At 73.5% G+C, this 56,056-nt stretch carries 48 protein-coding genes and 3 tRNA genes (1 of these 51 cut by a window edge); 18 read left to right on the forward strand and 33 right to left on the reverse strand.

Annotated elements, in window-relative coordinates; translation table 11 throughout:
• Window positions 1–211: 211 nt before the first annotated feature.
• The 3 genes from aspT (ACFWJO_RS09875) to ACFWJO_RS09885 are packed head-to-tail and all read left to right on the forward strand — an operon-like array spanning window position 212 to window position 5,315.
• Window positions 212–1,894, forward strand: a complete 1,683-nt coding sequence (aspT, locus tag ACFWJO_RS09875; RefSeq protein WP_386864221.1) for an aspartate-alanine antiporter — start codon at window positions 212–214, stop codon at window positions 1,892–1,894.
• Window positions 1,895–1,940: 46 nt separating this feature from the next.
• Window positions 1,941–3,644, forward strand: coding sequence for an aspartate-alanine antiporter (gene aspT, locus ACFWJO_RS09880; RefSeq protein WP_386864222.1), 1,704 nt, complete (start codon window positions 1,941–1,943; stop codon window positions 3,642–3,644).
• A gap of 18 nt (window positions 3,645–3,662) precedes the next feature.
• A complete protein-coding gene (locus ACFWJO_RS09885) occupies window positions 3,663–5,315 on the forward strand; it encodes a bifunctional aspartate transaminase/aspartate 4-decarboxylase (protein WP_386864223.1) in 1,653 nt (550 codons plus the stop codon).
• A gap of 87 nt (window positions 5,316–5,402) precedes the next feature.
• Here ACFWJO_RS09885 and ACFWJO_RS09890 read toward each other — a convergent pair whose 3' ends face one another.
• The 3 genes from ACFWJO_RS09890 to ACFWJO_RS09900 form a co-directional block, all read right to left on the reverse strand.
• On the reverse strand, window positions 5,403–6,896 hold the full coding sequence (locus ACFWJO_RS09890) for a cellulose binding domain-containing protein (RefSeq protein ID WP_386864224.1): 1,494 nt from the start codon (window positions 6,894–6,896) through the stop codon (window positions 5,403–5,405).
• A gap of 146 nt (window positions 6,897–7,042) precedes the next feature.
• Entirely contained in the window at window positions 7,043–8,416 is a 1,374-nt protein-coding gene (locus tag ACFWJO_RS09895) for a sensor histidine kinase (protein WP_386864225.1), read from the reverse strand.
• On the reverse strand, window positions 8,413–9,111 hold the full coding sequence (locus ACFWJO_RS09900; protein WP_386864226.1) for a response regulator transcription factor: 699 nt from the start codon (window positions 9,109–9,111) through the stop codon (window positions 8,413–8,415). Before ACFWJO_RS09900 ends, ACFWJO_RS09895 begins: the two co-directional genes overlap by 4 nt.
• Before the next feature lie 42 nt (window positions 9,112–9,153).
• On the opposite strand from ACFWJO_RS09900, the gene ACFWJO_RS09905 reads away from it, so the two are divergent.
• On the forward strand, window positions 9,154–9,738 hold the full coding sequence (locus tag ACFWJO_RS09905; RefSeq protein ID WP_386864227.1) for a hypothetical protein: 585 nt from the start codon (window positions 9,154–9,156) through the stop codon (window positions 9,736–9,738).
• Between the two features lie 18 nt (window positions 9,739–9,756).
• On the opposite strand, the gene ACFWJO_RS09910 is transcribed toward ACFWJO_RS09905, so the two are convergent.
• The gene (locus ACFWJO_RS09910) at window positions 9,757–10,623 is read right to left on the reverse strand and encodes a spermidine synthase (protein ID WP_386864228.1); all 867 of its coding nucleotides are present in this window, start codon (window positions 10,621–10,623) and stop codon (window positions 9,757–9,759) included.
• Between the two features lie 33 nt (window positions 10,624–10,656).
• On the reverse strand, window positions 10,657–11,142 hold the full coding sequence (locus ACFWJO_RS09915; protein ID WP_386864229.1) for a hypothetical protein: 486 nt from the start codon (window positions 11,140–11,142) through the stop codon (window positions 10,657–10,659).
• Window positions 11,143–11,367: 225 nt separating this feature from the next.
• On the opposite strand from ACFWJO_RS09915, the gene ACFWJO_RS09920 reads away from it, so the two are divergent.
• The gene (locus ACFWJO_RS09920; RefSeq protein WP_386864230.1) at window positions 11,368–12,660 is read left to right on the forward strand and encodes a tetratricopeptide repeat protein; all 1,293 of its coding nucleotides are present in this window, start codon (window positions 11,368–11,370) and stop codon (window positions 12,658–12,660) included.
• Between the two features lie 39 nt (window positions 12,661–12,699).
• On the opposite strand, the gene ACFWJO_RS09925 is transcribed toward ACFWJO_RS09920, so the two are convergent.
• Window positions 12,700–13,296, reverse strand: coding sequence for a histidine phosphatase family protein (locus tag ACFWJO_RS09925; protein ID WP_384409162.1), 597 nt, complete (start codon window positions 13,294–13,296; stop codon window positions 12,700–12,702).
• A 131-nt stretch (window positions 13,297–13,427) separates the two neighbouring features.
• Between ACFWJO_RS09925 and ACFWJO_RS09930 the strand changes: the two genes are divergently transcribed.
• The 7 genes from ACFWJO_RS09930 (at window position 13,428) to ACFWJO_RS09960 (ending at window position 19,653) form a co-directional block, all read left to right on the forward strand.
• A complete protein-coding gene (locus ACFWJO_RS09930; RefSeq protein WP_386864231.1) occupies window positions 13,428–14,297 on the forward strand; it encodes a phosphatase PAP2 family protein in 870 nt (289 codons plus the stop codon).
• Window positions 14,230–15,390, forward strand: a complete 1,161-nt coding sequence (locus ACFWJO_RS09935; protein WP_386864232.1) for a hypothetical protein — start codon at window positions 14,230–14,232, stop codon at window positions 15,388–15,390. Before ACFWJO_RS09930 ends, ACFWJO_RS09935 begins: the two co-directional genes overlap by 68 nt.
• Window positions 15,390–16,982: a hypothetical protein gene (locus ACFWJO_RS09940; protein WP_386864233.1), complete on the forward strand. Its 1,593-nt coding sequence runs from the start codon at window positions 15,390–15,392 to the stop codon at window positions 16,980–16,982. The genes ACFWJO_RS09935 and ACFWJO_RS09940 overlap by 1 nt, the downstream gene beginning before the upstream one ends.
• The gene (locus tag ACFWJO_RS09945; protein ID WP_386864234.1) at window positions 16,979–18,322 is read left to right on the forward strand and encodes an AAA domain-containing protein; all 1,344 of its coding nucleotides are present in this window, start codon (window positions 16,979–16,981) and stop codon (window positions 18,320–18,322) included. The genes ACFWJO_RS09940 and ACFWJO_RS09945 overlap by 4 nt, the downstream gene beginning before the upstream one ends.
• A 131-nt stretch (window positions 18,323–18,453) precedes the next feature.
• On the forward strand, window positions 18,454–18,810 hold the full coding sequence (locus ACFWJO_RS09950; protein ID WP_386864235.1) for a hypothetical protein: 357 nt from the start codon (window positions 18,454–18,456) through the stop codon (window positions 18,808–18,810).
• A 143-nt stretch (window positions 18,811–18,953) separates the two neighbouring features.
• A complete protein-coding gene (locus ACFWJO_RS09955; protein WP_386864236.1) occupies window positions 18,954–19,589 on the forward strand; it encodes a bifunctional DNA primase/polymerase in 636 nt (211 codons plus the stop codon).
• Window positions 19,580–19,653, forward strand: a tRNA-Lys gene (locus ACFWJO_RS09960). Before ACFWJO_RS09955 ends, ACFWJO_RS09960 begins: the two co-directional genes overlap by 10 nt.
• 64 nt (window positions 19,654–19,717) lie before the next feature.
• Here ACFWJO_RS09960 and ACFWJO_RS09965 read toward each other — a convergent pair.
• Window positions 19,718–20,986, reverse strand: coding sequence for a M6 family metalloprotease domain-containing protein (locus ACFWJO_RS09965; protein WP_386864237.1), 1,269 nt, complete (start codon window positions 20,984–20,986; stop codon window positions 19,718–19,720).
• Window positions 20,987–21,385: 399 nt separating this feature from the next.
• Here ACFWJO_RS09965 and ACFWJO_RS09970 point away from each other — a divergent pair, with 399 nt between their 5' ends.
• Window positions 21,386–23,284, forward strand: coding sequence for a putative bifunctional diguanylate cyclase/phosphodiesterase (locus ACFWJO_RS09970; RefSeq protein WP_386864353.1), 1,899 nt, complete (start codon window positions 21,386–21,388; stop codon window positions 23,282–23,284).
• Between the two features lie 170 nt (window positions 23,285–23,454).
• Here ACFWJO_RS09970 and ACFWJO_RS09975 read toward each other — a convergent pair whose 3' ends face one another.
• Both ACFWJO_RS09975 and ACFWJO_RS09980 read right to left on the reverse strand, forming a co-directional pair.
• Entirely contained in the window at window positions 23,455–25,188 is a 1,734-nt protein-coding gene (locus ACFWJO_RS09975) for a glycosyl hydrolase family 18 protein (RefSeq protein ID WP_386864238.1), read from the reverse strand.
• A 236-nt stretch (window positions 25,189–25,424) separates the two neighbouring features.
• Window positions 25,425–26,489: an LLM class flavin-dependent oxidoreductase gene (locus ACFWJO_RS09980; RefSeq protein WP_386864239.1), complete on the reverse strand. Its 1,065-nt coding sequence runs from the start codon at window positions 26,487–26,489 to the stop codon at window positions 25,425–25,427.
• A 360-nt stretch (window positions 26,490–26,849) separates the two neighbouring features.
• On the opposite strand from ACFWJO_RS09980, the gene ACFWJO_RS09985 reads away from it, so the two are divergent.
• Both ACFWJO_RS09985 and ACFWJO_RS09990 read left to right on the forward strand, forming a co-directional pair.
• The gene (locus ACFWJO_RS09985) at window positions 26,850–27,608 is read left to right on the forward strand and encodes an IclR family transcriptional regulator (RefSeq protein ID WP_385692432.1); all 759 of its coding nucleotides are present in this window, start codon (window positions 26,850–26,852) and stop codon (window positions 27,606–27,608) included.
• A gap of 110 nt (window positions 27,609–27,718) precedes the next feature.
• Window positions 27,719–27,792: transfer RNA gene (locus ACFWJO_RS09990), tRNA-Lys, on the forward strand.
• 55 nt (window positions 27,793–27,847) lie between these two features.
• Here ACFWJO_RS09990 and ACFWJO_RS09995 read toward each other — a convergent pair.
• From ACFWJO_RS09995 to ACFWJO_RS10020, 6 genes are all read right to left on the reverse strand, one after another.
• Entirely contained in the window at window positions 27,848–28,519 is a 672-nt protein-coding gene (locus tag ACFWJO_RS09995; protein WP_386864240.1) for a response regulator, read from the reverse strand.
• Complete coding sequence (locus ACFWJO_RS10000; protein WP_386864241.1) at window positions 28,441–29,772, reverse strand: sensor histidine kinase; 1,332 nt, start codon at window positions 29,770–29,772, stop codon at window positions 28,441–28,443. Before ACFWJO_RS10000 ends, ACFWJO_RS09995 begins: the two co-directional genes overlap by 79 nt.
• A 71-nt stretch (window positions 29,773–29,843) precedes the next feature.
• On the reverse strand, window positions 29,844–31,520 hold the full coding sequence (locus tag ACFWJO_RS10005) for an AMP-binding protein (protein ID WP_386864242.1): 1,677 nt from the start codon (window positions 31,518–31,520) through the stop codon (window positions 29,844–29,846).
• Between the two features lie 88 nt (window positions 31,521–31,608).
• On the reverse strand, window positions 31,609–32,211 hold the full coding sequence (locus ACFWJO_RS10010; protein WP_386864243.1) for a lytic polysaccharide monooxygenase: 603 nt from the start codon (window positions 32,209–32,211) through the stop codon (window positions 31,609–31,611).
• Between the two features lie 143 nt (window positions 32,212–32,354).
• Window positions 32,355–33,710, reverse strand: a complete 1,356-nt coding sequence (locus ACFWJO_RS10015; RefSeq protein WP_386864244.1) for an SPFH domain-containing protein — start codon at window positions 33,708–33,710, stop codon at window positions 32,355–32,357.
• Window positions 33,711–34,870: 1,160 nt separating this feature from the next.
• Entirely contained in the window at window positions 34,871–36,232 is a 1,362-nt protein-coding gene (locus ACFWJO_RS10020; RefSeq protein ID WP_386864245.1) for a peptidoglycan-binding protein, read from the reverse strand.
• Window positions 36,233–36,426: 194 nt separating this feature from the next.
• On the opposite strand from ACFWJO_RS10020, the gene ACFWJO_RS10025 reads away from it, so the two are divergent.
• Window positions 36,427–36,500: transfer RNA gene (locus ACFWJO_RS10025), tRNA-Lys, on the forward strand.
• Between the two features lie 183 nt (window positions 36,501–36,683).
• Here the strand turns inward: ACFWJO_RS10025 and ACFWJO_RS10030 are convergent.
• The 13 genes from ACFWJO_RS10030 to ACFWJO_RS10090 all read right to left on the reverse strand — a co-directional run bounded on the left by ACFWJO_RS10030 (window position 36,684) and on the right by ACFWJO_RS10090 (window position 49,764).
• Window positions 36,684–37,343, reverse strand: a complete 660-nt coding sequence (locus ACFWJO_RS10030) for a class F sortase (RefSeq protein WP_386864246.1) — start codon at window positions 37,341–37,343, stop codon at window positions 36,684–36,686.
• Window positions 37,344–37,347: 4 nt separating this feature from the next.
• The gene (locus tag ACFWJO_RS10035) at window positions 37,348–37,944 is read right to left on the reverse strand and encodes a hypothetical protein (protein WP_386864247.1); all 597 of its coding nucleotides are present in this window, start codon (window positions 37,942–37,944) and stop codon (window positions 37,348–37,350) included.
• Between the two features lie 84 nt (window positions 37,945–38,028).
• Window positions 38,029–38,808, reverse strand: a complete 780-nt coding sequence (locus tag ACFWJO_RS10040; RefSeq protein WP_384409126.1) for an HAD-IIA family hydrolase — start codon at window positions 38,806–38,808, stop codon at window positions 38,029–38,031.
• 81 nt (window positions 38,809–38,889) lie between these two features.
• Window positions 38,890–40,431, reverse strand: coding sequence for an alkaline phosphatase family protein (locus tag ACFWJO_RS10045; protein WP_386864248.1), 1,542 nt, complete (start codon window positions 40,429–40,431; stop codon window positions 38,890–38,892).
• Window positions 40,432–40,569: 138 nt separating this feature from the next.
• Window positions 40,570–41,637, reverse strand: coding sequence for a 2-aminoethylphosphonate ABC transporter substrate-binding protein (locus ACFWJO_RS10050; protein WP_386864249.1), 1,068 nt, complete (start codon window positions 41,635–41,637; stop codon window positions 40,570–40,572).
• 35 nt (window positions 41,638–41,672) lie between these two features.
• Window positions 41,673–42,470 (reverse strand): ABC transporter permease, encoded by a 798-nt coding sequence (locus tag ACFWJO_RS10055; RefSeq protein WP_386864250.1) that lies wholly within the window; start codon window positions 42,468–42,470, stop codon window positions 41,673–41,675.
• Window positions 42,457–43,452 carry a 2-aminoethylphosphonate ABC transporter permease subunit gene (locus ACFWJO_RS10060; protein WP_386864251.1) on the reverse strand — a complete coding sequence of 332 codons (996 nt, stop codon included), beginning with the start codon at window positions 43,450–43,452 and terminating at the stop codon, window positions 42,457–42,459. The genes ACFWJO_RS10055 and ACFWJO_RS10060 overlap by 14 nt, the downstream gene beginning before the upstream one ends.
• Window positions 43,449–44,516, reverse strand: a complete 1,068-nt coding sequence (locus ACFWJO_RS10065) for an ABC transporter ATP-binding protein (RefSeq protein ID WP_386864252.1) — start codon at window positions 44,514–44,516, stop codon at window positions 43,449–43,451. Before ACFWJO_RS10065 ends, ACFWJO_RS10060 begins: the two co-directional genes overlap by 4 nt.
• On the reverse strand, window positions 44,513–45,220 hold the full coding sequence (locus ACFWJO_RS10070) for a phosphonatase-like hydrolase (RefSeq protein ID WP_386864253.1): 708 nt from the start codon (window positions 45,218–45,220) through the stop codon (window positions 44,513–44,515). Before ACFWJO_RS10070 ends, ACFWJO_RS10065 begins: the two co-directional genes overlap by 4 nt.
• Window positions 45,221–45,222: 2 nt before the next feature.
• Entirely contained in the window at window positions 45,223–46,359 is a 1,137-nt protein-coding gene (locus ACFWJO_RS10075) for a TIGR03364 family FAD-dependent oxidoreductase (protein WP_386864254.1), read from the reverse strand.
• Between the two features lie 226 nt (window positions 46,360–46,585).
• A complete protein-coding gene (locus tag ACFWJO_RS10080; protein WP_386864255.1) occupies window positions 46,586–47,407 on the reverse strand; it encodes a GntR family transcriptional regulator in 822 nt (273 codons plus the stop codon).
• Window positions 47,408–47,457: 50 nt separating this feature from the next.
• The gene (locus ACFWJO_RS10085; protein WP_386864256.1) at window positions 47,458–48,342 is read right to left on the reverse strand and encodes a hypothetical protein; all 885 of its coding nucleotides are present in this window, start codon (window positions 48,340–48,342) and stop codon (window positions 47,458–47,460) included.
• 159 nt (window positions 48,343–48,501) lie between these two features.
• On the reverse strand, window positions 48,502–49,764 hold the full coding sequence (locus ACFWJO_RS10090; protein ID WP_386864354.1) for an ROK family protein: 1,263 nt from the start codon (window positions 49,762–49,764) through the stop codon (window positions 48,502–48,504).
• Window positions 49,765–49,951: 187 nt separating this feature from the next.
• On the opposite strand from ACFWJO_RS10090, the gene ACFWJO_RS10095 reads away from it, so the two are divergent.
• On the forward strand, window positions 49,952–51,040 hold the full coding sequence (locus tag ACFWJO_RS10095) for a Gfo/Idh/MocA family oxidoreductase (protein WP_386864257.1): 1,089 nt from the start codon (window positions 49,952–49,954) through the stop codon (window positions 51,038–51,040).
• A complete protein-coding gene (locus tag ACFWJO_RS10100; protein WP_386864258.1) occupies window positions 51,037–51,579 on the forward strand; it encodes a heme-degrading domain-containing protein in 543 nt (180 codons plus the stop codon). Before ACFWJO_RS10095 ends, ACFWJO_RS10100 begins: the two co-directional genes overlap by 4 nt.
• Here ACFWJO_RS10100 and ACFWJO_RS10105 read toward each other — a convergent pair.
• From ACFWJO_RS10105 to ACFWJO_RS10125, 5 genes are all read right to left on the reverse strand, one after another.
• Window positions 51,551–53,209 (reverse strand): choice-of-anchor A family protein, encoded by a 1,659-nt coding sequence (locus ACFWJO_RS10105; RefSeq protein WP_386864259.1) that lies wholly within the window; start codon window positions 53,207–53,209, stop codon window positions 51,551–51,553. The genes ACFWJO_RS10100 and ACFWJO_RS10105 overlap by 29 nt on opposite strands.
• A 172-nt stretch (window positions 53,210–53,381) precedes the next feature.
• The gene (locus ACFWJO_RS10110) at window positions 53,382–54,239 is read right to left on the reverse strand and encodes a fumarylacetoacetate hydrolase family protein (protein WP_385692444.1); all 858 of its coding nucleotides are present in this window, start codon (window positions 54,237–54,239) and stop codon (window positions 53,382–53,384) included.
• 172 nt (window positions 54,240–54,411) lie between these two features.
• Window positions 54,412–55,140, reverse strand: coding sequence for a YidC/Oxa1 family membrane protein insertase (locus tag ACFWJO_RS10115; RefSeq protein ID WP_386864260.1), 729 nt, complete (start codon window positions 55,138–55,140; stop codon window positions 54,412–54,414).
• Window positions 55,141–55,332: 192 nt separating this feature from the next.
• Window positions 55,333–55,629 (reverse strand): DUF6412 domain-containing protein, encoded by a 297-nt coding sequence (locus ACFWJO_RS10120; RefSeq protein WP_384409094.1) that lies wholly within the window; start codon window positions 55,627–55,629, stop codon window positions 55,333–55,335.
• 37 nt (window positions 55,630–55,666) lie between these two features.
• On the reverse strand, window positions 55,667–56,056 hold the 3' portion of the coding sequence (locus ACFWJO_RS10125; protein WP_386864261.1) for a winged helix-turn-helix transcriptional regulator. It continues 156 nt past the right edge of the window; only the last 390 of its 546 coding nucleotides appear in the window; its start codon lies off the right edge, out of view; its stop codon occupies window positions 55,667–55,669.

Raw genomic sequence — 56,056 nt, forward strand, 5'->3', positions numbered from 1 at the left:
ACGACGCCCGGCCCTTCACATGGACCAAGACCGCCGACCAGATCCTCGACCGCATCTGCCGCTACTGCGACAGGATCTCCGAACCAGGTCACTAGCCGCTGTCCGTCACTCGTCCGGGCGAGGCGGAGGGCTTCGCCCGTACGCCACTGTTAGCGTCCCCTTATGTCCGATATCTTCACATTCCCTCACCCTCGGGCGCGGTGAGCCGCCCGTGGGAGTGATCAAGGACCATCCCGAACTCGCCGTCTTCGTCTGCCTCGGCGCCGGCTACCTCGTCGGCAAACTGCGCGTGGGCCCCATCACCCTCGGCGGCATCTGCGGCACCCTCATCGTCTCGCTGCTGCTCGGCGCCTGGACCAAGGTGCAGGTCGCCGACGACGTCAAGACGATCTTCTTCGCGATCTTCATCTTCGCCCTCGGCTACATGGCGGGACCGCAGTTCTTCGCCAACCTCAACCGCAAGAGCCTGCGCTTCTTCGCCCTCTGCGGCATCGAGGTCGTCTGCGTGGTCGGCATCGCGCTCGGCCTCGCCAAGGCCTTCGACCTCGACGTCGGCACCGCCTCCGGCATCCTCGCCGGCGCCGCCACCGAGTCCGCCGTGGTCGGCACCGCGACCGAGGCCATCGGCAAGCTGGACGGCCTGACGGCCGAGCAGATCACCACGTACCAGGGCCACGTGGCCACCGCGTACACCGTCTGCTACCTCTTCGGCCTGGTCACCATCGTGATCTACACCAGCCAGCTGATGCCGATGATGCTGCGGATCAACCTCCGCGACGCCTCGCGCGCACTGTGGGAGAGGATGCGCGGCGGCGGTGGCGGCCTGGAGCCCGACGAGCGCGAGGCGCTGCCCGGCATGGTCGGCCGCACCTTCCTCGTCACCCTCGCGGACGGCGCCACCGTCTCCCAGCTGGAGTCGCGGAACGGCAGCCGGGTCACCGTCGAGGCCGTCAAACGCGGCAGCACCGTGCTCACCCCTCCCCCGCCCGACTTCGAACTGACCCTCTCCGACCTGGTCCTGATGGTCGGCCGGCGGGCCAACATCATCGAGGCCGGCCGGCACATCGGCCCGGAGACCCCCGCGGTCCCCGGCCTCGACACCCCGCTCGCCACCACCCAGGTCTCGCTCACCGACAAGTCGGTCTCCGGCCGGACCCTGGACGGACTGACCAAGAGCCACCCGGAGTTCGCCGACAGCGGCGTCTACGTCACCGACGTCCAGCGCGGCGACCAGGTGCTCCCCGCGACGCCCGACACCGAGGTGCAGCGCGGCGACGTGCTCACCCTGGTCGGCGCCCGCTCCGCTCTCGGCAGCCTGGTCAGGAAGATCGGCTCGGTGGTGAAGAACGACTCCACCGACTTCGTCTACCTCGGCGCGGGCATCGCGGCCGGCTCGCTGATCGGCCAGATCGTGGTGCGGTTCGGCGACGTCCCGATGTCGCTCGGCACCGGCGGCGGCTGCCTGATCTCCGGACTGCTCTTCGGCTGGTTCCGCTCCCGCAGCCAGACCTTCGGCGCCTTCCCGCCCCAGGCCGCGACCACCCTGAAGGACATGGGCCTCGCGGTGTTCATCGCCTGCACCGGCCTGGTCTCCGGGCCGCAGGCGGGACCGCTCCTCAAGGAGTACGGAGCGCTGTTGCCCTTCGCGGGCGTCGCCATGGTCCTCGTACCGGCGACGCTCTCCCTCTTCGTCGGCCGCAGGCTGCTCGGGATCGAGAGCCCGCTGCTCATCGGCGCCATCGCCGGCCAGCAGTGCTCGACGCCGGCGATCACCTCGGTCACCCAGGTCGCCCAGAGCTCGGTCCCGATGCTCGGCTACACGATCACCTACGCCCTGTCCAACTTCCTGCTCCCGCTGACCGGCCCGCTGCTGGTCGGCATCCTCGGGGCGTGACGCGGGACATGAGAGGAGCGGAGACCTTGAGAGGACGCGTCACCCGATGATCGACTTCCTCGACCGGAACATCTTCCAGCCCCATCCCGAGCTGCTCGTCTTCCTCACCGTCGCCCTCGGCTTCCTCTTCGGCAAGCTCCGCTACAAGGCGATCGCGCTGGGCGCCGTGACCGGCTGCCTGGTGGCCGGGCTGCTGCTCGGCGCCCAGTTCAAGGTGACCATCGACGGGACCGTGAAGAACCTCTTCTTCACGATGTTCCTCTTCGCGCTGGGCTACAAGGTCGGCCCGCAGTTCTTCCGCGGCCTGAAGAAGGACGGCCTGCCGCAGGTCGTCAACGCGCTCGTGGTCTGCGTGACCGGTCTGCTGGTCTCCTGGGGCTTCGCCGTGATGCTCGGCTACGGCCCCGGCCTCTCGGCGGGCCTGCTCGGCGGCGCCCTCACCCAGTCCGCCGTCATCGGCGTCGCCCAGGACGCCATCGGCAACCTGCCGGGCCTGTCCGCCGCCCAGGTGAAGACCGAGGAGAACCTCGTCGCCGTCGGATACGCCGTGTGCTACCCGCTCGGCACCATCCTCTGCGCGCTGCTCCTCGCCAACGTGCTGCCCAAGCTCTACCGGCGGGACCTGGCCGCCGAGTCCGCCCGGCTCGCCGAGGAGCTCGACGCACCGGACGACGACCCCGACCTGTCCCGGGGCTACTACGAGGTCGTGCTCCGCGCGTACGAGATGGACCACTCGCCCCTGGTCGGCCGGACCGTCGACGACTTCGAGAAGCAGCAGCGGGAACTCGGGCACCGCATCTACATCACCCGGGTGCGGCGCGAGGGGAAGATCCTCGAACCCTCCCAGCAGACGGTGCTCCGCTCCGGCGACACCGTCGCCGTCAGCGCCCTGCGCGGCTCCCTCGTCGACTTCGACGCCCGCACCCACATCGGCCCGGAGACCGACGACGTGGAGCTGCTCGGCTACGAGACCGAGACGCTGCACGTGGTCGCCTCGGAGAAGGCGCAGCTCGGCAGGACGATCGCGGAGCTGCGGCGCGAGCCGTTCATGGCCGGCGTCTACGTCGACAAGATCTACCGCTCGGGCGCCGAGTTCCCGTACCGGCTCTCCACCACGCTCGAACGCGGCGACACCGTGGTCCTGACCGGCCCCAGGCGGCTCGTGGACCCGGCGGGAAGGGCGATCGGCAAGCCGGTGCCGACCTCCTTCGCCACCGACATGCTGTGGGTGGGGCTCGGCATCTTCCTCGGCGGCTGCGTCGGCATCCCGGCGCTCACCGTCTCCGGCGTGCCGATCTCGCTGTCCACCTCGGGCGGCGCGCTGATCATGGGGCTGGTCTTCGGCTGGATCCGCGGCAAGTACCCGACGTACGGCAACGTGCCGCCGGGTGCCCAGTGGTTCATGGACACGCTCGGGCTGTGCCTGTTCGTCGCCGTCGTCGGCATCAACGCGGGCCCGAGCTTCACCAGCGGCCTGTCCACGGCCGGCTGGGGCCTGCTCCTCTGGGGCGCGGTGGCGACCCTGGTCCCGCTGCTCGTGGGCTTCCTCGTCGGCCACCACATCCAGAAGATCCGCTTCCCGATCCTCATGGGCGTGCTGGCCGGCGGCCAGACCACGACCGCCGCGATCGGCGCCATCAACGAGCAGTCCCGGTCCCAGATCCCGACGCTCGGCTACACGATCCCCTACGCGGTGGGCAACGTGCTGCTGACCATCTGGGGCGCCGTGATCGTCATCCTCAACCACTGACGTACGTAAGGACGGACCATGCCCAAGACGACGTTCACCCGTGACCAGATCAAGTCCTTCGCGCAGCTCTCGCCCTTCGAGCTGAAGGACAAGTTCATCACGATCGCCCAGGCGGCACAGGCCGGCCGGCCCGGCCAGAAGGGCAGGACGCAGGCGCAGATGCTCAACGCGGGCCGCGGCAACCCGAACTGGACGGCGACCGGCCCGCGCGAGGCCTTCCACGCGCTCGGCTACTTCGCGCTGTCGGAGTCACGGCGGGTGTGGACCGCCGACGACCTGGGCGGCATGCCGGAGCTCATGGGGTCGGGCGCGCGCTTCGACGCCTTCGTACGGCAGCACCCGGACCTGCCGGGCATCGAGCTCCTGCGCAGGAGCGTCGCGTACGCGGTCGAGCGCTTCGGCTTCGACAAGGACGCGTTCGTGCACGAGCTCACCGACAGCTCGATCGGCGACAACTATCCGGTGCCGGACCGGATCCTCCCCCACACCGAGCAGGTGGTCCGCGGCTACGTCGAGGACGAGATGTTCGACGGCCGCCCGCCCGCCGGCAACGTCTCGTACTTCGCGACCGAGGGCGGCACCGCCGCCATGTGCTACGTCTTCGACTCCCTGATGAAGAACGGCGTCCTGAAGAAGGGCGACCGGATCGCCCTCATGGTGCCGGTGTTCACGCCGTACATCGAGATCCCGGAACTCGACGCGTACGAGTTCGACGTCGTCCACGTCGAGGCCTCGCTGTTCGCCGAGACGGGCGTGCGCGAGTGGCGCTACCCGACCGAGGAGGTCGCCAAGCTGGAGGACCCGTCGATCAGACTGCTCTGCCTGGTCAACCCCTCCAACCCGCCGTCCCTGGCGCTGAGCGAGCGGGTCGCGCACCAGATCGGGGAGATCGTCGCGACGAAGAACCCGAACCTGGTGATCGTCACGGACGACGTCTACGGCACCTTCGTGCCGGGCTTCCGCTCGATCGCGGCCGACCTGCCGCACAACACCCTGCTCGTGTACTCGTTCTCCAAGCACTACGGGGCGACGGGCTGGCGGCTCGGCGTCATCGGACTCCACGACGACAACGTCATCGACAGGATGATCGCCGCCCTCCCCGCCGCGGAGAAGGACCGTCTGAACAGGCGCTACGGCTCCCTCTCCCTCGAACCGGAGAAGATCCGCTTCATCGACCGCCTGGTCGCCGACTCCCGCCAGGTCGCCCTCAACCACACCGCCGGGCTCTCGCTCCCCCAGCAGGTGATGATGACCCTCTTCTCCCTCTTCGACATGCTGCCGGAGGGCCAGGCCTACAAGGAGCGCATCCGCGGCATCGTCCAGCAGCGCCTCGACCTGCTCCTCGAAGGCGCCCAGATGAAGATCGCCGAGGACGCGAAGCGGGCGGGCTACTACATCGAGCTGGACCTCCTCGCGGAGGCCGAACGCGTCCACACCAAGGACTTCGCCGACTTCCTGGAGAAGAACTACGAGCCCGTCGACCCGCTGTTCCGCCTCGCCGAGCAGACCGGCGTCGTCCTCCTGAACGGCGGCGGCTTCGACGGCCCGGAGTGGTCGGTCCGGGTCTCGCTCGCCAACCTCGACGACCTCGACTACCTGAAGATCGGCCACCACCTGCGGGCCATCTTCGACGACTACGCCGAGGAGTGGCGGACGGCGAAGGCCGGCTGACGCGAACGAGGGGCGCGCCCCGGACGGTGGTGGGGTGGGACCGTCCGGGGCGCGCGGTGCGGGGGGACCGGGAGGGTCCGGGCGGCGCTACTTGTAGGCGGCGAAGGCCTTGGTGAAGGCGAGCGGCTGCTGGAGGATCGAGGAGCAGGTGGCGTCCGCGTAGGTCACCGCGCCGGCCGCGCACTGCTTGTCCCGGGTCGAGGACCACATCGACAGCCAGCCGATGCCCTTGGACCGGGCGAAGTCGACGAGCTGGGTGGCGTCGTCGACCCTGAACACCTCGGAGGCGACGTCGTTGACGCCGATCATCGGGGTGACCGCGACGGTCTTCCACGCGGCCGCGTCGGACAGGCCGAGGACACCCTTGATCTGCGCCTGGGTGGCCGTCGCGGCGGAGATCGCGTACTGGCCCATGTCGCCGCTGTAGGCCGGCCCGTAGTCCATGGCCATGATGTTCACGGCGTCGACGCGGACGCCGTTCCGCTTCGCGTCGGCGAGCAGGTCCACGCCCGGCTGGGTCAGGCCCTCGGGCATCACCGGCAGGGTGAAGGACACGTTCAGACCGGGGTGCGCCTTCTGGAGCTGGGCGATGGCCTGGGCGCGGCGCGTGTTGGCGGCGGTGTCCGGCAGGGCGGCGCCCTCGATGTCGAAGTCGACCTTGGTGAGCCGGTACTGGTCGACGACCTTGCCGTACGCGGCGGCGAGGGATGTGGCCGAGGAGCAGTTCAGGGCGAGTTCGTGGCCGGCCGCGCCGCCGAAGGAGACCCGCACGTCACCGCCCTTGGCACGGAGCGCGCCGATCTGCGCGGCCACCTTGTCCGAGGCCAGGTCGGTGACGCCGCCCCACAGCGGGGCGCAGCCGCCGCCGGAGGTGATGAAGGCGAGGTTGAACTCCTTCACCCCGGTCGCGTCGGCGGTGGCGAGGAGGTCGTAGGCCGGGTAGAGCGAGGTGTCGACGTACGGGGCGTACTTCGCGGCGGTGCCGGGGGGCGCCGTGGTCGCCGTGGCGGTCGGGGTCGGCGTGGGGGTCGTGGTCTTCGTCGGGGCGGGCGTGGCCGTCCGGGTGGGGGCCGGCGTGGCCGTGGGGCTCGCCGTGGCCGTCGGCCGGGTCGTGGGGCGGCCGCTCGGGGTGGGAGTGGCGCCGCCCGCCGAGCAGGCGGCCTTGTTGATCAGGCAGTTGGCCGGGTCGCCGGCCTGACCGGAGGCCGTGGTGACGAAGCCGACGGTGACGGACTGACCGGGGGCGAGCACCTTGTTCCAGCTCGCGGGCCGCACGGTGACGTGACGGCCGGAGACGGTGTGCTCGCCGTTCCACAGGGAGCCGATGCTGGTGCCCTCGGGCAGGTCGAACTCCAGCGTCCAGCCCCCCGACTGGACGCTGGACGTCTCGTTGGTGATCACGTACTGGCCGGTGTACCCGCCGGTCCAGGAGCTGGTCCTGGTGTACGCGGCGCCGACGGACGCGGCCTGCGCGGTGCCGGAGAGCGCGAACGCCGCGCCGCCGATCACCGCGGCGGCCACGACCACGCCGACGGCCTTCGTCCTGCCGCTCGCCTTGCGCCGGTGCGAACTGGTGCCCATCGCGTGCCTGCCTCTGTGTGCCGGGGGTGGGGGGAGGTGGGGTGCGGCAGCACGCTAGCGACAGGGAAACGGACAAACGGCAAGGAGCGGACGGCGGTTGGGATTCTTAGGCTCCGCTTAAGGAAGGCATCGGGACGCCGAAAGGTTCACCGGCCGCGGCGCCGGCCCCGGCGGCCCGACGGGCCGGCGGCGGCCCGGTCGCCCAGGCCGATCCAGATGCGGACCTCGGTGCCGCCGAGCACCGAGTGCCCGATGCGGACGTCACCGCCGGTCGACTCCGCCATCCGCCGCACGATGTCCAGACCGAGCCCGGTGGAGCCGTCCCGGCCGCTGCCCGCGCCGCGGGCGAGCGCCGCCGCGGGATCGGGGATGCCGGGGCCCGCGTCCGAGACCAGGATGATCACGGCGTCCTCGCCGTTGTGGAGGTCGACGGAGAAGGCGGTGCCCTCCCTGGTGTGCCGGAAGACGTTGCCGAGCAGCGCGTCGAGCGCCGCGACCAGCTCCGCCCGCGCGACCGGGATCCGCACCGGCCGCTCGACGCCCGCGACCCGCACCTTGCGGTCCTCGTCCTCCGCGAGGGCCGACCAGAAGTCCATCCGCTCGCGCACCACCTCGGCGGCGTCGCAGCCCGCGACCGGCGCCGTCGCCTGGGTCTGCGGCTTCGCCTCCCGTGCCGTACGGATGATGGTGTCGACCTCGCGCTCCAGCTGCTCCACCGCCGCCCGCGTCTGGTCGGCGGCCGGACCGGAGCCCAGCGAGGCCGCGTTGAGCCGCAGCACCGTCAGCGGGGTGCGCAGCCGGTGCGAGAGGTCGGCGGCCAGTTCCCGCTCGTTGGCGAGCAGCTGGACGACCTGGTCGGCCATCGAGTTGAAGGCGACGGCGGCCGACTTGAGCTCCGGCGGCCCCTCCTCGCGGACCCGGGCGCCCAGTCTGCCCTCGCCGAGCTCGTGCGCGGCCCGGGCGAGCCGCTGCGCGGGCTGCACCATGCGCAGTCCGAGCCGGTCGGCGACGGCGACGGAGCCGACGATCAGGGCGACGCCGACCGCGGCGAGCACCAGCCAGGCGGTGGCGACGCCGTTGGTGACCTCGCCCTCGGGGACGAAGAGTTCGACGACCGCGACCTGCGCGGAGCTGACCGCGGTGGGCTGGAGCAGCACGGAACCGCCGGACACCTCGGCGATCGTGGCGCGGCCGAGCGAGCGGGTGGTCGCCAGGTCCTCGCCGGAGGCCCGGCGGGCGCCGATCACCTCGCCCTCGCCGCCCGGTTCGCCGGGCGCGGCCGGCAGATGGATGGCGAGCCGTCCCTCGGCTCCGTCGTCGGTGGTGGCGACGGCCCGCTCCAGCTGCTCCCGGTCGGTGGTGATGGCGAGCACCGGCGCGAGTCCGGCGGCCCGCCGCTCCGCGTTGGAGAACGCCCGGTCGCGGGCCATCTCCTTGACGACCAGGCCGAGCGGCACGGCGAAGGCGACCACGACCATGACGGTGACGGCGAGCGACACCTTGACCAGGGCCCATCTCACGGCTGGGACTCCCTCGGCGGCTCCAGCTTCACGCCCACCCCGCGCAGGGTGTGCAGATAGCGCGGCCGGGCGGCCGTTTCGCCCAGTTTCCGTCGCAGCCATGACAGATGTACGTCGATGGTCTGGTCGTCCCCGTACGACTGCTGCCACACCTCGGCGAGCAGCTCCTTGCGCGGGACGACGACGCCGGGCCGGCCGGCGAGGAAGGCCAGCAGGTCGAACTCCCGCCGGGTCAGGTCCAGGGCGGTCCCGTCGAGCGCGGCCTGCCGGCGCAGCGGGTCGATGGCGAGGCCGCCGACCCGGATCTCCCGCGAGGGCGGCGCCTCGCCCGAGGAGCGCGCCCGGCGCAGCACCGCCGCCATCCGCGCGGACAGGTGCTCCACCGAGAACGGCTTGGTCAGGTAGTCGTCGGCCCCGTCGTTGAGGAGCCGGACGATCTCGGCCTCGTCGTCCCGCGCGGTCGCGATGATCACCGGCACGTCGGTGATCCCGCGCAGCATCTTCAGCGCCTCGGCCCCGTCCAGGTCGGGCAGCCCGAGATCGAGGATGACCACGTCGAACCGGAAATGGGCGACCTCCCGCAACGCCTCCAGGGCCGTCCCGACGCTGCGCACGGTGTGGGAGGCCTCGGTGAGATGCCGGATGAGGGCGGAGCGGACGAACTGGTCGTCCTCGACCACGAGCACACTTGCCATGGCCCGCACCGTACGCCATCCGGGGGATGGCACTATGAGCCGGTGCGAAGAGGACTGGTTCACGCCCTGGCGTGGTCGCTCGCCACCGGGGCGGCGGTCACCCTCTCCTGGTGGGGGGTGCACACGGTGCTGGCCGGCACGGTCTACGACCCGCCGCGCGCGCTGCCGATCCCGTCCGGCACGGGCGCGATCGGCGAGGCCGCCGCCGGTACGGACCCGCTGGCCTCGTCGACCCCGCGCCCCGGCTCCCCCACCGCGACCCCCACGGCCACGCCGAGCACCGCCCGCCCCTCCAGGACGGCGGCCACGGCCCCGGCCGACCGGCCCACGCCTCCGAGGACGACCACGCCCAGCAGCTCCGGGGACGGCTCCGGCAGCGCGGGCGGCGGCTCGGGCAGCGGCTCCGGCAGCGTGAAGAGCTACGGGACGGACGGCGGCCGCGTCGTCTTCGACCTCGGCCCGTCCTCGGCCGAACTGGTCTCCGCGACCCCGGGCTCCGGCTGGCAGATGCAGGTGTGGAAGCAGCCCACCTGGATCCGCGTCACCTTCACCAAGGACGGCCGGGAGATCTCCGTCTTCTGCGTCTGGCACGACACCGCGCCGCGCGTGGAGATCGAGGAGCGCTGACCGTACGGCCGGCGGGCGTCAGCGAAAGACGGCCGCGGGCGGTACGGGCGAGGGCTTGGCGCTCGCGTCGGTGACCGGCGCCGCGCCGCCCGTGAAGTCGGCGAGCGCCCGTCCGTGCTCGACCCGCCCCGGGTGCGGGTCGGTCGCCACCCGCCGGGTCAGCTCGGCCACCGGCAGCTCCCGGTCCGAGGCGAGCAGCACGGCGTTGCCGAAGCGGCGGCCGCGCAGCACGGTCGGGTCGGCGGCGAGCGCCAGCTCGGGGAAGACGGTGGCGGCGGTGGCGATCTGGCCGCGCAGATGGGCGAGCGGCGGGCCGTCGGCGAGGTTGGCCGCGTAGAAGCCGCCGGGCCGCAGCACCCGCCGTACCTCGGCCAGGAACTCCGTACTGGTCAGGTGCGCGGGCGTACGGGCCCCGCTGAACACGTCGGCGATGATCAGGTCCGCCCAGCCGTCCGCGACCTTGCCGAGTCCGGCGCGGGCGTCGGTGGACCGGACGCGTATCCGGGCGCCGGAGTCGAGCGGCAGTTCACGGCGCACCAGCCGCACCAGCGGCTCGTCGAGCTCCACGATCTGCTGGGTGGAGCGAGGACGGGTGGCGGCGACGTAGCGGGCGAGGGTGAAGGCACCGCCGCCGAGGTGCACGGCCTGGATCGGCCGGTTGGCCGGCGCGACGAGATCGGCGATGTGGCCGAGGCGCCGCTGGTACTCGAAGGAGAGGTACGCGGGATCGTCGAGGTCGACGTGCGACTGCGGGGCGCCGTCGATGAGCAGCGTCCAGCCGCGCGCCCGCTCGCGGTCGGGTATGAGTTCGGCGAGTCCGCCGTCCACGGTCTCGACGACCGCGACGGCCCCCGCCGCCCGCTCCCGCTGTCTGTTCCTGGCCACGGCCCCATTATCCGTGCCGGTGGAGAAGCGGGCTCAGCGGCAGCCGTCGGCCGCCTCGATCAGCCGGGCCGCCTGGCCCAGGGCCTCGCGCAGCATCGCCGGGTCGGTGACCTCGCCGCTGTCGCCGGGCGGCAGCAGCCAGTCGGCCGGGCGCGGGGTGGCGCCGTCGGGGCCGGGGAGCTCGGGCAGCTCCGGCAGCCGCAGCCCGCGGCCGTCGGTCCTGGTACACGCGCTGCCCGGCATGTCCCAGGCCGCGGCCGTGCCGGGCGGCACCAGGAAGCCGAGCGTGTCGCAGGCGCCGTCGTGCAGCACGGGACCGACGGCCGGGGCGCCGCCGCGGCGTAGGATGTCCACGGCCTCCAGGCCCTGCCGGGCCGGCACCGTCACCAGGTCGCAGGGCGCGACGGGCGGCGTGACCGGCGCGGGGGACGCGCTCGCATCCAGGGTGGGTGTGTGCCGCTCGGTCGACGCCTGCGACGCGACCGGCCCGATGGCTCCGGTTTCCACCATTTCCACCATGGGACCCTCCTCACTCCGAAGAGGAGACACGTTCCGTCTCTCCGCATGGTTCAACGCCGGTGGGCGTCAACGGCTACGGCGGCACGCCGCCGCAAAGGATGGCAGTTCATGGCAGATCGTGTGCGAGATATCCGATTTGTTGCCAAACCCTGCGTACGCGGCCGGTCACAGCAGGTACGTTCTTGCCCCGCCGGAACACCGGCAGCACCAGGAGAGGGCTCGGCCATGGCGTTGTCACGGGCAGTTCCCAATCTCGCCTTCCGCAGGCTCCGCGGACAGCGTTCGCCGGCGGAGTTCGCCGCGAGCGTCCGCCGGGCGGCTCGGGAGATCGGCGAGCAGGTCGCATGCGACGCCCGCTACATCGGTCGCGTCGAGGCGGGCGAGATCCGCTGCCCGAACTACGCGTACGAGCGGGTCTTCCTGCACATGTTCCCCGGACTGAGCCTTGCGGACCTGGGGTTCTCGGCGCGGGAGGCCGTTCGCGGCCGGCGGCCGGCCGCCACGGCGGCCGGGACACCGCCGTCCCTCGCCATCACCACCCGGAACGATGAGGAGAGCGACGTGCTGCGTCGCGCATTCATGACCGGCGGCACCGCCACCCTGGCGACCGCCTCGCTGGGACTCGGCGGCCCCGCCGCCGCCACGATCCCCGCCCCCCGCGCCGTCCACCGCGTCGGCGACGCCGAGGTCCGCGCGGTCGAGGACGCGGTCCGCCAGATCCGGCTGCTCGACGACCGCCACGGCGCCGAGGGCCTGTACCGGCGGGCCACCCAGCCGCTGCGCACCGCCTACGCGCTGCTCGACGCGGGCGTCACCACCCGCCGCTCCACGGCCGACCGGCTGCACAACGGCGCCGGTGAACTGGCCATCTCCGTCGGCTGGCTGGCCCACGACTCCGGCCGCCTCGACGACGCCCGCTCCCACTACGCCGAGGCCCTCGCCACCGCCCGCGTGGCCGGCGACCAGGCCCTGGAGGCGCACGCCTTCTGCAACACCTCGTTCCTGGCCCGGGACTCGGGCCGGCACCGGGAGGCGGTACGGGCGGCCCAGGCCGGCCTGCGGGCCGCGGCGCCGCTCGGCTCCGACCGGCTGCTCGCGCTGCTGAACCTGCGGGAGGCCGGGGCCTGGGCCGGGCTCGGCGACCGATCCGCCTGCTCGGAGGCCCTGAGCCGGGCCCACGCGCACTTCGGGCGCGGCCCGGGCGACCGCGACCCGGAGTGGATGTCCTTCTTCGGCGAGCCGGAGCTGGAGGCACAGGAGGCCCTGTGCTGGTCGATGCTCGGCGACTGGTCCCGAGCGGCCCGCCACGCCCAGCGCGCCACGGTCCTGCAGGACCCGCACTTCGCCCGCAACCTCGCGCTCTACCGGGCCCAGCTCGCCGGGAACCTGGCCCGCGCGGGCCGCCCCGACGAGGCGGCGGTGGAGGTCCGGCGCGTGGAGGGCTCCCTGGAGGGCGTCGAGTCCGCCCGCATCCGCGCCCTGCTCGCCGAGACGCGCCGGGTCATCGCCGCGCGCTGACCGGAGGCCACCGTAGGCCCGGGCGCGGGGCCGGCGTGGCTACGCCTCCAGGTGCCCCGTGTCGTTCCAGCGCTCGATCGCGGGGGCGCCGTACGCCCAGCCGAGCACCGACAGGCTCGTCGGGTCGAGCCGTATGCGGGCGGCGAAGGAGACGTCCTCGCCCAGCCAGCGCGCTCCGATCGACCGCAGGATGTGGCCGTGGGCGAAGACCAGGACGTCCCGGTCGGCCGAGCGGGCCCACTCGACGACCTGGTCGGCACGGGCCGAGACCTCGGCCAGGGTCTCGCCCTCCGGAACACCGTCGCGCCAGATGAGCCAGCCCGGCCGGACCGCCTGGATCTCGGCCGGCGTCAGCCCCTCGTACGCCCCGTAGTCCCACTCCATCAGGGCGTCCCAGTTCTCCGCCCGCTCGCCGAAGCCGGCCAGCTCGCAGGTCTCCCGGGCCCGCACCAGCGGGCTGGTGCGCACCTCGACCCCGTCGAGCCCGGCCCACGGTCCGCGGCCGAGGCGGGTGCCGAGCAGCTTCGCGCCGCGGCGGCCCTCGTCGAGCAGCGGGATGTCGGTCCTGCCGGTGTGACGGCCGAGCAGCGACCATTCGGTCTGGCCGTGCCGGGCGAGCAGGATGCGCGGTGCCATGAAGGCTCTCCAGGGGTTCACGGGAAGGGTGCCCTCCCATCATCGCCCACGTGAAATCCGGGTGACCCCCGGGCAACCCCGGAGCGTGTGCCGGCGTCCTCACTCGGTCGGGGAGAACGGGGGGACCGGGTATGCGCAGGCCACGCTGGTGGGCGGAGCTCGTGCTGATCGCCGCGGTGTACGCGGCCTACTCCTGCGGGCGGCTCCTCGCCCGCGGGGACGTGGGCACGGCGGTCGGCCACGGCCTGGCGATCCTGCGGGCGGAGGACTTCCTGGGCATCGCCGTGGAGCGCCCGCTGAACCGGCTCTTCACGGCGGTGCCCGCGCTCGGCGTGCCCGCCGACTTCGCGTACGCCTCCCTCCACTACCTGGTCACGCCCGCGGTCCTGGTCTGGCTGTTCCGCCGCCGGCCCGCGCACTACCGGGCCGCGCGGACCTGGCTGACGGTCTCCACGCTGCTCGGCCTGGTGGGCTTCACCCTGCTGCCGACCTGTCCGCCCCGGCTGCTCGACCCGGGCCACGGCTTCGTGGACACCATGGCCCGCTTCAGCTCGTACGGCTGGTGGGGCGGGGAGGCGAGCGCGCCGCGGGGGCTCGGCGCGCTCACCAACCAGTACGCGGCGATGCCGAGCCTGCACGTGGGCTGGGCGCTGTGGTGCGGCGTGATGCTGTGGCGGTACGGGCGGACACCGCTGTCCAGGGCGCTCGGCGTCGGTCATCCGCTGCTGACCGTGCTCGTCGTCATGGGCACGGCCAACCACTATCTCCTCGACGCGGTCGCCGGGGCGGCCGTGATGGGCGCGGGGCTGCTGCTCGCGCCTTACGCGATGCGCCTGGCCGACCGGGTGGCGGGCCGACCGGCGGACCGGGTGATGACGTGCGGATCCCGGCGAAACGCCCCGTCTGTCAGTGGCGGATGGGAGACTTCCGCGGGTGAGCGCATCCCTGGGCAGCGGTCCGCACCGGCCGCCGCAGACGACATTCCGTCATCGGCTCGCTGAGCTGCGCGGACCGGCCGCCGTGCCGCGTCCGCTCGACGCGCGGGCGCTGGCCGCCCTGGCCGCGAACCCCGGTTGCAGGCGGCGCGCGATCCTCGACGGCGCGGGCGTGGACAAGACCGCGCTCGCCGCGAAGCTGGGCGCGCCCTCGGGCTTCGGCCAGTCGCAGTTCGCGATCGCCCGGGGCAACGCGTTCGAGGCGAAGGTGAAGGCGGACGGCGGGCGGGAGCTGCTCGGTCTGCTCGGCATCACGGAGCCGGGGACGGTGGACCTGCCGGAGCTCGCCGCGGCCGGGCCGGAGGGCCGGGCGGCCCGGACGGCGCTCGCGCTGCGGGAGGCGACGGCGGCCGGCCGCTGGGCGCTGCTCGACCATCCGATGCTGGCGCTCGAGGTCGCGGGCTCGCCGGTCTATCTGGAGCCGGACGCGGTCGTGGTCCATCCCGACGGGCGGTGGACGGTCGTCGAGATCAAGTCCTTCCCGATGATCGACGGCTCGGCCGACGCGTCGAAGGTGGGCGCGGCGGCCCGTCAGGCCGCGGTGTACGTGCTGGCACTGGAGCGGATCGCGTCCGTGACCGAGGGCGCCGAGGTGGCGCACCGGGTGCTGCTCGTCTGCCCGAAGGACTTCTCCAACCTGCCGACGGCCTCGGCGGTCGACGTCCGCAAGCAGCTGGCGGTCACCCGGCGCCAGCTCGCCCGGCTGACCCGGATCGAGGAGATCGCGGACGCGCTGCCCGAGGGCGTCACCTTCGACGTGGCGGAGTGCTCGGCCGAGGAGCTGGCCGCGGCCGTGGAGTGCGTCCCGCACGCGTACGCGCCGGAGTGCCTGTCCGCCTGCGAGCTGGCGTTCCACTGCCGGGAGCGGGCCCGGGCCGCGGACGCGGTGGCGGCGCTCGGCCGGTCCCTGCGGGGCGAGCTGGGCGGGCTGACGACGATCGGCGCGGTCCTGGCGGCGGCGCGCGGCGAGGAGGGCGACCCGGAGGACCCGGCGGTGGCGGCGCTGCGCCGGGCGCGGGCGCTGCGCGGCGAGGCGCTGGCGGCAGCCGCGGGTGCCGTGCGGGCCGCCGGTGGCGTGGGCGGGGCGGAGGTGGCCTGATGTCGCTGATCTCCACGCTGGCCCGGATGGAGGCCGTCGAGGCGGGCCGGGCGCAGCCGCTGGCCACCGTGCGACACGGACATTTGCCGGGACGGCGTTTGTTTTTTGTGTTTGTGGAGATTTCTGGGGGGGTGGGCGCGCGGCTTGGGGCGTGGGTCGGCACGGACCCGGAGGAGCCGCGGCTGCTGGTCGTGCCGCAGCCGCGCGACCGGGACCTGCGCTTCACGTTCCTCGCCGAACTGGCCGACGAGATCCTGCCGTACGTCGACTCCTTCGCCGGGGAGGTCGAGGCCGTCGAGCGCTCCGAGACCGACCCGGAGACCGGGAAGAAGGTCAAGGTCGAGGTCGAACTCTGCGCGGACGCGCCGCAGTTGGTGGTGCCGAGCCGGGCCGGCATCGAGTACGTGCGGCTGCTCGGCCGGTCGATGCGGTTCCGGCGGACGGCCGAGCAGGACCCGGAGACACCGTTCCCCGCGCCGCCTCGGGTGCCGCTCCTCGGGCGCTGGCTGACCCACTTCGGCGAGCGGGCCCGGGTGCCGGGCTCCTCGCTGCTCCTCGCGGCGACGGACCTGCTGAACCGGCACTGGGCGACCGGCCAGTCCTCCCTGGAGGACCAGCACCTGGGCGCGCTGCTCGCCTGGATCGGCGCCGATCCCGACCGGGACGGGGAGACCGGTGCCGAGGCGGCACTGCGCGCGGAGCTCGGGCGGGACGCGCAGGGCCAGTTGCTGTGCCCGCCGGCCGGCCCGGCGACCGACCCGGCCTTCGACAACCGGCTGCTCGCGCCCGCGATCGAGGCGTACGACCGGGCCCGCCAGGCGCTCGGCGCCGCCGAGGACGGCGGGGCGGCCGAGGACGGCCTGGCCGCGCTGACCCGGGCCGAGCGGGAGATCCGCCGGCTGGTCGCCTCCCAGCTGAAGCCCACCTGGGACGCGGTGTGGCGGGCGCTCGGTCTGCTGCGGGAGCTCCCGGAGGGCGCGCGGGTCGCCGACCGGTGGACCCGCGACCGCTGGTCGTTCACCGGCCAGCGCGACCGGATCGCGGCGGGCGAGCCGCCGCAGCCGCGCCGGGACGACGCCGTGACCGCCGCCCAGAAGCTGGCCGCGCGCGAGCAGGCACAGGGCCAGCTGGAGGCGCAGGAGGCGCTGGACGACCCGCTGGTCATGGCGGGACGGCGGCTCGCGGGCGAGGCGTTCGTCGCGGAGGTCGTCGAGGTCACGATGACGCGCACCGAGAAGAACCGCCCCCGCCCGCTGCTCACGGTCCGCACGGACGACCGCCCGCATCTGGGCGAGGGCGTGAAGGTGTACCGCTCGCTGGAGGGGAAGCCGCAGGCGGCGGAGTGCGTCGGGCAGGAGCCCGACGGGGCCCTGGTCCTGCGCGTCCTGGACCGGATGGGCCGCTCGAAGGACCCGGCGGAGGGCTCCGTGCCGGAGAAGGGCGAGCGGATCGCCTGGACGCTGTTCGAGCACGACCAGCGGCCGGGCGCGAAGCTGCCGGACCCGGAGGAGACGCCGTGGACCCATGGCGGGCCCCCGCGCTCCGACGCCGCCGAACTTCCCGACGCCATCACCTCCGAGGACATCCTGTGACCTTCGACCGTGCGGACTTCGACCCGTCCGCGGCAGCCGCGCGGGCGACCGCCGACATCCTGGCGAGCACCCTGCACGGGACCGCCAGGGGCGTCGTCGTGGACTCCCCGCCCGGTGCCGGCAAGTCGACGCTGGTGGTGCGGGCGGCGCTCGAACTGGCGGAGGCCGGCCGCCCGCTGATGATCGTCGCGCAGACCAACGCCCAGGTGGACGACCTGGTGCTGCGCATCGCGGACAAGCAGCCGGACCTCCCGGTCGGCCGGCTGCACTCCAACGACTCCGATCCGTACGACAAGGCGCTGGAAGACCTGGAGCAGGTACGGAAATCGGCGAAGGCGGCGGAGCTCGCGGGCCTGCCCGTGGTCGTGTCGACGGCCGCGAAGTGGGCGCACGTGAAGAACGTGGAGCCGTGGGCGCACGCCATCGTGGACGAGGCGTACCAGATGCGCTCGGACGCGCTGCTCGCGGTGGCGGGCCTGTTCGAGCGGGCGCTGTTCGTGGGCGACCCGGGCCAGCTGGACCCGTTCTCCGTGGTGGGCGCGGAGCAGTGGGCGGGCCTGTCGTACGACCCTTCGGCGTCCGCCGTCTCGACGCTACTGGCCCACAACCCCGACCTGCCCCAGCACCGTCTCCCGGTGTCCTGGCGCCTCCCGGCCTCGGCCGCGCCGCTCGTCTCCGACGCCTTCTACCCGTACACGCCGTTCCGTTCCGGCACCGGCCCCGGCGACCGCCGCCTCGCCTTCGGCGTGGCCTCGGACGGCTCGGCCCCGGACCGGGTCCTGGACGAGGCGGCCGAGTCCGGCTGGGGCCTCCTCGAACTGCCGGCCCGGCACACCCCGCGCACGGACCCGGAGGCGGTCCACGCCGTCGCCCTGGTGGTGCGCCGGCTCCTGGACCGGGGCGGCGTCACGATCAGCGAGCCGACCCCCGATCCCGTGCCGCTCACCGCGGACCGGATCGCCGTAGGCACGGCCCACCGCGACCAGGCGGCGGCCGTGCGGGCGGCGCTGACGGAGCTGGGCGTCACGGGCGTGACGGTGGACACCGCGAACCGCCTGCAGGGCCGCGAGTACGACGTCACGGTCGTCCTCCACCCGCTGTCCGGCCGCCCGGACGCCACCGCCTTCCACCTGGAGACGGGCCGCCTCTGCGTCCTCGCCTCCCGCCACCGCCACGCCTGCGTCGTCGTCTGCCGCGCGGGCGTCACGGAGCTGCTCGACGAACACCCCTCGACGGAGCCGGTCCAGCTGGGCGTCACGGTGAAGTTCCCCGACGGCTGGGAGGCGAACCACGCGGTCCTGTCCCACCTGGCGGAGCACCGGGTGCCCTGGACGCCGTGAGCCCGCCCCACCCCCCCGGCTGCGAGTGACCTGGACGCCGTGAAACGGGGCCTCCGGCGGTCTTGCCAGGCGCGGGAGAATGGAAGTGGCCCGGGTTTCCGGGCCGCGTGTGTGCGAGGAGGAGAAGGACCATGGCGGAATCCGCGGAGCGGAGCGCACAGCGGCGGGTCAGGCCGGCGCCGCTGATCTTCGAGCCTGCCGAGGCGACCGCCGACCCGGAGCACTTCTTCGACCTGGAGTCGATGGAGGACCCCCGGGAGCTGCTGGCCCGGGCGACGGAGCTGACCGTGGCGTTCCGGGCGGCGACCGACCGGGCGATCGAGTTCCAGGCGATCGCGGCGGCCCAGCTCGCGGACCCGCGCCGGTTCGACCGGCTGACGGCGGCCGCCGTGGCGGAGCGGGCCGAGTGGACCGAGGACTACGCCCGGAAGATGATCGAGTTCGGGCAGGACCTGATCCGCTCGTCCGGGCGCGACAAGGACGAGTGACCCGGCGGGCCGTTCGGCGGGCAGACCGCCGGACTGGCCGTCTGGCATATGCCGGGGCGCAAGATACTCCCCTCGACCCCGTCCTGTCCGGGTTTCCGGCAACCCGCTGAAACGGAACGGTCACGGCCGGTAGATCTTCTCGTATGACGACGTGGCTGCGCGACGAGACGACCCCGTACGACATCTTCCGCTTCCTGCGGGACCCGGACGAGGAGCGGCACCAGACCGCGCGGGTGACCGAGGAGGGCGCCGCCTGGCTCGCCTCGGCCACCGCCCGCCCCGACCACACGCTCGCGGTCTGGCAGGAGCGGCCCGCCGCGCCGGCGGCGCTGCCCTGCGGCACGGCCTTCGACGTGGTGAACGTGGAGCCGATCTTCGGGCGCCGGATGCTCGACCGGCTGTGGGCGGAGGGCCCGGGCTCCGGCCCGATCGCCCTGCACCGGGGCCGGATGCTGCTCTTCGCCGCGCCCGGCACCGCCCAGCGCTTACCGTCCCTGCTCGACTGGGAGGAGTGGGGCGACGCCGTGCCCCGGCCGCTGTGCCACGGCGTGGGCGACGCGGTGACCGTCCCGCCGCTCGCCCCGACCGGCCCGGACGCCCAGGGGCCGCGCTGGGTGGTCGCCCCCGACACCCGCAAGCCCTGGCTGCCCGGCCCCGAGGTGCTGCTGTGGGCCTGCGTGCGAGCCGTCCGCATGGTTTCGCGGGCCGACGTGCGGGTATCGATTTTTGCTTCGGCGGATCCGGATGCTAATGTCTACGACGTCAGCAGGCGCCGCTAGCTCAGTTGGTTAGAGCAGCTGACTCTTAATCAGCGGGTCCGGGGTTCGAGTCCCTGGCGGCGCACAGACGGAAGAAGCCCCTCGCGGAAGCGGGGGGCTTCTTCGTGTGCCGGGGAGCGGCGCCTCGATCAGGACCTCTCCGCCGCTCCCACGGGCTGCGGGCCGCTGATCCGCACCGTCCACACGCCCGCACCGGTCCGCTCGGCCACCTCCACCCGTACGCCGGTGCCGGGCACGGTGAAGGACTCGCCCTCCCGCAGCGGCGCGTCCGCGAGCGGCGGGTAGACCGAGCGCTCCCAGCAGGCCTCGGTGCGCGGATGGGTGTCCACGACCTCCACGGGGCCGTCGCCGGACGCCGCCCGGTTGCGGACCCGGTAGACGAGTACGCCCTCGGTGCAGGTGTCCGCGTCGTTGCCGGTCGCCGAGCGGGCCTCGACGGCGAGCACGCTGTCCTCGCCCGTACGGACCACCGCGAGCCGGGTGCCGAGGGTGCCGCCGGCCACGGGCGCGGCGGCGACCGGCTCCAGGCCGATCACGTGCGTGCCGGGGCCGCGGACGCAGGCCACCTGGCCGCGGCCGAGCCAGCCCAGCTTCCACTTGTGCCAGGCGAAGAGGTCGGGCGCGAGGCCGAACTGGCTGCCCATGACGTCCCAGTCGCCCACATGGGTGTCCCAGTCGCCCTTGCCGTCCGTGGGCCGGTGGTAGAGGTCGGGCAGGTCGAAGACGTGCCCGGTCTCGTGGGCGAGCACGTTGCGGTCCGGCGGATGCCGCTCGAAGACCGTCACGATCCGCTCGATCTCCGTCCCGTCGGCCTCCAGCGGTTGCTCCAGGTTGACCACCTTGGTGGCGTCGGAGTCCACGCCCGGCGCGTCCGGGTCGGCGACCAGGTAGACGATGTCGTAGCGGGAGAAGTCGACGGAGGCGTCGGCCGCCCGGACCGCGTCGCGCAGGTAGGCCGCGCGGTGCTCGGCGCTCCAGTCACGCCGTATCGCGTACGAGGAGGAGTCCCGCGGCATCCTCGTCCAGGCGGTCTGCGGGTGCGCGCGCAGGCTGAACCGGCCGTAGGAGGCGCGGTCGAAGAACTCCGCCGTGCCCGGGAAGTGGTCGGCGGTCAGCTCGGCCGGGCTGGTGAGCGGGTCCGAGTCCGGGAAGGACAGGAAGATCATGACCGCGTCGAGCGAGCGGGCGGGCCGCGGATAGGCCCGGTTCCAGGTGTCGAGGCCGAGCGAGTGATGGGCGGCGGTACGAGGCAGGGCGCACGGGCCCGCGGAGTGCGCGGCGACGGCGGGGCCGGCGACCAGGCCGGTCGCGGCGAGTGCCGCGAGCGAGGTGAAGGCGGCCGCGCCGGCCCGCAGACGCGAGCGCCGCACTCCCCCGGGTGGCTGCTGACCCCTCACGTGGACCTCCGGCTCCGGAAAGCGTGACACCCCACCCACCTTGTGCGGGTTTGGGATGTTTCGCACCTTTCCGCTGCCCCGGTCGGGTGAGCGGGACTCGCCGGGGCGACGCGACACGGACGCGCGGCAGCTCACGGAAAGTCACAATCGGTCAGGGTGCCGTCGACCCGTGTCAGACCCGCGCAGAAACGATCGGCCGGGTGCGTGGGTGGGCAGCCTCACAGCCCGCCGGAGGCCGCAGGCGGGCCCCGGAGCTGGAATGGCGCCCGGGCCAGCCTCTATGATCGGCACACTTTCCCTGGCCGACCATTCCGACCACATCTGTACGGCCCGAACGCACTACGGGAGCGAGCGGTGAGCGGAACCCCCGAAGAACCGGTGCATCCGTCGGCGGAGCCGATGCTCACGGAGCGTCACTCACCCCCACTCGATCCCGGCCCCGGACCCGAACTCGGGGCCGGACGCGACTCCGGACCCGGACGCGGCCCCGGACCCGGCCTCGACGCCGCGGAACTCCGCGACTACCGCGCCGCCTTCCGCGCCGCCCGGCTCGCGATGGCCCTGGTCGACCGGGACGGCGTCGTCGTCGCCGCGAACGACGCGCTCGCCGCGCTGCTCGGCACCGAGCCGGCCGCCCTCCGCCGGCAGGCCGCCGCCGACCTCGTCGACCTCGCCGCCGACGGCCGCACCTGGCACGCCTACCGCGAGGTACTGCGCGGCCGGCGCTCCCGGTTCCGCTGCACCCGCCGGCTCAAGCACCCCGACGGGCAGTCGCTGTGGGCCGAGGTGACCGTCTCGCCCGTCCCCGACAGCCCGCGCGTGCTGCTCTCGGTCGCCGACATCAGCGACCGGCGCGAGCTCCAGGCGCGGCTGCGCCACCTCCAGATGCACGACCCGGTCACCCGGCTGCCCAACCGCACCCTCTTCTTCGAGCGCCTGACCGCCGCCCTGGAGAGCGCCGCCGCCGAGGGCCCCTCCGACGAGGACCTCCGTGACCCGGAGTACGACCCCTATCCGTCGTACGGGTCCTACGAGTCGTACGGGCATGGCAGAACAGGGCGGATCGGCCTCTGCTATCTGGACCTGGACGGCTTCAAGGCGGTCAACGACACCCTCGGCCACCGGGTCGGCGACCGGCTGCTCGCCGCCGTCGCCGGCCGGCTCACCGAATGCGCCGACGGACACGGCTTCACGCGCGGCGGCGGCCACCTCGTGGCCCGGCTCGGCGGCGACGAGTTCGCGATCCTGGTGGAGGACTCCGTCGGCACCGAGCAGCTGGCCGACCTGGCGCAGTCCGTGCTCACCTCGCTCCAGGAGCCCTTCGACCTGTCCGGGCAGCGGCTCTCGGTCTCCGCGTCCATCGGCGTGGTCGAGCGGCGCGCCCACGGCTCGACGGCGACGCAGCTGATGCAGGCCGCCGACACCACGCTGTACTGGGCCAAGGCCGACGGCAAGGCCCGCTGGACGCTCTTCGACCCGGAGCGCAACGCCCACCGCATGACCCGGCAGGCGCTGTCCTCCACACTGCGGCCCGCCGTGGAGCGCGGTGAGTTCGCGCTGGAGTACCAGCCGCTCGTGGACCTCGCCGACGGGGCGGTGCGCGGGGTGGAGGCGCTGGTGCGCTGGAACCACCCGCAGTTCGGCACGCTGACGCCGAATCGGTTCGTCGGCATCGCCGAGGAGGACGGCTCCATCGTCGAGCTCGGGCGCTGGGTGCTGAACACCGCCTGCCGCCAGGCCCGGCAGTGGCAGAAGGACCACCCGGGCGACCGGCCGATCTTCGTCAGCGTCAACGTGGCGGTGCGTCAGGTCTGGGACTCCGACCTGGTCGCCGACGTCGCCGGCATCCTCGCCGAGACCGGGCTCGCGCCGCACCTGCTCCAGCTGGAGCTCACCGAGTCGGCGGTGATGGGCTCGGCGGGCCGGCCGCTCCAGGCGCTCCAGGCGCTCAGCGACATGGGCGTGCGGATCGCGATCGACGACTTCGGCACCGGCTACTCGAACCTCGCCTATCTGAGCCGGCTGCCGGTCTCCGTCCTGAAGCTGGACGGATCGTTCGTGCGCGGCTTCCAGGACGAGGAGCACGCCAACCCGGCCGACGAGCTGATCGTGGAGGCGCTGGTGCAGCTCGCCCACCGGCTCGGGCTGACGGTCACCGCGGAGTGCGTGGAGACCGCGGGGCAGGCCGCGCGGCTGCGCAGGATCGGCTGCGACACCGGCCAGGGCTGGCTCTACTCGCGGCCGGTGGCACCGGAGCGCATCGCCGGACTGATCGGCGTCGCGCCCCTTCCCGTGTAGTCGCGCCCCTTCCCGTCTAGTCGCGCCTCTTCCCGTGCGGTCGCGCCCCTTCCCGTGCGGTCGCGCCCCTTCCCGTACGGGAGTCCGGCAGGCGGGCATGGAACTGCCCCCGGCCGGAGGGACATTCCGGGCGGGGGCAGTGGTTCACGCGGTGCTACGGCAGTCGGGGGTCAGCAGGCGCCCTGGTCCTTCCAGACGCCCCACTCGCCGGTCGTGCCCGGCTCCTCGTTCTGGGTCCACCACTGGGCGAGCCACTTGCGGCCCTTGTGCGAGACGACCGAGCCGCCGGTGTAGACGGTGCCGGCCACGTACGCCGGGGCGGTGCAGCCGGTCGGCGGGGTGGTGGTCTGCGTGGGGGTCGGGGTGGGGCTCGTGGTGGTCGCCGTCGGGGTCGGGGTCGCCGTGGTCTGGGTCGGCGTCGGCGTCGGGTTCGTCGGGGACGAGCCGACCGCGGTCACGATCTGGTTGAAGAGCGTGGCGTTGGCGTCCAGGCCGAGCAGCGAGTACATCATCGCGCCGGCGAGACCGCGCTGGTGGGCGTAGTCGGCGCGGGCCTGGATGGTGCGCTGGTCGAGACCGGTGAAGAACTCGCCGTCCTTGTAGAAGTAGGCGGACTTGGCCTGGTCGTCCCAGAAGGTGGTCGCCGGGTTGTCGACGATGCCGCCGAGCTCCTTGTAGTGCGCGATGCCGGCCTGCTGGCTGACCGGGCGGACGGCGGAGGCGCCGGTGGCGGGCTGGGCGAGGCCGTTGGTGGTGCCGGCCGGCACGCCCTTCCAGCCGCGGTAGTAGAACTCGTAGCCGAGCGTCAGCTTGTTCGCCGGGAAGCCGCCGGTGATGCCGTAGGCGGGCTTGCCGTCGATCCAGGAGTCGATGGCGTTGTCGATCGAGTACTTCTCGGTGCCCGGCTTGATGACGTCGGTCGGGTCGTTGGTGCCGGAGTGGAGCGGGGACTGGTGGTACGTCGGCCCGTCGCCGTCCCAGGCGCCGTGCATGTCGTACGTCATGATGTTCGCGTAGTCGAGGTACGCGCCGATCTTGTCCGTCTCGATGTTCTTGATCTTGTCCTGGCCGGCCGGCAGGGCGGCGGTCAGCAGGTACTTCTTGCCGCCGTGGGCGGCGCCGTACTCGTCGAGCTGCTTGCGGAACTCGGCGAGCAGGAGGGTGAAGTTCTGCTTGTCCTCGGGCGCGTAGTGGTTGCCGAGGTGGCCGTCGGGCGAGCCGGGGTACTCCCAGTCGATGTCGATGCCGTCGAAGATGCCGGCGGCGGTGCCGGGGCCGCCGTAGCCGCCCTCGACCGGCAGGTCGCCCTGGATGTACTGCTTGATGCAGGAGGCGACGAGCTTCTTGCGGCTGGCGTCGGTCCTGGCCGCGTCCGAGAAGTACTTGGAGTAGGTCCAGCCGCCGAGCGATATGTTGATCTTCAGGTGGGGGTGCTTCGCCTTCAGCTCCTTGAACTGGTTGAAGACGCCCACGATCGGCTGGTCCCACTTGTCGGCCACGCCGTCGACGCTGTCCGCGGCCGAGAAGGACTTCTGGTAGTCGGCGTACGAGTCGCCCGCCCCGTCACCGGCGTTGGGGTTGGCGTCGTCGCCCGCGGCCTTGTTGGCCTCGAAACAGGTGAGGTCGGTCGGGTGGATGTTCCCGAACGAGTAGTTGATGACGTCCAGTTTGGCCGCGATGCCCCGCTGGTCGAGGTGCTTCGGGTAGAAGGCGTTCCCGTACACGCTCCACTGGTCGTAGTACGCGATCTTGACGCCGCCGGTGGACGCGGCCGTGGTCGCGGTGTCGGCGGCCTGCGCGGAGCCGAGGCCGGCGGTGGCGGCGAGCGCGCCCGCGGCGAGGGCCGAGCTGAGGAGTGCGGCGATCAGCGGTCTGCGGGGACTGCGGGGATTGCGGGGGTGCACGTGCGGCCTCCGGGAGGGGTGGCGGTACGGAAGTTGGAGCAGTGATATCCGCCGTGTGAACAGTGCGTCAATGGTCTGAACCAGATTGAGGACTAGACCAATTGGCGGGAGAAAGCCCTTGTCAGAGGCGCGCAGCACAAAACGGAACCGCTCGCCACCACAGGTGACGAGCGGTTTAAGGCTCCCTTAGGACTCCGGGGCCGGCTGGTTCACCGGTGAACCAGCCCCCGTCTTTTTCACAGCTCCGGCAGGTCGTAGGCGTCGGCGATCAGCTCGTAGCTGCGCAGCCGGGCCTCCCCGCCGTGCACGTTGGACGTGATCATCAGCTCGTCGGCGCCGGTGCGCTTCCGCAACCCGTCCAGGCCGTCGCGCACTTCGTCCGCCGTGCCGTGCACGATGTTCGCCAGCCAGCCGTCGACGAAGTCCCGCTCGGCGGGGCTGAAACCGTACGCCTCCGCCTCCTCGGGCGTCGGCACCAGGCCCGGCCGGCCGGTGCGCAGCCGCAGCATCGACAGGGCTCCGGTCAGGACCTGGCGGTACGCCTCCTTCGCCTCGTCGGCGGCGAGCGCGGCGACGCCGATCAGCGCGTACGGCTCGTCGAGCACCGCCGAGGGCCGGAAGGAGTCCCGGTAGAGCTCGAGCGCGGGGATCGTGTTGCGCGCGGAGAAGTGGTGGGCGAAGGCGAAGGGCAGGCCGAGCAGACCGGCGAGCCGCGCGCTGAAGCCGGAGGAGCCGAGCAGCCAGACCGGCGGCCGGCCCTTCGGGCCCTGCACCGGTCCGGGCACGGCGTGGATCCGGGCGTACGGGTGGCCGTCGGGGAACGCGTCGTCCAGGAAGCGGGTCAGCTCGGCGAGCTGCTCCGGGAAGTCGTCGGCTCCCTCGCCGAGCGTCGGGGTCCGCCTCAGCGCGGCGGCCGTCGCCCCGTCCGTGCCGGGCGCGCGGCCGAGGCCGAGGTCGATCCGGCCCGGGGCGAGCGCCTCCAGGGTGCCGAACTGCTCGGCGATCACCAGCGGGGCGTGGTTGGGCAGCATCACGCCGCCGGAGCCCAGCCGGATGCGGCTGGTGTGGGCGGCCAGGTGGGCCAGGATCACGGCGGGCGAGGAGGAGGCGACGCCCGGCATGGAGTGGTGCTCGGCCACCCAGTGCCGGTGGTAGCCGCGGCGCTCGGCGAGCCTGCTGATCTCCACGCTGGTGGCGAGCGCCTGGCTCGCGGTGCGCCCCTGGCCGACCGTGACCAGGTCGAGCACGGACAGCGGTACGGGCGCGGTGCCGCGCGCCTCTCCTCGAATCGCGTCTCGCATCGCGTCGCTCACCGTGGACGGCCTTCCTGCGCAGTGACGAATGTTCCTGTCGGGTTCCGTGATGCCGGGAAAAGATGGTCCCGGGCCGACGGGAGAGCCAACAGGAGGGTGTCTCCGCTTATTCCGCCGAAAAAATCTTCACGTCCGGAAGGCCCCCGAACGCCCGTGCGGCGGGCCTCGCACACGGCGCTGACCTCAGACTCTCCGGTAGGGCTTTGACCATGGCATATGCCAGAGTGGTGAGCCCCAGCACAGGGCCCCTGAGCAGCGAATCAATCTCGCCAACAGCCGCCCCGTTGCGGGCGCTTGGCGGCTATCGTGGTACGGAAGCTTGCGGTCACAACCTGGTAGGGGGAAACCGTGGCGCTGAAGCCCGAGCCCACCGCGCCGTTCCACTCGGTGCAATACGCCCTGCGTGTGCTTGAGACGGTCTCACGACACGGCGGCGGCGTGACGGACGTGCAGATCGCACGGGAGACCGGCCTGCCCGTCGCCCACCTGTCGTCCCTGCTCCTCATGCTCAGGCGCGAGGGTTACGTGGAGCAGGTCTCCGACGGCGCCTACGTCATCGGCGACTCCCTGGTCCTCCTCGGCTCCGGCAGCACCCGGCGCGAGGCGCTGGAGCGCAAGCTCCAGGAGACCCTGACCGAGCTGCGCGACTCGGTCGGCGCCGCCGTCTACATCAGCCGCTACATCGACGGCGAGGTGAAGATCACCCAGTTCGCCGACGGCCCGCGCACCCCGAAGGTCAACGAGTGGGTGGACTTCCGCTCCGCCGCGCACGCCAGCGCGGTCGGCAAGTGCCTGCTGACCCAGCTCGACCTGAACGGGCGCCGCGACCACCTCTCCCGTCACAAGATCGCCCGGCTGACCTCCCGGACGATCACCAACGAGAAGGTGCTGTTCTCCAAGCTGGACAGCCAGCCGCCGACCGTCCCCGTGCTCGACCTCCAGGAGTACGCGGTGGGCACCGTCTGCGCGGCGGTGCCGCTGACGGCGGGCTCGGCCGTGGGCTGCCTGGCGCTCTCGCTGCCGCTGGAGCACGCGCACCGGCTGCGTTCGGCGGCCGACATGCTGAACCGGCGAGCGGCTCCGGTGGTGCTCTCGCTGGCGATCTGAGGACGTCCGGCCACCCCCGGGCGGGGCGGCCGGACGGGCCCGAGCGGGTCCCGGTCCGAGGGTGGTCACGAGCACCCCTCGGGACCAGGTAGTATTTTCTCTGTCAGCAGGCGCCGCTAGCTCAGTTGGTTAGAGCAGCTGACTCTTAATCAGCGGGTCCGGGGTTCGAGTCCCTGGCGGCGCACAGACAGAGGAAGCCCCTCGCGAAAGCGAGGGGCTTCCTTGTTTCCCGCCCGCGGTCACGCCTGCAGGTAGGCGAGGACGGCGAGGACCCGGCGGTGGGTGTCCTCGGCCGGCGGCAGGTCCAGCTTGGCCAGGATGTTGCCGATGTGCTTGCCGACGGCCGCCTCCGTGACGACGAGGCGGCGGGCGACCGCCGCGTTGGAGTGGCCCTCCGCGACCAGGGCCAGGACCTCCCGCTCGCGCGGGGTCAGCGCCTCGAGCGGGTCGCGGTGGCGGCGCAGCAGCTGCCGTACGACCTCCGGGTCGACGACCGTGCCGCCGGCCGCGACCCGGGCGAGGGCGTCGACGAACTCCTCCACCTGCCCCACCCGGTCCTTGAGCAGATAGCCGACGCCGGTGCCGTCGCCCGTGTCCAGGAGATCGGCTGCGTACGAGCGCTGCACGTACTGGCTGAGCACCAGGACCGGCAGCGACGGGCGCTCGGCGCGCAGGGCGACCGCGGCCCGCAGGCCCTCGTCCTGGAAGCCGGGCGGCATCCGTACGTCGGTGACGACGACGTCCGGGTCGTGCGCGGCGACGGCGGTGAGCAGGGCGTCGGCGTCGCCGACCGCGGCGACCACCTCGTGGCCGAAACGTGCCAGGAGGCCGATCAGTCCTTCGCGGAGGAGGACGCCGTCCTCGGCGAGGACGATGCGGAGCGTTCGGGACTCCGGGGCAGCGGACGGCACGGGATCTCCACTCGTAGGAGGGTCGGCCCGCCGGGCGGGCTCGTGATCGTCAGTGTGCCATCGAGGACGGCCAGCCGGTCGGCGAGTCCGGTGAGTCCGCTGCCCCGGGCGGGATCGGCGCCGCCGCGCCCGTCGTCCTCGACCGTGAGCCGCAGCACCCCGTCGGCGTGGACGGCGGTGAGCCGGGCGCGGCGGGCGCCGCTGTGCCGGTCGATGTTGGCGAGGGCCTCGCGGGCCGTGAAGTAGCCGGCGTTCTCGGCGGGCGCGGGCAGTCGTGGCAGGCCGGCGTCGATCCCGGAGGTGTCCACGGGAGTGGAGGCGCGGTCGGCGGCGTCGGCGAGGGCGGCGCCGAGGCCGTAGTCCACGAGGACCTGAGGATGGATGCCGTGGATGAGCTCGCGCAGCTCGGTCAGCACCTGGCCGGCCTCCGCGTGGGCCTTGGCCAGCTGCTCGGCGAGCGGCCCCGGCGGGGCGTCGTAGCGGGCGAGGCCGAGGGTCATCGTGAGGGCGACGAGCCGCTGCTGGGCGCCGTCGTGGAGGTCCCGCTCGATCCGGCGCCGCTCGGCCTCGAAGGCGGCGGCGAGCCGCGCGCGGGAGGCGGTGACCTCGCCGATCCGCTGCCGCAGCTCGGCCTCGCGCGGCGCGAGGAGGGCGCGGGCGAGGGCGGCGCGGGCCCCGGCGTACCCGGTCAGCGGGTAGAGGAGGAGCAGCAGGAGCAGCAGGCCGAGGAAGGCGGCGGCGAAGGCCTGGGGGTACGAGGTGACCAGGTAGGCCTTGACCACCTTCGCCTCGTGCCCGTCGGCGGCGAGCTGGAGCGGGGCGCTCACGAGGGCGGCGGGCAGGCCGAGTCCGACGGCGAGCACGACCAGGTCGAGCGGCCACAGGACGGTGGCGTGGAGCACGGTGTATCCGAGTTCCCTCCAGGTGGCCTGTTCGCGCGCCCGCAGCCGCAGCCAGGCGGCGAGCCCGGGGGCCTCGGGCACCCGGTGCGGGTCGGGCGCCGGGTCGAGCTCGACGAGCCGCAGCCGCCACCGCTCGACCGCGCCGGCCGCGACCCCGGTGAGCAGCAGCAGGGGAAGCCCGACGAGCAGCAGGGAGAACCCCGCGAGGAGGATGAGGACGCCGAGGAGGACGGCGCCGCCGGCCGCGCCGGTCGCGAGGTATCCGACGGCGCGCCAGGGCCAGAGGGTGCGCGGAAGGCCGAGCGGCCGGGCGAGGGCCTGCCAGGCGGTACGGGGGTGGCGGGGCTGCATGACGATCACGCTAGGCCCGGGCGGGGGCCCGGGGCCATGGGTCTCGGGGGTGTCCCGGGGTAGACCCAGCACTACCCCGGGGGGCCGTCCCCGGGGAAGGGCCGGCCCTGGCGGGCGTACTCCTCGCGGAGGCGGGCGCGGGCTGCCGGCGTCAGGAATTCGTACGGGGCGGCGGGCGCCGGGCGCCACCAGACGGGGTCGGCCGTGGCGAGCGCGGTACGGCGCAGGGCGACCCGGTGGATCTTGTTGGTCGCGGTGAGCGGGAGCTCGGGGACGACCCTCACGTACGTCGGAGGCATCTTGGTGCCGAGGTCCGCCTGGGCCGCGAGGAAGTCCGCGAAGGCGCGGGGGTCGAAACCGGCGCCGTCGCGCATCGCGACCGCCGCCATCACCCGGTCGCCGGAGACCGGGTCGGGTACCGCGTAGACCGCGACGCCCGCCGCCCGCTCCCAGCGGGCCAGGATGTTCTCGATCATCGCGGCGGCGAGGTTTTCGCTGTCGACGCGCAGCCGGTCGTCGGTGCGGCCCGCGAAGTAGAGGAAGCCCTCGGCGTCGCGGTAGAAGAGGTCGCCCGTCCAGTAGACGCCGTCGCGCAGCCGGGCGGCCTCGGCCTCCGGGTTGCGCCAGTAGCCCTCAAAGGAGCTCCGGCCCCGGTTGACGAGTTCGCCGACGGCCTCGTCGGCGTTGAGGAGGACGCCGGAGGGCGAGAAGCGGGCCGGCGGGCACTCGCGGAGGGTGGCCGGGTCGAGCACGGCCAGGTCGTCGCCGGGCGCGGCCCGCCCGACGGCCCCGGCCGGCGTGCCGGGCGTCCGCCGGATCGCCGCGCCGCCCTCGGAGGAGCCGTATCCCTCGACGAGCCGCGCGCCGAAGCGCGCCTCGAAGCGGGCCGCGTCGACCGCCCCGGCCTCCGTGCCGAAGCCGAGCCGGAGGCGGTGGTCGCGGTCGTGGGGCGTGGCGGGCGTGGCGAGGAGGTACTGGACGGCGCGGCCGACGTAGGTGAAGTAGGTGGCGCCGAAGCGGCGTACGTCGGGTAGGAAGCGGGAGGCGGAGAAGCGGGCGCGCAGCGCGATCCCGGCGCCGGCGGCGAGGGCGGGCGCCCAGTCGGCGATCACGGCGTTGCCGTGGAACATCGGCATGCAGACGTAGTGGGTGTCGTCCTCCCGTATCCCGAAGTGGGAGACGAGGGATGCGCCCGCGGCGGCGAGCCGGCCCTGGGAGCACACGGCCGCCTTGGGCGCGCCGGTGGATCCGGAGGTGAAGGCGAGGAGCAGCCGGCTGTCGGGGCGGGCGGGCCGCAGGAAGGTGTCGTCGGGCGTGGCCGTCCCGTAGGGCGCCAGCAGGTCGCGGTAGGCGTCGGTGTCGGTGACGAGCACGCGGAGGCCGGGCAGCGGGAGCCCGTCGAGGAGCGGCAGGTGGGCCCGCTGGGTGACCAGGATCCGGCAGTCGGTGTGCCGGATGTCGCGGGCGAGTTCGGCGCCGCGGCGGGTGGGGTTGATCCCGGCGACGGCGGCCCCCGCGAGGGCCGCCGCGCCGAGCCAGAGCGGGTACTCCGGTGTGTTGTCGAGCAGCAGGCCGAGGTGCGGCTCGCGCCCCGGCCGGTGGGGCATCAGCTCCGTGAGCAGGGCCGCCCGCGCGGCGGCGCCGGAGGCGACCTGGTGGTGGGTGAGGGTGGTGTGCTCGTCCCTCAGTCCGGTCCTGTGGTCGCCCCACTGGCGCCGTACGAGCTCCGCGACGGTCTGCGTACCCATGCGGCGGGATGGTAGCTGACGCCCCGTCAGAACTGAACGCCCGATGCGGGCCCCGGACCCGGATCGGGTGCCGGAACGGGAACCGGCCCTAGAACTGGACGTCCGAGCACGCGTAGAAGGCGTTCCCGGTGTCCGCGATCGTCCACACGGCGAGGATCAGGTGGCGGCCGGTCTTGCCCGCCGGAAGGGTCCCCGAGTGCGAGAGGGTCGAGGGCGGCTGCTGGTTGCTGTAGGGGACGACCAGGAAGGGCTGGGTGTCGAGGTCGGCCCGGGTCAGGGTCTTGCTCCCGGTCCAGCCGTTCTTGGTGATGTAGTAGCGGAAGTCCGTGGTCGCGTGGCGGGCGGTGAACTGCCAGCGGAAGCTGTAGCTCTGGCCGGCCGTGACCCGGGTGGTGGGCCAGGCACCGCCGCGGGGGTCGTCGAGCTGCGCGAACCGGGTGTTCCCGCCGGCGCATATCCGCCCGTCGGCGGGCCCGGCGGCCGGGAAGCCCTTGGGGCCCTCGACCGACTGCGGCTCCCACTGGATGTCGCCGCAGTTGCTCACGGTGCGGTTGGCGCAGAGCTTCTGGCGGCTGATCGGCGAGTCGGTGTAGCCGTGGCTGCTCGCGCTGGTGGTGGCGAGGAGGGAGGCCGCCGCGACGCCGAGCGTCACGGCCGCCGCTCCCGCCCTTCTCTGTGTCTTTTTGCGCATGCTGTCGCTCCAGGAGAACGTGGGGGAGTTCCGTGGGCTGTGCTGCACGCGTGCGAGGTCGGTGATTCCGGTCTAGACCAAGTTCCAAAGTAGGGAGGGAAGTTGGCCATGTCCATACCAACGGCAAGGCGGGGGCCGGCGCGTCAGGCGCCCTCCGCCGGAGCCGCACGGCCGGTGTAGAACGCCACCGTCAGGTCCTTCACCAGCGCCTTCCGCTCGTAGTCGTCGAGCTCCACCAGACCACGGGAGGTCAGCCGGTGGACCACGTCGTCCACCGCGTCCACGACCGAGGTGAGGACGCTGTCCCGGTGCTTGGCGTCGATCGCCGCGATCCGGCGGCGCTGCATCGCCGCCGCCACTTCGGGCGCGTACTCGATGCGCGTCGGCTGCGCCGAGAACACGTCGATGCCGACCGGCGCGCACTCCGCGGACAGCATCCGGGTCAGCGCCTCGCCGACCGCCTCCGCGTCGCGCAGGGTCGGCGCGTCCTCGTGGAACGCGTCCGCCGGAAGCTGCGAGAGCACCCGGGCCATCGCCGCCTCGACCTGCTCCCGCAGGTACTCCTCGTGCCGGTCGACCCCGAGGGCCGCCCGCACGGTGTCCCGGATCCGCCACACCACCAGGACGACCACGTCCAGCGCCGTGCCCTTCGCGTCCACCGCGGGCAGCGGCTCGCTGCGCCAGTGCCGCAGCCGTACGTCCACCCGGCGGCGCAGCAGGAGCGGGCTCACCCAGAGCAGGCCGGTGCGGCGGACGGTGCCGCGGTAGTCGCCGAAGAGGGTCAGGACCAGGGCGTAACCGACCCGGCCGCGGCCGAGGCCGCCGAGGAAGAAGAGGGCGGCGAGCACGCCGAGCGCGAGCAGCGCCCACTGGCCGAGGTGGATGCCCTCGTACGGCCGCGAGGGCAGGCGGAGCATCCGCGCGGCCTCCGCGGGGACGGCGCCCGTCCACCACACGACCGCCGCGCACCCCACGAGCGCGAGCACTCCCCCGGCCACGCCGACCCACCCCGGCAGCACCGGCCCTGACCGCTCGACCAGCTGGGGATCGGCGGTGGGCGCGGGCCGGGCGGGCGAGGACTTCGCGGCGGAACGGGTCGGCCCGGGGATGGCGGCCTTGCTCTTGCCGGCGCCGTTGGCGGCCTTGGCACCGCTGCCGGTCTTGCCGTCGCCGTCCTTCGGGGGCGCGGCGGTCTTGGGCACGGGAACGGTGTCGGGCCCGCCGTCGTCCACGGCCGTGGGTTCCGCCGGCTCGTCGCGGAAGAGCAGGTGCACCGGGATGGACCCGGTGCTCTCGTTCCCGATGACGGTCCGCCGCCGGGCGGCGGCGCCGGCGCTGCTGTTGCCGTTGCTGCTGGTGCTGGTGGAGCTGGTGCCGTTGGAGCTGGTGCCGTTGGAGCTGGTGTTGCTGCCGCTCCGGGTCGCCGTCTCCTGCGCGTTGGCCGCGACGGGCACGGCGAGGGCCTTCACCCGGCCCCCGGTGATCCACCCGAGGTCCACCCCCTCACCCGCCTTGGGGGCGGGCGCCGGGGCCGGATCCCGCCGGGCGGAAGGCGCCGGCTGCGCCGGGGCCGTACGGCCGGACGGCGGCGACTGCCTCGGCTGCGGCGAGGCCGCAGCACCTTCGGTGCCGGTGGAGGTCGCGCCCTGAGGTGAGGCGGGACCGCCGGCCTTGGCCGGAGCGGGCGAACTTGACGCGCCGTCACCGGTAGGAGGGGGAGCCGGTCTGGAGGAGGTGGCAACCGCGCCCGGGGCGGCCGGTGTGGCGGGTGCGGTCGGTGCGGTCGGTGCGGCCGGTCCAGTCGGTGGGGTCGGTGTGGCCGACGCCGCTGGTGCGGTCGGTGCGGCGGGTGTGCCGGGAGCCTTCTGCGCGCCCCGCGTCACCGGCGCGGCCGGGTTCGCGGCCGGGTTCCCCGTGCCGCCCGTCGTCCCGGGGATTCCCGGCGTGCCGCCCGTCCCTGTGGTCCCCGGCACACCCTTGTCGTCCGGCGCCGTAGCGGTGGACGACGGCGCGCCGGCGGCCGGCCGCTCGGCGCCCGACGGCGGCGCGGCGCGCCCCGCCGCGACCGGCACACCCGGTGAGACCGGACCAGTCTGTGCGACCCGTGCAGTCTGAGGAGCCGGTGCGACAGCAGTACCCGGCCCGGCCGGCCCAGCCGCTGTTCCCGTCGCACCCGGCGCAGCCGCCGTACCCGGCGCGACCGGCGCGACGGGTGTACCCAGCGCACCCCGCCCGCCCGCGTCGCCCGACGGCGACGACAGCGCGGGCGACGACGGCGACGACGACGACGCCCCACCCCGTCCGCTCCCGCCCACGGCGTCAGGCCGCGACCCCGCACCGGCCTGTGCGCCCGCGTCGCCCGGCGGCACCGTGGCAGACCCCGGCGCAGGCCCCGACGCAGAAGTCGACGCATGCCCAGACGCAGGCCCAGACGCAGCCCCAGCCCCAGGCCCAGACGCAGAGGCCGGCGCGGGGGCCGACGCAGAAGCCTGCGCAGAAGCCGAAACAGAGGCCGGTGTCGGGCCCGGTGGGGCGGGCGGGCGTAGGCGGCCGTCGGTGAGGCGGCGGGCGGTGCGGGCCGCGTCGCGGCTGGCGGCCGGGCCGGAGTCCGGCGGGGTCGGGGTCGATGCCGTCATTCGGTCACCTCATGTTCTCGGGGTCATCGGAAAAGGCGCCGCCAGGTCTCCGGACCCGGGTAGCCGTCGGCCGCGCCGCCGCGCCAGCCCTGGGCCCGCTGGAAGGCCTCGACGTTGCGGCGGTCCGCCTCCGTCCACCGCGGACCGGGGCCCGACACGTAGTGCCTGCCGAAGCCCCGCTTCACCAGTTGTTTGCCCAGCTTCTCCACATATGCGTTGGATTGGCCCGGACGGAAGTAGCCACGCCCGGGGAACCCGCTCGCAGATGCGCTCGACCCGCCCGAACCACTCGAACCGCCGATGTCCCTGCCCTGCCCGCTCACGAGCAGCGCCCACGTCTGCGGCCCCGGCAGTCCGTCCGCCTCCCTGCCCTTCCAGCCCTGGGCCCGCTGGAAGGCCTGGGTCGCCCGCCGGTCCGCCTCGCCCCAGCGCGGGCCCGGACCCCGGCTGTAGTACTTCTTGCCGCCGCGCGCGACCAGCAGCTTCCCGAGCTGCGTGACGTACGCGTTGTTCGCACCGGGTCCGAACTTCGCCGAGCCGGGGTACGGCGTCGCCACCGCTCCGGAGCCGGCGCTCCCGGTCCCGCCGCCGCCGCTGATCACGCCCTTGTAGCGGTAGGCGAGGTAGCGGTCGGAGTTCTCCCAGTAGGCGAGCGGCGTGGCCTGCTTCCGCGTGCGCGGCTTGGTCTGCTCGTACGCGATGTAGGAAGTGTGGGTGTAGTCGGTCCAGCCGCCGAAGATCGTCACGTGCGAGCCGCGGGTGGGGTTGGCGGGGTTGTGGAAGAGCAGGATGTCGCCGGGCTGGAGTTCGGTGCGGTCGATCCGGTCGGCGAAGCGGTCGAGGCTGCCGGTCCACTCGTTGGACCGCAGGTTCCAGGCCATGGAGATGTAGCCGGAGCAGTCCTGCCGGTAGCCGTCGCCCCAGTAGCGCTCCATCGAGTACGGGACGCCCGCCGTGACCCAGGTCTTGGCCCGGTTGATGATCTCGGCCCGGGTGCTCTTCCGCAGGGACTCCACGGAGATCTGACTGGTCGGCGGGGTGGCGTCGGGCGAGGGCGCCGAGCCGGGGCCGGGCGCGCCGTGCAGCGGGCCCCGGCCGCCCTGCGGGGTCTCGGGGTCCGGTCCGGTGCGGAGCCCGCCTGCCCCCGCGCCCCCCGCCGAGTCCGCCGCGGGGTCCGCGGGCAGCGCTCCGGCCACGCCCGTACCGCCGCCCAGGACCACGCCCGCGGCCGTCATCAGGACCAGGGCGCGACGGGCTCCGTGCGCGGCCGGGTGACCGCCCGCCCGGACCGGGAGTCCCAGGGCGAGGTCGCGGCGGCGCTGGGCGCAGCCCGGGCAGCCGCAGTCCGCCGCTGGCTCGATTTCTTCGAAGACCGGCACACTCATGCGTTCCCCTCCACACTCGTCAAGATCTTTTCGCGCTCCTGCACGGGCGCCATCGTCTCAACTGTCTGGACAAATCGCATTTTGACGGATCGAAGGCTCAATACGACCATCCGACAGGCCGGGCGGAGCATGATCGGGACAGGAAATGGTCGGGAGCACCCTCGGGCGTGCTGTAAAGTTATGCAGGTCAGCAGGCGCCGCTAGCTCAGTTGGTTAGAGCAGCTGACTCTTAATCAGCGGGTCCGGGGTTCGAGTCCCTGGCGGCGCACGCGAAGGCCGAGGCCCTTCACCATCAGGTGAAGGGTCTCGGTCGTCTTCCCGTTTCCTCTACAGTGTGCGGAACCCCGACCTCCCGCGGCGGCTCCGGGCTTCTCCCGCGGTCCGTGAGCCCGCGGTCGAGGACCGGACCGGCCGGCGGCCGGCGGTTCCCGCCCCGTCGGCCGGCTCCCGGTCACTCCCCCGTCGCCCCGCCGCGCGCGCCGGTCAGATACGCCGAGACGACCACGTTCGCCGTGTACGCGCCCGCCTCCCGGTCGAAGCTGCCTCCGCAGGTGATCAGCCGCAGCTCGGAGCGGCCCGGGACGCGCGGACCGTACGCCTTCCGGGCGTCGAAACCGTCCCTGGGCAGGACCTGGACGTCGTCGATCGTGAATTCCGCGACGCTTCCGTCCGAACGGGTCACGGTCACCGCCGCGCCGGGCCGCACCGAGCTCAGGCCGTAGAAGACGGCCGGGCGGGTCTCGGTGTCGACGTGGCCGACCAGGAGCGCGGCCCCGGGGGCTCCGGGGGCGGTGCCGGAGCCGTACCAGCCGACGGTGTGCGGCATCTCGTACGGCGGCGGGTCGACCGCCCCGTCCTCGTCCAGGCCGCGCGGCACCACGGGCGCGGAGATCCCGAGCGACGGGATCTCCACCCGGCGCGGCTCGGCGGCCCTCATCGGGGCGTGCTCCGGCGGCAGCGGCGCGCCGAGCGGGCGGCCGACGGCGGCGATGTCGCCGGTGGTCGGCGCGGAGCTGCCGAGGGGCGCCTCGCCGGCGTCCCTCCCCCACACCCACAGTCCGAGCACCAGCACGGCCCAGGCCGTCCCGGTCAGGGCGCGCCCAGAGGACACCGGGTCAGTCCGTGCCCTGGCCCGCGCCGCCCCGGCGCCGGGCGCTGCGGACGGCCACGGCGACCGCGGCGACGGCGGCCATGCCGAGACCCAGGAGGGTGTACGGGGTGCCGAGGCCCGCCTCGTCCGCCGTCTGGGCGACGCCGGGCGCCGCGGGCGCGGCGAAGGCGGCCGTGCCGCCGCCGCCCGCGCGGACCGGGGCGACCGGGGACGGGTGGTGGGCGGGCTTGTGGGTCGGCTCGTGGTGGCGCCGGACATGGACGCTGCCGACGTCGTGGTGGTCGTGGCCGTCGCAGGTCACGCTGACCTTGTACGTGCCGTCCTCGAGTCCCGACTTCAGGGTCGTGTCGCCGGAGAGCGGGTGCTTGCCGCCGTCCCGGCCGGTGAGCTCGGCGTCCGCGACGAACGCCTGGGACCTGGCGGCGCCGGTCGTGCCCTTGCAGCCCGTGACGCGCAGGTCGACGTCGGCGCCGGGCGCGGCGGTGGCCGGGGTGACGGTGGCCTGGACGCCGTCATGGGCGAGGGCGGTGCCCGCCGTGGGCGCGAGCACCAGAGCCACGGCCGCGCCTGCGGCACGGAGAGCGATGGGACCTGAACGCATGGTGACCTCCTGGTACTGGCAGGGTCACCCGGTTCGGGTCCGTTCGCATCCGCAGGGCGCCGACCGTGGCCCTCACCTGCGGTTTCAGACGCGGTCGACGAGGTCCGCGATCGACTTCACGACCTTCGACGGGCGGAACGGGAAGCGGTCGATCTCCGCCTCGGTGGTCAGACCGGTGAGCACGAGGAAGGTCTGCATGCCCGCCTCCAGGCCGGCCAGGATGTCGGTGTCCATCCGGTCGCCGATCATGGCACTGGTCTCGGAGTGGGCGCCGATGGCGTTGAGGCCGGTGCGCATCATCAGCGGGTTGGGCTTGCCCGCGAAGTACGGCTCCTTGCCGGTCGCCTTGGTGATCAGCGCGGCCACCGAGCCGGTGGCGGGCAGCGGGCCTTCCAGGGACGGGCCGGTCTCGTCGGGGTTGGTGCAGATGAAGCGGGCGCCGGCGTTGATGAGGCGGACCGCCTTGGTCATCGCCTCGAAGGAGTACGTGCGGGTCTCGCCCAGGACCACGTAGTCGGGGTCGTGGTCGGTGAGCACGTAGCCGATGTCGTGGAGGGCGGTGGTGAGGCCGGCCTCGCCGATGACGTACGCGGTGCCGCCCGGGCGCTGGTCGTCGAGGAACTTGGCGGTGGCCAGCGCCGACGTCCAGATGTTCTCCACGGGCACGTTCAGGCCCATGCGCGCGAGCCGGGCGTGCAGGTCCCGGGCCGTGTAGATGGAGTTGTTGGTGAGGACGAGGAAGGGCTTGCCGGTGTCCCGCAGCTTCGTGATGAACGCGTCGGCACCGGGGATCGGCACGCCCTCGTGGATGAGGACGCCGTCCATGTCGGTGAGCCAGGATTCGATCGGCTTGCGCTCTGCCATGGGTGCGGGACTCCTGCCGTGCGTGAAGGACGGTGTGCTGGGGGCGACGCAACGACGCTGTGGCGACGCCCCCAGCCTAGGTCAGGAAGTGCTGATCCTGACCCCGTCGATCACCCAGTACCAGTTGTTGGAGCCGGTGTAGCGGAAGCGGAAGCTGACGTTCGAGGCACCGGCGGGCACGTTCACCGTGACCGACTGGGGCTTCGAGACGACGTCGGACGTGTAGCTCTTGACGACGGTCGGCGTACCGCCGTTGAAGCTCGCGAGGATCTGGGCGGTCTGGCTGCCCTCCTGGCGGTAGAAGGTCGTGAAGTCCAGGGTCACGCGGGAGGCGCCGGAGACCGCGTACGCCGGGGTGACCAGGGTCGAGTCGTACGTGCCCGAGAAGGTCTTGTCGGCCCACTCGTCGGAGTCGGCGACGGCGAAGACGCCGCGCGAGCGGACGTTGAGCTCGCGGGACTGGTCGCGCTGGGTGCGGGACCAGAACTCGTCGGTGGCGAAGGACCAGCCGCGCCACTCGGTCATGCCGCCCGCGCCCATCGCGTTGTTGATGACGGACCAGCCGCTGGGCGCGGTGTGGGTGAAGCCGAGGACGCCGGCCGGGATGCCGGTCTCGTCGACGCGGCCGGAGAGGGAGCCGTACAGCGCGTCGAAGGGGTCGGCGGAGCGGTCCTGGACCGGCTTGCCGTCCAGGCCCCACGCCGGGTCGGGGGTGATGCCGAGCTGGCGGAAGACGGTGGCGGCCACGTCGACGAGCCGGGTGTCGATCGGGCGGGCGCCGGCGGCGATGCCGGGACCCTGGGCCAGGACGAAGGTGCGGCGCTCCTCGACGGAGGAGCCGCCGTGGCCGCCGCCGTCGAGGTGGCCGTGGTCGGTGGCGACGATGACGGTCCAGCGCTCGGAGGCGTAGGACGGGCGGGCCTTGATCGCGGTGAGCAGCCGGCCGAGGTAGCCGTCCTGGACGTCGATGGCGTCGAGGTAGGCCTGGCTCATGGCGCCGGAGTTGTGGCCCACCTCGTCGGTCTCGCCGAAGTAGACGAAGAGGACGTCGGGGTTCTGGTTGCGCAGGACGTCCTCGGTGATGTCGGTGATCAGGAGGTCGTTGACCGCGTAGTTGTTGTTGTAGACCACCTTCGCGTCGGCGCCGGAGGTGACCGTGCCGTAGGTGTCGAGCTCGGGCCAGTCGACGGCGGCGAAGAGGGAGAGCGCGGGGCGGACCTGGTTCAGGCGGGCGAGGAAGCCGGGGTAGGTGCCGTAGTTGCGGCCGGTGAAGGTGTTGTCCTTCACGCCGTGCTTGTCGGGCCACACGCCGGTGGAGATGGTCGACCAGCCGGGGCCCGAGGAGGTGGCGGCCATGGGGTTGGCGTAGAGCAGCGAGAGGCCGTAGGTGCCGTTGGCCATCAGGGACTTGAGGTTCGGGGCCTTGGCGGCGTCGATGCGGTCGTGGCGCAGGCCGTCCATGCCGACGACGAGCACCTTGTCCTGGCTGGTGCCGTCGGGGAGCGTCGGTGCGGCGGTGGCCGCGCGGGCGGTGGGGGCGGTGACCATGCCGGTGGCGGCGAGGGCGGCGGTGGCGCCGCCGGCGGCGAGCACGGTGCGGCGCGATATGCCGGTGAGCGGCATCTCTGGAGTCCTCCGTGGGTGAGGGGGCATGCCAACGCCCCTGTGGTGACAGGGGCGTTGGGCCGGTGCGGACTTTGGTCCGTACCCGTTATCTTTTCGCGATACTTCGGCGGGACGGAAGGGACGTGCGGTGAACTCTCAGCTGCCGGTGGCGGACTTCCACGCGTCCACGTACGAGGCGAGGTTCTTGTCGATGTCGGCCCAGTCCGGCTCGAAGACCTCGACGCCGCTCATCAGCCGGGCCAGCTCGATGGCGTTGGCGTCGGTGGCCCTGACGTCCTTGCGGACGGTGAAGCCGCCGCCGACGGAGCTGACCTCGCGCTGCGCCTGCTCGCTCAGCATGAAGTCGAGCAGCTTCTTGCCGTTCTCGCTGTGCGGGGCCTTGTTCACCAGGCCCGCGGCGTACGGCAGGGCGAAGGTGGTGGGCCTGCCGCCCTGCTTCGCGGGAAACCAGATCCCCAGGTTCGGCATGGACTTGGACTGGGCGAAGTTCATCTGGACGTCGCCGTTGGCGACCAGGATCTCGCCCTTGTCGACCTTCGGGGCGAGCTTGGAGGTGGAGGAGGACGGGCCGACGTTGTTGGCCTGGAGCTTCTTCAGGTACTCCATCGCCGGCTCCTTGCCGCCGAAGTCGTGCATGGCCTTGATGACCACGGCGGTACCGTCGCCGGCGACGCCCGGGGTGGAGTACTGCAGCTTGTTCTTGAACCTGCCGTCCAGCAGCTCCTCCCAGGTGGTGGGCGCGGTGGGCAGTTCCTTCTTGTTGTGGACGAAGCCGAAGAAGTTGTTGACGACGGCGATCCACTTGCCGTTGTCGGCCTTGTCGGCGCCGCTGACCATGTCGGCGCCCTGCGGGGTGTACGCCTGGAGCAGGCCCTTGGAGTCGGCCTGCTGGATGAACGGCGGCAGGGTGACGATGACGTCGGCCTGGGTGTTGCTCTTCTCGCGGGCGGCGCGCTGCACCATCTCGCCGGAGCCGCCCTCGACGTACTTCACCTTGATGCCGGTCTGCTTCTCGAAGTCGGCGAAGACCTTGTCGTACCAGCCGTCGCCCGCCTCGCCCTTGAGGCCGTCGGCGCTGTAGACGGTGACGGTCTTCTCCTCGGAGGCGGCGGAGGAGCCGCCGCAGGCGGTGAGGGAGGCGGCGAGGGCGAGGCTGCCGGTGACGGCCGCGATCGGCTTGAGGTACACGGACGTGGTGCGCATGACGTCGTTCTCTCCTAGCGGTACGGGGGGGGTTGCTAGCGGTACGAGGCTTTGGTGCGGATGCGGGAGACGGCGAGGAGCACGATCAGCGTCGCCGTCATGAGGACCACGGCGAGGGCCGAGCCCGTGAAGAGCGAACCGCGGTCGGTGGCCGTGAAGACGAGCACGGGCAGCGGCAGCCAGTCCGGCGGGTAGAGCATCATGGTGGCGCTCAGCTCCCCCATGGACAGGGCGAAGCAGAGCCCCGCCGCCGCGTTCAGCGACGGCAGCAGGAGCGGCAGCCGCACCCGGAGCAGGACGTACGAGGGGCGGGCGCCCAGGCTGGCCGCCGCCTGCTCGTACATCGGGTCCAGACGCAGGATGGCGGCCGAAACCGACTGGTAGGCGAACGCCGTGACAAGAACGGTGTGCGCGAGGATCACGATCCAGCGCGTGCCGTTCAGGAGCAGCGGCGGCTGCGAGAAGGCGACCAGGACGGCGAGTCCGACGACCACCGAGGGCACCGCGACCGGCAGCACGAACAGCGCGTCGAGCACCCGGCGGCCCCGCTCGCGCAGCGCGGACGCGGCGAGCGCGGCCCAGGTGCCGGCGGTGAGCGCGAGCAGGCTCGCGGCGAGCGCGGTGACCAGACTGGTGGTGAGGGCCTGGAGGGATTCGCCGCGCACGGCCGCCGCGTAGTGCTCGGTGGTGGGACCGGAGGGGAAGGCGCCGGACCAGTGGGTGGAGAAGGAGGCGGCGAGGATCACGAGGAGGGGCAGGGCGAAGAGGGGCACGAAGAGGACCGCGAACACGGCCCAGGCGCCCCAGCGCCCGGCGCGGCTATGCACGAGCACGGAGACGGCTCCCTTCCGGAGCGCCGCCCGCGGTGCGGGTCCGGCGGGCGGCGGTGCGGCGGCCGGCCGGCCCGGCACTCCTCGCGCGGTCGCCGGTGGCCCGGCCACCGGTCGTACGGGCGACGAGCAGGCGGTACAGCCCGTAGAGACTCACGGAGATCACCACGTTGACGACGGCGACGACGCAGGCCGCCGCGTAGTCGGACTCGAGGATGGCCTTGCCGTAGACGAGCATCGGCAGGGTCGTGACGCCCTTGGCCCCGGTGAAGAGCACGATCCCGAACTCGTTCAGGCACATCACCAGGACGAGGCTGCCGCCGGCGGCGAGCGCGGGCAGCGCCTCGGGCAGGATCACCCGGCGCACGATCCGCAGCGGCCGGGCGCCGAGCGAGGAGGCCACCTCCAGCTGGGCGGTGTCCAGCTGGGAGAAGGCGGCCAGCAGCGGTCGCATCACGAACGGCGTGAAGTACGTGATCTCGGCGAGCAGCACGCCCCACGGCGTGGTCAGGAACCGGAAGGGCCCCTCGGCGGCTCCCGTGACGTCCGTCCACACCCCGTTGGCCATGCCGACCGTGCCGTAGACGAACAGCAGGGCGAGCGTGATCAGGAAGGACGGGAAGGAGAGGAAGACGTCGATGGACTTCGCGACCGCGCGGCCGCCCGGGAAGGGCACGAAGGCGATGACGAGGGCCAGCACGAAGCCGAGGACGAGACAGCCGGCGGTGGCCGCCGCGGCGAGCCACACGGTGGTGACCAGCGCGTCCCGGAAGGACGCGGAGGCGAAGACCTCGCCGTACGCGCCGGGCGCCAGGGACTCCCTGACGACCAGGGCCAGCGGGTAGAGGAAGACCACGGCGAGCGCGAGCACCGGCGGCGCGGCCCACAGCCAGGCGGGCACCGGGCGCCGCTCCGGGCGCCCGGGCGCGGGCGCGGCCGGGCCGGCCGGCCGGCGTTCGGCGGGCGGGGCGAGGGTGCCGGTCACGCGCCCACCCCCGCGCCGAGCAGCACCGCGTCCTCCCGTGCGAAGTGCAGCGTCACCTCGTCGCCGAGCGCCGGCGTCTCGCGCAGCTCGCGCACGTCCGCCTTCACGCGGTGCCGCCCGGAGCCGACGTCCACGTACAGGCGGTGGGTGGCGCCGCGCCACTGGACCTCGGCGATCCGGCCGGTGAGGGCGTTGGGGCCGGGGCCCAGGCCGACCAGGTGGGGCCGTACGCACAGGGTGGCGGTGGCGCCCGGTGCGACGCCGGCGGCGACCGGCACGTCGAGGGCGGTGCCGTCGAGGCTGACCCCGTCCGCGCCGACGGTGACGGGCAGCAGGTTGGCGTTGCCGACGAAGGAGGCGGTGAACTCGGTGCGGGGCCGCCGGTACAGCTGCTGCGGGGTGCCGCAGTCCTGGAGCCTGGCCCGGTCCATGACGGCGATCCGGTCGGCGAGGGTGAGCGCCTCGACCTGGTCGTGGGTCACGTACAGGACGGAGACCTCGGGCAGTTCGCGGTGCAGCCGGGCGAGTTCGGCGAGCATGCCGGAGCGCAGCTGGGCGTCGAGCGCGGACAGCGGCTCGTCGAGGAGGAGCACGTTCGGGCGGATGGCGAGGGCGCGGGCGATGGCGACGCGCTGCTGCTGGCCGCCGGACAGCTCGCGCGGGTAGCGCCTGGCGTAGGCCGCCATGCCGGTCATCTCCAGCGCCTCGGCGACCCGTGCGGGGATCCCGTCCTTGGGGGCCTTCCGCGCCTTCAGTCCGAAGGCGACGTTGTCCTCGACCCGCATGTGCGGGAAGAGGGCGTACTGCTGGACGACCATGCCGATGCCCCGCTTGTGCGGCGGGAGGCCGGTGACGTCGCGGCCGCCGATGAACACCCGCCCGGAAACCGGCCGGACGAAGCCGGCGACGGCGCGCAGGGCGGTGGTCTTGCCGGAGCCGGAGGGCCCGAGCAGGGCCATCACCTCGCCGGGTTCGACGGTCAGGTCGAGCGAGTCGAGGACGGTGTGGCCGTGGTACGCGACGGAGACGCCGTCGAAACGGATGCCGCTGAGCCCGCCGGTCATGCCCCGCGCTCCTCGTAGCGCCGTATCAGGGAGGGCAGTCCGGCGACCGAGGGCAGGACGTCGGTGGCGCCGTGCTCCTTGAGCGCGGCCTCTCCGTGGGCGCCGGTCAGCACGCCGGCGACGATCCCGGCGCCGGAACGGACGCCGCTGAGCATGTCGTACGAGGTGTCCCCGGCGACCACGACCTGGCGGACGTCGTCGACGGCGCCGGTGCGCAGGAAGGCGGCGAGCACCATGTCCGGGTACGGGCGGCCGCGGCCGCCCGCGTCGGCCGGGCAGAGGGTGAGGCCGACGAGCCCGCGCCAGCCGAGGGCGTCGAGGATGGCGTCCTGGGTGGGCCGGGCGAAGCCGGTGGTGAGGACGACCGTGCGGCCCTGGTCCTTCAGCTCGGCGACGGCCTCGGCGGCGCCGGGGACCGGGGCGATCCTGCCCGCGGCGACCAGCTCTCCGTAAGCGTCCTCGAAGGCGGTGTTGGCCTGCTGGGCCCGGCTCTCGTCGCCGCCGAAGAGGTGGCGGAAGACGGAGATCTTGGACTCGCCCATGGTGGCGCGGACGTGGTCGATCATCGTGGCGGGGTCCTCGCCGAGGCGTTCGGCGGCGGCCGTGAAGGCCTGCTCGACGAGGCCGCCGTCGGCGACGGTGGTGCCGGCCATGTCGAGGACGACGAGGCCGTGCTTGCCGTGGGAGTGGGGGTGAGTGCTCATGGTTACCAGCCCAGTTCGTTCGCGGTGGTCTCGGCGATGGCGGGCGAGCAGGTCATGCCGCGTCCGCCGGGTCCGGTCACCAGCCACACGCCGTCGCGCACCTGCTGGCGGTGGACGACCCGGGTGGTGTCGGTGCACTGCGCGTACACGCCGGCCCAGCGCCGCCGGACGCGCGGGAGCGGGCGGCCGAGGAGGGACTCGACCACGCGCGTGAGGTGCTCGTAGGGGTCTTCGAGGGTGTCGAAGGCGAAGGGGTGCTCGTACTCGTGGGTGTCGCCGATGGTCAGCCCGCCGTCGAGGCGCTGCACCATGAGCAGCTGCATCTTGTGGGCGGCGGCCGTCGGGTCCTGCGCCTGGCCCGCGTTGAGGGCGTCGAGGGCCTTCGAGGCGTAGGCCGGGTAGTAGCGGAAGGAGTCGGCGTCGGCGACGGAGGTGGTGAGCGGCTCGCCGAGCGGGTCGGTCTGCATCATCTGGAGCCGCACCCGGCGCACCGGTATCTCGCCGGCGAGCTCGCGGACCAGGCCGGACAGCCAGGCGCCGGTGCACAGGACGACGGCGTCGCCGCCGTGGACGTCGCCGCGGTCGTCGCGGACGGCGGCACGCCCCTTCTCCCTGGCGTCGACGACCTCCCGCACCTCCCGGCCGGGCAGGAAGGTGTAGCGGCCGGAGGCCAGCAGGGCCTCACGGAGGGCGAGTTGGGCGGTGCGCGGTTCGACGGCGGCGTCGCGCTCGCACCACAGGGCGGCGTCGAACGCGCCGCGGAGCGCCGGGTTGACGGCGCGGGCCTCGTCCGGGGTGAGCAGCTTGTAGCCGCGGGCGGCGGCGTCGGCACGGCCCACGGCGGCCTCGGCGACGGCGAGTTCGAGCTCGCCGCGCACGGGGGTGAGGGAGCCGATGGCCCGGAAACCGAGCCCGGGGACCCGGGCACCGATGCCCTCCCACAGCTCGCGGGCGCGCAGGGCGGTGTCGAGCTCCGCTCCACCCGCCCGCCCGCTGACCCAGATCTGGCCGAAGTTGCGCAGCGAGGCGCCGCGCGCCTCCGCCTCGCGCTCGATGTGGACGACCTCATGGCCGCGTTCGACTGCCTGCCAGGCGTGCATGGTGCCCACCACGCCGGCTCCTACGACGATCACCTTCATGCCGTTCACGGTCGGGGCGACGGGTGACCCGGGCCGGTCGGGACGGCGACGGGACGGTGAACGGACCGACAAGCTTGGACTAGACCCGTTATGTTTTCGTGATGTCGGGGGGTGGGGTGAATGGGGCGCAGGGGGACTATTCCTGCGGATGTTCCTGTGGATGTTCCTGCGGCTGCCCTTGTGGCTGTTCCTACGGCTGCCTCTGCGGCCGTTCCTGCGGCTGGCCCTACGGCTGTTCCTGCGGCTGTTCCTGTCGTCCGAGGTGGGCGGTGAAGCTGAACCGGTCACCGCGGTAGAGCGTGCGCACGCGCTCCAGGGGGTGGCCTGCGGTGTCCCGCGAGACGCGCTGGATCAGCAGCATGGGCAGGGCGGGCGGGGTGCCGATGAGGAGCGCCTCGCGCGGGGTCGCGAGGACGGTCTCGATCCGCTCGTCGGCGTCGCCGAAGGAGATGCCGAGCCGGTCGTGGAGATAGGCGTAGAAGGAGGAGTCCGGGTCGAAGTCGGTGTCGAGACGCGGGGCGCGGGCCTCGGAGACGTACGTGCTCTCCAGGCCGACCCGCTCGTCGTCGGCGAGCAGCACCCGCTCCATGTGCCAGACGGGCTCGCCGACCGCCACGCCGACCTCGGGCGCGAGGGCCTCCGGGCAGGGGAAACGGTCGAGGGAGATGAGGCTACGGCCCGGGGTGCGGCCCTGGCGGCGCACGCCCTCGGTGTAGCTGGCCAGCGACAGCGGCTGCTCCAGCTTGGGTCCGGCGACCACGGTGCCCCGGCCCTGCCGGCGGAGCCGCCCTTCGAGCAGCAGCTCGCGCAGGGCCTGGCGGACGGTCTCGCGCGACACCTCGTAGCGGACGGCCAGGTCGCGCTCCGTGGGCAGCAGCCCGCCCTCGCCCAACTGGTCGATCAGCTCGGCGACTTCGGCCTTCACCGCGTAGTACTTCGGGATGCGGCCGTGTTCGGGGATGCCGGAGCGGATGGGCGCGCCCGGCTGGCCGGGGCCGGGCCGGCCGGCCGCCCCGGGCTGCTTCCTCACGTTCGTCACGTTCCTCATCCGTTGATCGTCGCAGACCGGAGTGAACGGGGCGGTGTACGGAGCGTGGCCTACGGGTGCCGTCGTGACCGCCGCCGCCACGCCAGGAACGTCAGCGCACCGCCCGCCGCGAGCAGGCCGGCCGAGATCGGGGCCAGACGCAGGGCCGAGTCCCGTCCCGTACGGGCGAGTTCGGGATTCTCCGGGTCGCCGGGACCGGCGGAGGACGCGGGCGCCGACGGGTCCGTGGTGCGGCCGGTGCCGGGGTCCACGCCCGGGGAGGCCTCGGCGTCCGGGTCGGCCGGGCCGATGGTCAGCCGGTAGTCGCCCGACTCCCCGACCCAGTCGCCGTCGTCGCCGCGCTTCTGGACGACGGCGGCGTTGACGACGACCGCGTCGGGCGCGGTGTCGGCACCGAAAGCGAGCCGTACGGGCACGGTGAGGGTACGGCCCGCGGGCACCGCGAACCCGGCGAAGGGCGGCACGGCGGTGGACAGCGCCGGCGCGTCGAACACGCCGACGTTCTCCGCCTGGTCGGTCTCCTCGAAGGCGACGGGCCGCCAGAGCCGCGCCTGCGCGTCGTAGAACTCGGCCCGGATCTGCGAGGGCCGCAGCGCCCGGTCCCGGTCGGTGAGGACGAGCACCGGATGGATGTCACGGCAGGCCGCGGCCGTCGTGTTGGTGAGGTCCAGCTGCCAGGTCCGGAAGCCACCGCCGGCCGGATAGTCCTCCGGCCCGCCGTGGATCCGCGTCTCCAGCGGGAAGTCGGCGGCGCCCGCCGTCCCGCACGAGGGCAACGCGACGGGGCCGGGCACGCGGTCGTGCGCCGCCGCGTGTGCCGTTCGGGGAGCGTGTGCCGCCGCTTCCACCGGGAGGACGGCGACCGCGGCGGCCGTGGCCGTGGCCGCAGCCGCGGCCAGAACGGCGAGGGCGAGGGCGGTGCTGCGCGGTCGCATGGTGGCGGGGCCTTTGCTGCTCGCGGACGTACGTATCGCCCGCGACCTTGCCATGGCACGGACGGGGGTCCGGCGAGTGACGCGGCGCGGGGCCGGAGCGAGGCCCACATTCCGCCCGATCAGCCTATTTTCGGAAGAGTTGGTGACGGGGGCGGATCTCTACTTCCCGAAGACGGGGGCGAGGATCAGGTGGGCCGCGCCCTCCGCCACGGTGTCGCGAGGGCCGACGACGTCGACGGGTGTCGGGAGGGCCAGGGCGGCCAGGACCTCGCGGGCGCCGCGCGCGAAGGCGTCGGGCGCGGCGAGCACCGCACGGCCGCCGAGCAGGACGCGGTCGATGTCGAGCAGCCGCACCAGGTTCGCGGCGCCGGTACCGAGCACCCGTGCGGCCTCCGCGAGATCGCCGCGCGCGAGCGCCGCCAGGCACAGCGCCTCAAGACAGCCGCGCCCGCCGCAGTCGCAGGGAGGGCCGTCGAGCTGGACGGTCTGGTGCCCCAGTTCGCCGGCGCCGGTCCTGCCCCCGCGCAGCACCGCACCGCCGAGAACGAGCCCCGCACCGAGACCCGTACCGAGATGGACGTACGCGAAGGACCCGGGCGCGTCGGGGCGCAGGGCGAGACCGAGGGCGGCGGCGTTCGTGTCCTTGTCGAGCACGACGGGCAGCCCGAGCCGCCGCTCCAGCTCTTCGCGCAGCGGGAACCCGTCCCACTCGGGAAATCCGGTGACACGGCCGGGCGTCCCGGCGAGATGGTCCAGCGGCCCAGGCATGGCGACGCCGACGCCGAGGATGTCGGGGGTGGTGGGGACGGTGGGGACGGTGGGGGCGGTGGGGACGGTGGGGGCGGGCGTACCCGGTCCACTTGGGACGTCCGGAGCGCCGGGCGCACCGGGTGCATCGGGTGCGCCGGGCGCATCGGGCGCGCCGTCAGCGCCGGCTCCCGAGTCGCCTCCCTCCCCGGCTCCCGAGTCGCCTCCCGCTCCGGCTCGCGAGCCGGTCCGCCCCGCCGCCAGCAGCGCCGCGATCTCCGCCTGGGCCGCCGAGAGGACCGGTTCGGCGCCCGCGCCCAGGTCGAGCGGGGCGCGGCGGACGGCGACGCGCTCGCCCGCGAGGTCGAGGAGGACGGCGGTGAGCTCGTCGCGGTCGAGGTGCAGCCCGATCGCGTACGCCGCCGCCGGGACGAGCCGCAGCACGGTCGCCGGCTTGCCGCCGGTCGACGCGCGCCGGCCGGCCTCCGCCGCGAGGCCCTCGGCCCGCAGCCGTGCGGTGATCTTGCTGACGGCCTGCGGGGTGAGGCCGGTCCGGGCGGCCAGTTCGAGGCGGCTGATGCCGGCCTCGCCCGCGGTCCGCAGCAGGTCCAGCACGAGCGCGGCGTTGTGGCTGCGCAGCGCGGGCAGGTTGGCCCCGCCGCCGCCCGCGCCCACGCTCCCGCTCGTGCTGCTGCTTCCGCTCCTGCTGCCGCTCCCTCTGCCGGGCCCGCGGCTCGCGCCCGCGTCCGCACTCTCGCGCGCGCCCGCTCCGTCATCCGCGCCGGCGCTCCCGTTGTCCCTGTTCACCAGGCCATTGTGCCTGTCGCTTGCACTTTAGCAACAGCGTTGCCAAAGTGGTCCCATGCCCATGAGCTCCCCCACCGCCCAGCCGCTCCGCGTCGGCCTCGTCGGCTACGGCCTGGCCGGGTCCGTCTTCCACGCCCCGCTGATCGCCGCCTCCCCCGACCTCGTCCTGGACACGGTCAGCACCGGCAACCCCGAGCGCGCCGCCCAGGCCCGCGCCGAGCACCCGGGCGTGCGGGTCGTCGGCACCCCCGACGAGCTCATCGCCCGGGCCGCCGAGCTCGACCTCGTCGTGGTCGCCTCGCCCAACAAGACCCACGTCCCCGTCGCCACCGCCGCCCTGAAGGCGGGGCTGCCCGTCGTCGTGGACAAGCCGCTCGCCGGCACCGCCGCCGAGGCGCGCGGTCTCGCCGCCCTCGCCGACGAGCGCGGACTGCTGCTCTCCGTCTTCCAGAACCGCCGCTGGGACAACGACTTCCGCACCCTGCGCGCGCTCCTCGCCGACGACGCCCTCGGCGAGGTCCAGCGCTTCGAGTCCCGCTTCGAGCGCTGGCGTCCGGCCCTCAAGGGCGGCTGGCGCGAGTCCGGTGCGCCGGAGGAGATCGGCGGGCTGCTCTACGACCTCGGCAGCCACGTCGTCGACCAGGCCCTCGTCCTCTTCGGACCGGCCGTCCGCGTGTACGCCGAGTCCGACGTGCGCCGCGCGGGCGCCGAGGCCGACGACGACACGTTCATCGCGATCACCCACGCGAACGGCGTGCACTCGCACCTCTGGATGAGCGCCACCGCCGCCCAGCTCGGCCCCCGCTTCCGCGTCCTGGGCCGGAAGGCCGGCTACGTGAAGTACGGTCTCGACCCGCAGGAGGCCGCGCTGCGCGAGGGCCTGCGCCCCGAGCCCGGCGCCGTCTGGGGCGTCGAGCCGGAGGAGTCTTGGGGCCGCCTCGGTTCGGGCGAGTCGCCGCTGACCGGCGGCGGCACGCCCGTGGAGACCCTGCCCGGCGACTACCCGTCGTATTACGCGGCCGTCGCCGCCGCCCTCCGCGGCACCGGCGAGAACCCGGTCACGGCGTACGAGGCCGCCGCCGCGCTCGACGTCCTGGAGGCGGCGAGGAAGTCCGCCCGCGAGGGAAGCGCGGTGGCCCTGTGACCCCGGCCCCCACGACCCCGCACCCCGCGACCCCGAACGCCGCGACCCCGAACCCCGCGCGCCCCGACTCCGTCGGGGAACTCGCGGCACAGGAGGCCCGGCTCGTCCTCCCTCACTTCACATACGAGGACGCCTGGACGCTCGGCACGATCCTCGTCGGACTCGCGCGGGAGCGGAACGCCCCGGTCGCCATCGACGTACGGCGCGGGGCCCAGCAGCTCTTCCACTGCGCGCTGCCCGGCTCCAGCGCGGACAACGACGTCTGGATCGACCGCAAGCGGCGGGTCGTCGAGCGGTACGGCGTGAGCTCGTTGCTCGTCGGCGCCCGGTTCCGTGCCAAGGGCACGACGTTCGAGGACTCCTCGCGCCTGGACCCCGACCGCTTCGCCGCGCACGGCGGTTCGTTCCCGATCGCCGTCGAGGGCGCGGGGGTCATCGGCTCGGTCACGGTCTCGGGCCTCCCGCAGGCCGAGGACCACGCGCTGGTCGTCCTCGGCCTGGAGCGCCTGCTCAGTTCGTACGGCGGCGGCGCCGGGTAACGGCGACGAGCCCGCCGCCGACGGCGGCGAGTCCCACGGCGGCGGCGCCCATGACGATCCTGCCGGTGGCGGATCCGGAACCGGTGTCGGGGAGTTCACCACCACCGGTGGCGGAGCCGGAGTGGCCGCCGGAGGCGCTGCCGCCGGTGGAGTGACCACCGGAGGTGGTGCCGCCGGTGGAGTGGCCCCCGGTGGTGTGTCCGCCGGAAGTGGATCCTCCGGAGGTGTGGCCGCCGGAGGTGGAACCGCCGGAGTCGAGACCGCCGTCGGAGGCGCCACCGTCTGTCGAACCGCCATCGGCCGAACCACCGTCCGCCGACCCACCGTCCGCCGACCCACCGTCGGTCCCGCCCCCGTCGGTGTTCCCACCGTCCGTTGCCCCGCCGTCCGTGGTCCCGCCATCGGTCGTGCCACCGTCGGTCGCCCCGCCGTCCGCCGTCCCGCCGTCCGTCCCGCCCGAGTCCGTCGGGGTCGGGGTCGGGCTCGGAGTGGGAGTGGGATCCGGGGTCGGCGTCGGCGTCGGGCCCGTCTCGTCGCACTTCGGCAGGTCGCCGTCGAACGGATACGCGTGCAGCTCCTGCCCACCGCCTCCGCCGACCCTTGAGGCGTGCGTGAGCGAACCGCTCGTGTAGAAGCGCCCGTTCATGCCCGGCATGGTCACGGTCGACACGCTGGTCCGGTCCGCGACCAGCACGCTTCCCTCGAACTGGCCGCTGCCCTCGAAGAGCACGTCCGTCGCGTCGGGGAAGTTCCACAGCAGCCGCTCGCGCAGCCCGGCCTGGAAGCCGTTGACGTAGGTGTCGATCGTCCGGTCCGCGCCGAGGACGTTGACGAGGACGGTCGCGTCCTTCGGGATGCCGGTGAAGCGCAGACCCTGCGAACCGCCGGCCTTCGACTCCAGGTCGAAGTCGACGTGGAACACCTGCAGCGCGGACTTCCCGTCGCCGGTGAAGACGGTCTCGTAGTCCTTGTTGACGGCCGTGCCGGTCGCGGTGCGCGGTCTGCCTTCGACGTACGCGTAGCAGCGGGAGGCGACGGTGAGCCTGTCGCGCAGGCCCGTGTACGGGGCGGCCGCCCTGGGGTCGGCGACCGCCTTGGGGCTGACCGTGCCGGTGAGCGTGCCCCCGTACCGTACGACTCCGTGCACCGTGCCCTCCTCGGCGAGCAGGCGCTGGCCGGTGGCGACGGTGACGTCGCCGCCGGCGGTGAGGAAGTCGGTGCCGTTGTCGGGCGGGACGCGCGAGCCGACGCCCGCGACGCCGACGTTGTAGACCTGCGAGACACCGGCCCGCTTCTTCTGGTCGAAGGCTCCGAGCACCACGACCTTGCCCTCGGCCTCGGCCGCCGCCTCGCGCACGAGGAAGTCGCCGCCGACGAAGACGTTGATGTTGTTGTCGCGGCCGACGACGTCCTTGTTGTCGATGTCCGGATACGGGGTGGGGCACGGCGGCGTACCGGGGATGCACGGGCCGAGGCCGCCGGGGAGGCGGTCGGCGAAGGCGGCGGTGGCCGCGAGGGCTCCGGTGAGGACGACGGAGCCGGCGACGGTCAGCGCCGCCGCGGCGGCGACCGAAGGATGACGGCGATGGCGGTGGCGATGGCGGTGACGATTCGTTCCTTTTGTACGCATATGCGGAAATATGCAGAGCGCCGCCACGGGAGGCGACGCCCCACGCGCGCGGCGCGGGACGCATCGCCCGAACGTCTCACGCCGAACGTCTGCGCCCCAACGCCTCCGCCCGAACGCCTCACGGCGAACCCGGCGCTCACGCCGAACCCGGCGCCTCACGCCCTCCCGGGTGTCAGGCGCTCTTCAGCTCCTGGCGCTGGCGTCCGAGCCCCTCGACCTCCAGCTCGACGACGTCGCCCGCGCGCAGGTACGGCTTGGGCTCGGGCTGGCCCATGGCGACGCCGGCGGGCGTACCGGTGTTGATGACGTCGCCGGGGTACAGGGTCATGAAGCGGCTGACGTAGCGGACCACCTGGGCGACGGTGAAGATCTGGTCGGAGGTGTGGCCCTCCTGCTTCAGCTCGCCGTTGACCCACAGCCTGAGGCCGAGGTCCTGCGGGTCGGGGATCTCGTCGGCGGTGACCAGCCACGGACCGAGCGGGTTGAAGGTCTCGCAGTTCTTGCCCTTGTCCCAGGTGCCGCCGCGCTCGATCTGGAACTCGCGCTCGGAGACGTCGTGGGCGACCGCGTATCCGGCGACGTGGGCGAGCGCCTCCTCGTCCGTCTCCAGGTAGCGGGCGGTGCGGCCGATGACGACCGCCAGCTCGACCTCCCAGTCGGTCTTCACCGAGCCGCGCGGTACGAGCACGGTGTCGTCGGGCCCGACGACGGTGTCGGCGGCTTTGAGGAAGACGACCGGCTCCTCCGGTACGGCGGCTCCCACCTCGGCGGCGTGACCGTGGTAGTTCAGCCCGATGCACACGACCTTGCCGATGCGGGCGAGCGGCGGGCCGATCCGCAGGCCGGCCGGGTCGATGGCGGGCAGCACGCCCGCGCCGAGCGCGGCGCGGATCCGGTCGAGCGCCGAGCCGTCGGCGAGCAGGGTGCCGTCGATGTCGTCGACCAGCGCGGACAGGTCGCGCAGCGTCCCGTCCTGGTCGACGAGGGCAGGCCGCTCGGCCCCGGCCGGGCCGACACGCAGCAGCTTCATGGTCTTCTCCTCTGGTCGAGGTGGCCCGTGGAGCGGGCCTTGGAGTGCCCCGGCCGATGGAGTGCGGCCATCGGAGGATTGGTCGATCCTCCAAGAGAAAAGGGCACTCTGCAAGACCCCGTTCACACCCTGGACCCTTACGCGCGAGTAACCCGGGTCCGCGCGGGCGCCGCTAGACGGTCGCCGCCAGGGCTCCCGCGGCGGGCATGTCGCGGTAGAGGAAGGCCCGCTCGACCGCGCTCCAGGTGGTGCTGGTGACGATGTAGAGCGCGGCGGCCAGCGGCACGACGGCGACCGAGATCAGGGTCGCGAAGGAGAGCAGCGGCAGCCAGCGGGCCATGCCGGCGGCGAGCGCGGCGCCCGGCTGGCCGGGGTCGGCGACCGCCGGCGCCGCCTGCTGCTGCCGCTTGGTCCGCACGTAGTTGTACGTGGCGACGGCGGCGACGAGCGCGAACAGGGCGAGGTAGACCAGGCCGGCCGGGCCGAACACCCCGCCGTGGGCGAGGGCGTCGGCGTAGTGGTCGCCGAGCGGGGCGGCGAAGAGGCTGTGACCGGCCATCCGCCCGCTGGAGAACAGGTGGAACATCAGGAAGAAGGCGGGCGCCTGGAGCAGGCTGGGCAGGCAGCCCGCGAACGGCGAGACCTTCTCCTTCGCGTGCAGCTCCATCACGGCCTTCTGCAGCCGCTCGGGGTTCTTGGCGTGCTTCCTGCGCAGCTCGGCGAGCTGCGGGGCGAGCCGGGTGCGGGCCTTCTGACCGCGCGCGGCGGCCCGGGAGAGCGGGTGGACGGCGAGCCGTACGGCCATCGTGAACAGGACGATGGCGGCGGCGGTGGAGGCGGTGGCGAAGAGCGGCTGGAGCAGGTCGGCGAGCTGCTCGACCAGGGAAGCGAAAACGGACATGGGAGCCCTCCGTGGGGTCTCGTCGTGCCGGGAAGGAAGCGGATTTCGGCAGGACGGAACCGCGTGGAGGAGTCGTACCGAGGACTCGTACCGAGGACTCGTACCGAGGACTCGTGCGTGCGACTCGTACGACTGGTACGAGTCGCACGCAGGACTCGTGACCCGTGACTCGTACGGAGGTGCTCGGGACCCCTACGCGGCCGTCAGGAGGGGACGGCCGGGTGCCCTGGGCCTGCGGCGGCCCGAGGCGTCGGGGTCGCGTTGCGGCAGGAAGGCGGTGCGCCGGGCGCGGTCGCGGAGGGCGGTGCGCACCCGGGTGGGCGGTACGGGCAGAGCCGTACGGGCGCCGCCGACGAGGGCGCAGAGGAAGGCGGTCGCGGCGACGGCGACGGTGGTGGAGAGACCGGCTCCGTCGGAGAGAAGCAGGTCGGCGACGGCGAGGAGGACGAGCAGCGGCGCGAGGACACGCAGGACCAGGTCGCCGAGCATCTCATCCTCCTTTCACCGATCGCATCCGTTCCGTTCGTTATACACGACGGTTCTCGGGTGGCGAGAGTTCCAGCGGGGCGAGCAGCCGGCGGGGCTTCAGCAGGGCGCGGCTGACCGGATCGGCCGGGTCGGGGTCGAGACCGGCACCGGGCCGCATCTCGATGTCGCCGGGGCGGACGGTGATCCCGCAGGTCGGGCACTCGTTGCACGGGCCGAGTTCGCCGCCGCAGTCGACGTGGTGGAAGGACCGCATCGGCAGCGTGTCGGGCAGCGCCTCGCGGCCCCAGAGCCCGAGGGCGCGCAGGACGGGCCAGAGGCCGATGCCGCGCTCGGTCAGCACGTACTCGTCGCGCGGCGGCGATTCCTGGTAGCGGCGCTTGTCCAGGACGCCGACGTCGACGAGGGCCTGGAGGCGGGCGGCGAGGAC

This window comes from Streptomyces sp. NPDC127092 (assembly GCF_042722475.1).
Lineage (GTDB): Bacteria > Actinomycetota > Actinomycetes > Streptomycetales > Streptomycetaceae > Streptomyces.

What these genes read in the sequence shown, in the direction of transcription:
- aspT (WP_386864222.1), top strand. Translation starts at nt 1,941, where the DNA reads ATGATCGACTTCCTCGACCGGAACATCTTCCAGCCCCATCCCGAGCTG.
- ACFWJO_RS09885 (WP_386864223.1), top strand. Translation starts at nt 3,663, where the DNA reads ATGCCCAAGACGACGTTCACCCGTGACCAGATCAAGTCCTTCGCGCAG.
- ACFWJO_RS09890 (WP_386864224.1), bottom strand. Translation starts at nt 6,896, where the DNA reads ATGGGCACCAGTTCGCACCGGCGCAAGGCGAGCGGCAGGACGAAGGCC.
- ACFWJO_RS09900 (WP_386864226.1), bottom strand. Translation starts at nt 9,111, where the DNA reads ATGGCAAGTGTGCTCGTGGTCGAGGACGACCAGTTCGTCCGCTCCGCC.
- ACFWJO_RS09915 (WP_386864229.1), bottom strand. Translation starts at nt 11,142, where the DNA reads ATGGTGGAAATGGTGGAAACCGGAGCCATCGGGCCGGTCGCGTCGCAG.
- ACFWJO_RS09920 (WP_386864230.1), top strand. Translation starts at nt 11,368, where the DNA reads ATGGCGTTGTCACGGGCAGTTCCCAATCTCGCCTTCCGCAGGCTCCGC.
- ACFWJO_RS09925 (WP_384409162.1), bottom strand. Translation starts at nt 13,296, where the DNA reads ATGGCACCGCGCATCCTGCTCGCCCGGCACGGCCAGACCGAATGGTCG.
- ACFWJO_RS09930 (WP_386864231.1), top strand. Translation starts at nt 13,428, where the DNA reads ATGCGCAGGCCACGCTGGTGGGCGGAGCTCGTGCTGATCGCCGCGGTG.
- ACFWJO_RS09940 (WP_386864233.1), top strand. Translation starts at nt 15,390, where the DNA reads ATGTCGCTGATCTCCACGCTGGCCCGGATGGAGGCCGTCGAGGCGGGC.
- ACFWJO_RS09950 (WP_386864235.1), top strand. Translation starts at nt 18,454, where the DNA reads ATGGCGGAATCCGCGGAGCGGAGCGCACAGCGGCGGGTCAGGCCGGCG.
- ACFWJO_RS09955 (WP_386864236.1), top strand. Translation starts at nt 18,954, where the DNA reads ATGACGACGTGGCTGCGCGACGAGACGACCCCGTACGACATCTTCCGC.
- ACFWJO_RS09970 (WP_386864353.1), top strand. Translation starts at nt 21,386, where the DNA reads ATGCTCACGGAGCGTCACTCACCCCCACTCGATCCCGGCCCCGGACCC.
- ACFWJO_RS09980 (WP_386864239.1), bottom strand. Translation starts at nt 26,489, where the DNA reads ATGCGAGACGCGATTCGAGGAGAGGCGCGCGGCACCGCGCCCGTACCG.
- ACFWJO_RS10000 (WP_386864241.1), bottom strand. Translation starts at nt 29,772, where the DNA reads ATGCAGCCCCGCCACCCCCGTACCGCCTGGCAGGCCCTCGCCCGGCCG.
- ACFWJO_RS10005 (WP_386864242.1), bottom strand. Translation starts at nt 31,520, where the DNA reads ATGGGTACGCAGACCGTCGCGGAGCTCGTACGGCGCCAGTGGGGCGAC.
- ACFWJO_RS10010 (WP_386864243.1), bottom strand. Translation starts at nt 32,211, where the DNA reads ATGCGCAAAAAGACACAGAGAAGGGCGGGAGCGGCGGCCGTGACGCTC.
- ACFWJO_RS10020 (WP_386864245.1), bottom strand. Translation starts at nt 36,232, where the DNA reads ATGAGTGTGCCGGTCTTCGAAGAAATCGAGCCAGCGGCGGACTGCGGC.
- ACFWJO_RS10035 (WP_386864247.1), bottom strand. Translation starts at nt 37,944, where the DNA reads ATGCGTTCAGGTCCCATCGCTCTCCGTGCCGCAGGCGCGGCCGTGGCT.
- ACFWJO_RS10040 (WP_384409126.1), bottom strand. Translation starts at nt 38,808, where the DNA reads ATGGCAGAGCGCAAGCCGATCGAATCCTGGCTCACCGACATGGACGGC.
- ACFWJO_RS10045 (WP_386864248.1), bottom strand. Translation starts at nt 40,431, where the DNA reads ATGCCGCTCACCGGCATATCGCGCCGCACCGTGCTCGCCGCCGGCGGC.
- ACFWJO_RS10050 (WP_386864249.1), bottom strand. Translation starts at nt 41,637, where the DNA reads ATGCGCACCACGTCCGTGTACCTCAAGCCGATCGCGGCCGTCACCGGC.
- ACFWJO_RS10065 (WP_386864252.1), bottom strand. Translation starts at nt 44,516, where the DNA reads ATGACCGGCGGGCTCAGCGGCATCCGTTTCGACGGCGTCTCCGTCGCG.
- ACFWJO_RS10070 (WP_386864253.1), bottom strand. Translation starts at nt 45,220, where the DNA reads ATGAGCACTCACCCCCACTCCCACGGCAAGCACGGCCTCGTCGTCCTC.
- ACFWJO_RS10075 (WP_386864254.1), bottom strand. Translation starts at nt 46,359, where the DNA reads ATGAAGGTGATCGTCGTAGGAGCCGGCGTGGTGGGCACCATGCACGCC.
- ACFWJO_RS10080 (WP_386864255.1), bottom strand. Translation starts at nt 47,407, where the DNA reads ATGAGGAACGTGACGAACGTGAGGAAGCAGCCCGGGGCGGCCGGCCGG.
- ACFWJO_RS10085 (WP_386864256.1), bottom strand. Translation starts at nt 48,342, where the DNA reads ATGCGACCGCGCAGCACCGCCCTCGCCCTCGCCGTTCTGGCCGCGGCT.
- ACFWJO_RS10095 (WP_386864257.1), top strand. Translation starts at nt 49,952, where the DNA reads ATGCCCATGAGCTCCCCCACCGCCCAGCCGCTCCGCGTCGGCCTCGTC.
- ACFWJO_RS10105 (WP_386864259.1), bottom strand. Translation starts at nt 53,209, where the DNA reads ATGCGTACAAAAGGAACGAATCGTCACCGCCATCGCCACCGCCATCGC.
- ACFWJO_RS10110 (WP_385692444.1), bottom strand. Translation starts at nt 54,239, where the DNA reads ATGAAGCTGCTGCGTGTCGGCCCGGCCGGGGCCGAGCGGCCTGCCCTC.
- ACFWJO_RS10115 (WP_386864260.1), bottom strand. Translation starts at nt 55,140, where the DNA reads ATGTCCGTTTTCGCTTCCCTGGTCGAGCAGCTCGCCGACCTGCTCCAG.
- ACFWJO_RS10120 (WP_384409094.1), bottom strand. Translation starts at nt 55,629, where the DNA reads ATGCTCGGCGACCTGGTCCTGCGTGTCCTCGCGCCGCTGCTCGTCCTC.